Below are 57,671 nucleotides of genomic sequence, written 5' to 3' on the forward strand. Positions count from 1 at the left end.
GCAGATTTGAAGAGGGTTTATGCAGCCCCTACAGAAGAAGCTGCTCTGTCTGCGTTGGAAGACTTCGGAAATAAATGGGATGGTAAATATCCTAAAATTTCGAAGTCCTGGAATGACAACTGGATAACTCTGTCCACTTACTTTAAGTATCCGGAGCCGGTCCGTCGCCTGATCTACACAACCAATGCAATCGAAGGGTTCAATCGCCAGCTGAGAAAAGTCACCAAAAGCAAGACGATATTCCCCTCCGATGACAGCCTGCTAAAGATGCTGTATCTGGCCACAATGGACATCACCAAAAAGTGGACAGGCCACCGCCAGGACTGGGGAATTATTCATTCACAATTAGAGATATACTTTGAAGAACGCCTGTCTGGCTACTAATAAAACTGGTTTAAATGAGCCGGTCTTATTGACATGCAAAGAAACAGCGCTATAATACAAACAAGGACAGAACCTTGAAATAACCGTTCTGTCCTTGCATAACTATCAACATATTTTATATCAGTTTTTACAGTTTACACAAAACCTGAAACTCTCTCTGGGCTTTCGCTTTTTTATACACATCTGATTACCAAAGATAATTACCGAATTACTATGCACTTTCACTTTTTCATCCGCAGCAGGTAAATGTCATCCTCATTCGTCTAATCCTGCCATGATCTTTACCTGCGATAACGGCAGCTTCGTTTTATCTGCTACCTCTTTTACAGCCATTCCTGTCTTCAAAAATCTGCGAGCCACATATTCCATTGACTCTCCAACCTCAATAACATGCTTATCCGGGTCATAGATACGCAGTACTCTCTGCCCCCAGTCATGCTCCATACACTTATTCAGATATTCTATAACTATATTACTTTTCTCCAGCTTTTCCAGGAAACCATCCATATCATTCTCTTCAAAATAAAGCTCTGCATCATTTCCCCCTGCCTCTACATTTCTTTCAATGCATTTTTCCCACAGCTTCTTTTCCTGTAATACAAGTCCTTCCGTTAAAATAATATTTTCACCAAAGTCCCTGATTACCTCCAAGCCAAATAGATTCCTGTAAAAATACTTAGATTTTTCTATATCAGTAACGACAAATAGTATGTTCTTAAGCTTCATTGGATTCCTTTACTATAAATTTTTTTAAGTTAATCTCGATATAATGTAAAATTTTTCACTTACATTTGAGTTGTATTATTACATTTAATAAACCTATAGGCTTACAAATATAATTCCATTATATTACTTCAAATTACCATTTTCAATAAATTATCTATTTGTATAAATCATTTATTATCGATTTATAAAACACCTATCTTTAAAACATTTATCACGTTAACTAATAAATTGAAGAATCAGGGAAACCGTGTTAACCACGGCACCCGAAAAGTGCCGTCTGAAAGCGTTGCCTACACCTCATGCCAGCATTACTGTTATGGCCGATACTTTGCAAGGAGCAGGATATGCGGAAGCTGATCGTACCTTGCTAAAGCTAAAGGAGCTGACCGGGAAGGACTCTGCATAGCTTTCCTTTGAACCTGCAAAAGATATTTAACAAAAAGCCGGAGCATAGATAGTTTTTAACTACCATGTTCCAGCTTTTCATTCTCCGACCACTTTTTTCTTATATTCTGTTCCCCATTCTGTCATAGCATCTAAAACAGGCCTTAGACTATAACCGGTTTCCGTTAAAGTATATTCAACCTTTGGTGGAACTTCCGCATATACTTTACGAGTTAAAAGTCCACTTTCTTCCATTGAACGTAAATTTGCCGTCAATACCTTCTGCGATACGCTGCCAATAGATTTTTTCAACTCTCCAAAGCGTTTCACTCCGTCTAATAAGTCACGTATAATCAATACTTTCCAGCGGTCACTAATTAGCATTAAGGTTGTTTCCACCGGGCAGGCTGGCAATTCTTTTTCCATAGCGGCCCCTCCTTTATTCTATTAGTTACCAAAAGGTAACTACAGCACAATAATGTACCTACTTTACGTTTTCTCTTTACGGATATATTATAATGTTACGATCAAATAAAAACAAGATGCAAATTTAGAAATGGAGGTAATCACTATGAAAATCGCAGTGGTTTGTGCAAACGGAAAAGCAGGGAAACTTATTGTAAAAGAGGCAGCAGAAAGAGGGCTGGACGTTACGGCTATTGTCCGCGGAGAGAACCAGTCCGAAGCAAGGCAGGTTCTTCAAAAAGACCTTTTTGATCTGATTGCTTCTGATTTGGCGGATTTTGATGTTGTAATTGACGCTTTTGGTGCATGGGCACCTGAAGCACTTTCGCAGCACAGTACAACCTTAAAGCATTTGTGCGACATTTTAAGTGGTAAGGAAACACGTCTTTTGGTTGTCGGCGGCGCCGGTAGCCTGTATATCAATGCTGATCATACCTCACAGGTCATGGATGGCGCAGACTTCCCGGACATTTTCAAGCCCCTTGCTACTAATATGGGAAAAGCTCTGGAAGAACTCCGTACCAGAAATGACGTAAAGTGGACCTATATCAGTCCTGCCGGAGATTTTCAAGCTGACGGTGCAAGAACAGGAAAGTACATTTTAGGCGGTGAGGAATTGCTCTTAAATTCCAAAGGTGAAAGCGTGATCAGCTATGCCGATTATGCAATTGCAATGGTTGATGAAGCCATAAATGGCAATCACCTTCAGCAGAGAATCTCTGTTGTAGCCGAATAAAACAGACACAGCTTACTAGCCCTCTGCCAAATACCCGCAGAGGGCTTACTTGTGCAGGAACTATGAAAGCAAGCTTCTATCATTCCTCCAAAAAGCAATAGCAATATTGCTTATTGCTTACATTTCAGAAAATATATAGAATATACCTATAAGCAATTCAAAGGAGGTAATTATGACCCAACAAGAGCGATTAGCTTTCTTAATAAAACATCTTATTGCAGAGAATACGGAATATCCTCAATTAGAAATACCAGACTCCATACCCAGGCAAAAACAAATGCTACGTTCTCTGATGAATATCCGTCTGCCAAAACCAATTTCCAAAGAGTTTTTGAAAGTACAGGACGCTTATCTGAAAGAGGAGTTGAAAGACAAAGGTATTGTCCCTTTGTCAGAATTGACCGCAATCAGCAGCGGGCTATATTTATGGCAAGGCGACATTACTACTTTGCAGATAGACGCAATCGTAAATGCCGCCAACAGTGCTATGTTAGGGTGTTTTGTTCCCTGTCATGGCTGTATTGACAATGCAATCCATTCCGCAGCAGGAATACAGCTTCGTTCAGAGTGTTACGAGCTTATGGAGAAACAAGGGGAAGAAGAAAAAACAGGCACCGCTAAGATTACAAAGGCATATAATCTCCCTTGCCGTTATGTACTGCACACAGTCGGTCCGATTATACAGGAGGCTTTAAGAAAAGAAGAAGACTGCATTCAATTGGCCTCCTGCTACCGTTCCTGCTTAGAGCTTGCAGCGGCATATCATCTAAAAAGTATTGCTTTTTGCTGTATATCTACCGGAGAATTTCATTTTCCAAATGAAACAGCTGCAGAAATAGCCATCAATACAGTTGAAAAATACCGAAAAGAGAGCCAATCAAAAATGGAGGTGGTATTTAATGTTTTCAAAGATACCGACAGAGAAATCTACCAAAGACTTCTCAAAACAAATAGAACAGTTAGCAGCGTATATTTCGAAAATTGACACTGTTATTATCGGTGCCGGGGCAGGGATGTCTGCATCTGCCGGCTTTCTCTATTCCGGCAAAAGATTTGAGGAGCATTTTTCAGACTTTATTATGAAATACCATTTCCGGGATATGTATTCTGCCGGATTTTACCCCTATGAGACTCCTGAAGAATATTGGGCTTATTGGAGCCGTTATATTTACATCAACCGCTATGACCAACCAATCGGAAAATCCTATGCTGATTTGCTGGATATTGTAAAGGAAAAAGATTACTTTGTTTTAACAACAAATGTAGACCACTGTTTTCAAATTGCTGGTTTTAATAAGCAACGCCTATTCTATACGCAAGGAGATTATGGTTTGTGGCAATGCTCAAAACCCTGTCATAAAAAAACATACGATAATGAACAGATTGTCCGACGAATGGCAGCAGAACAAAAAAATATGCGTATTCCGTCAGAGCTTATACCACATTGTCCTGTTTGCGGTGCTCCAATGAGTATGAATTTAAGAGCCGATGAAACTTTTGTGGAAGATAGTGAGTGGAATAATGCCGCAAGCAGGTATCAAGACTTTTTATACAGAAATAAAGGCATGCCTGTACTTCTCCTTGAATTAGGGGTTGGTGCAAATACCCCCGGAATTATTAAATATCCTTTCTGGGAAATGACATATCAAAATAAAAATGCTATTTACTCCTGTATTAACATAACGGAAGCATTCGTACCCAGTGAAATACAAAAGAAGTCCATTTGTATAGAGGCAGATATAGGAAATGTCTTAGAGCAACTGCGAGGTGGTAATATGGGGAAATGAGAATATTATATTTTAAGGCAGTGGGGAACAGACAATTGAAAATATTATATCTACCCTAGCGAATGCGGGGTGGGGACGAAAGCCTGGCCTCGAAATATTCTATCTTTCCTAGCTGGCAACACCAAATCTGAAGCCATACCTCCTATTTTCTACCCTATTATCCTTACTGGAAAAGGAGATAAGAGCGCACCAACATCGGGTACTTTGAGGCAGAGCTGATGTTTACCTTACTCTTTCATTTATAGAAGTAAGTATATGCGATTGTAAAACAGTATCAAATAACACGAAAGAGCCCACAAATTCGCTGTTTCAAGCGTCTTTGCGGGTTCAAATTTTTTATTCAAAATACGAGCATACTGTACAAACTATTTGAAACTATTACTAAAAATTGAGCGAAAGAAAAAAATCATACAATGTTACGCAGCACATCCCCCTATCCGAAACGAAATCAGGGGATTTATACTTTTTCCACTCTGCCTATGATACAGGAATCTGCATCACATACATCAGGATAAATCAATAGAACAGTCTTACTTTTACCAACATCTCTAAAGTCATTAGTCTGTATTCTGAATAAAATTAGTATCTGTTAAATCATTTGAAGATTCTTCATTTTCTGCATTATTAATACTATTCACAAAATCTGTAGGTTTTGAAATCTCAATGCTCATTGCAGTATTCATGCCACCGACCTGTACAGTTATTAACAATACTCTTGAACCATCAGGCTTCACTATGATTTCAGATTCAGTTTTAGAATTGTCCGGTGCATATTCTTTAAAATTTTCTCTTGCATCTCCAATTTCTGCTTCTTCGTAATTTATAGATTTCTCGCTTAAATACGTTTTCCAAAACTCCTTATTTTCCCATTTAGAACTGTCTTTTTGGCTATCCCAATGCTGTCTAATGCTGTCATAATCCTCTTCATCAAATATTAAACGCCAGCCAACCACTCCATTGGCATTATAAAAGGTTAGCGAATTGGGCCCTAGCATCATAATTCCGTTTTCTGTACGTTTTGCAACCCCGGTGATTTCAAAAGCGGCATACATAATTGCTTCGTCTATAGAACTTGCTAGATTGGGATACTTCTCCATAAATTCATCTGCTAATGAAATCAGTTTCTCCCTCCCTGCATCATTAAGCAGTAAAAGTCCTCCCCGGCTTTCATACCCATTTGCTGTAATGTAATTTATTCCCGTCTTTCGATCCGTATGTACTTGAAACCCGCTTAGCTCTGTCTGCTTTAATGAATCCGTGTTTAATGCTTTCTTTAATGCTCCTTCTAATTCATCGCTCACTTGTACCAAGCAATAAAAGCCACCCCCCAAATCATTTATCAGCAATTTTGTCCCTGTGGCTGCATCTGTTTGAATAACCAAGTCATCTGCGGAGTGCATACCGACAGCAGTACCTGCTTTTTTATCACGTACTGTAATATAGCCCGTATTTTCATCCTGCGTAATCTTATAATTTTCTGTTTCTATGTCTTTAATTGACATATTTCTTCTATCATTATTATAATTTAAATACATTGGCTTTATTTTGGCTTTTTTGAATGTATCAGTGATACCACTATTTGATATGTCTGAGCTTAATCTCTTATTTAAGGCCTCTGCAAATACATTATTCGTTCCAGTCCTTTGATTCTTTTCAATGATATTATTATAATAATTTCTTGAATCTATTCTCACTTCCATAACCCCTTTCTGCAATCCTTCTGTCATTTGGGATTGCACCACTTTCCTAAAAGGTCCAAGTGGCAAACTTTCTTAATAGTGAATGTAATAGCTTGTTTTATTTTCACCTCCTTGCTCAAAAAATCTATTGGCTCTTTCATTTATAAAAATAGCGTTATAATTTCTATCATTCAATTTCAGAAATTATAACGCTATCCTTAGCTATATTTTTATTTTTTAAGTAAATCCGTTTACTCATGTGTTATGCCTTATAACTATAATTTTCGTCATATAAACTTGAAAAGTTTAGCCTTTCTGGATTATTTTAACTGTTTGTATTTTAAGGTCATTATTTCTTTGTTTGATTTCCCAGACTTATTCGTTGAACCCCTTTCATTTAAAATCACCTGTATGACAAATTTACAATTCCTGCTCTTCTCCTTTTCCCGCCTCGGTTGATTAAGACATCCAAATTCTTCTCTTTATCTTCCTGTTCATATTTTAAACTTTTCTTTAATACTTTTCGGCTTACGATGTATGGTGGTATAAATATCCTGAATTAGACACAATACCAAATTAGGAAATAGTTCCATCACAGGTACTTTGTGATATGCTCATAGAGAAATATTAGAGAGGAAAATAAATGCCAAAAACCTTACTAACGTTCAGATGTCATTGCTGAAAATCGGTAAGGTTTTACTATGTCTTATTGAAAACTCGCTCAGAAACTACACTCTAGCCAACGGAAATAATTCGTGTAGTTATTTAATATATGTTTTTTGCTAAATCTCGTTATATTTAAGATTTTTCCCCTTTACCTTTTCTACTGGATACTTTTTTGAATTTTTCTCTATCTTATCATCAATCGCTTTTGCCAAATCAATATGATTCATCTGAGCAAAACGTAAAATGAAAAATAATGTATCTGCGATTTCTTCTTCGACATGTTCACGTTTCTGATTATCCAAAAAAATCTGCATCATTTGCTCTTCAGACTTAAAGCGGAAAATATCCAATAACTCATTCGCTTCGGTAGAAATACCAATAGCCAAATCCTTAGGATTATGGAATTGGTCCCAGTCTCTTTCTTCACAAAAACACTGTACTCTATGCTTCAATTCATCAACTGTTCTCTTTTCGTCCATTTTAGCTATTCCTTTCTCTGTTGTGATGAGAACCATTATTAGCCACCTCAAGTAATGCATTTCTTAAGTCATCATCACATGCATAAATATATAATCCTTTGACTCCACGTGTCATAAGTACACGAACTTCATGTTGTATTAAAGTCTCTCCAAATTTTTTCTTTGTGCCATCGGATAATGTTCTGTTCCTTATGGCTTTATTGTTAAAGCTTTCTGATGGATCAAAAATAATTTTCCCATTGCTGTACTTTACAGATGGGCCTAAAATAACTCCTACATAATTTAAATCAAATCCTTGTATTGTAAATGTCGATCCAACTTCATTGATTGTATGCGGTTGTTCAGCCCATGAAAGAGATTTTATATTACGTTTCTGTTCCCGATTCAGTTCTTTTTCCAGCTCATAATTCCATGGTTTATGCCATTTCCCGATAAGAACTTCCCAATATTTCTTTAATCTATCTTTCGGCTCATTTTTCGTATTATACTCCCAATCATAAGTCGCCACCACTCTCGACAGTGCCGTCTTTTCATTATTCGCTTTGCTTTCTATCTCAAAATCTAAGTCTTCTGGATTTTCAAATACCTTAATCTCATATCCCTTATTATCATGTGGTATTTGATATAGTTTTTGGTTTTTTGTAAATTCATCTATCCAATCTATCGTTTCTTTATCAGCCGTCATTCTTAGCTGACTTTTTAACTCAATATAATTTTCTTCATTCTTGGCCCTTCTTCTGAATTTTTCCAGAATTTCTGCTTCCCAAAATTGCTCTGTCGTTAAAATCTGATTTTCATCAAACATTACTACTGTAACCTTGGCTCTATCAATAATATCCTGTAACTGATTATCTCCTTTGTATGACTGTTTTCCTTGGGTCCATAGTAAATGAGCTTCATCTATTAATGCTACATCTATAGGATTTTCAACATTATGTGTGTTAATAAAACGTGTCGGCTTGCATACAACTTCACCATATTTATCCGTTAATCCAAGCTTTTGCGCAATTTGCTCATATACCGTGATTTGTTCATCATGATTTACTATAAGGCAGCATCGGAGGGATGTATTTTCTTGTTCTTCTGCTTTTTCAAACAATTCATAAAAGGTGCTGCTATTTAATACAGTTTTACCTGTCCCAGCTTCACCCTCAATAAATATAAGCTGCTTTTCTGCTTTACCATTTAAAGACTCAAAAACCTTCTGAATAATTATCTCTTTTGCGCTTTTCTGATCAGGGGTTAATTTATGTAAGGGGGAGGCTTTAAATACAGCCGAATCTTTTATAGAACTCTCTGTCGGAAACAGTAACGGATCTCTTCTTCTAAGTTTTCTCCACACCTGCATGAAAATAGTATCCAGTTCATTTTCTGTATAATATTTATTTTGTGGATTACACTTTTGATTATGAATCTTTTTAACACGCTCTACGCTCATCATATACAACATCAATCGATTTTCAATATCAAGTGTAAGAGATTTATTAAAATGTTCATGTCCAATAATATATAAACTTGCATTGCTTTCTAATAAACAATTCTGCCAATTTTCTTTATTCTTTGCATCTGCATAATGTTGCTTTGACCTCTGAACAACATTATTTGATTCTCCTATATATACCTCATAGTCTTCCGAATTCTTCCAATTATGAATATATACAATAGGATAATTCAGAATAACATCCTGAACTTTTTTATTTTTTGTTGTCCTAATCCGAGTTTCAAATTGCTTTAATGATGCATCATTATCTTCAATTTTACAAATAATTGGTTCTAATTTCAAATTCTCCATTAGTTAATCACTCCATTTATCTTGGCCTTAGTGAAGTAACATACTTCCTCTTTTTAGTTATCGCTATATTCCCTTATTGAATATCCGCTCCTGATAGAATAATATCAATCATTATTTAAAAAACGTAACAGAAATCGTATCTGCTATAACTCTACTTTTTAATGTAGATATTCATTAATTGCAGATCACTAATCCATTATGTCAAAAAATGAATCCTCTAAAGCTCACTGGACTTCAATTAGAGATGTAAGTAGAAAAATTAAAATCAAAATAGAATCATGCCATAAAAATAACGCTACATACCTTGGTTTTACTAGGTTGTAGCGTTTTTTCATGTTACTCAAACTCTTTCCGGGCATTTTACCACAGCACGTCAAATGCTGATAAATGGCGGTTTCTGGTATATCTATTCCATGAAATGTTACGCTTTCTGCATTGTTTTTCGTTCTTTTAGTAGCAGAATAGTAGCAGACTTTAAACTCTTAAAGGTTGATATAATCTACTTTTTATTATTCACTAGGCAGTTGTTCCTAGTGGCTTACGAGTCACAGGAAGCATTGCTATTACAAAGAGAATTATCGCGACACGGTCGCGACTTTTTGAAAGGAGTTTGCTATGAGCAATCAACATAAAAATCCAACCATAAGTTTCCGAGTATCTGAATATGAACGTAAAGCTATTGAAGCACGCATTCTTGCCAGCGGTATGTTGAAGAAAGATTACTTTGTTCGTTCCTGTATTTATAATCGAATCTGTGTTGTTGGCAAGAAAGAAACTATATATCCCTTGGTTGAAGTCCTAAGAAAATTATATCTTCAACTTTATACCATGCATGCTGCTTTTACTAGCGATACTGCAACTACGTTTCCAACATCCGAGGAAATCTCGACACTTCAAACCGAATATGAGATTGCGCTAAAAGCTATTATTGATATGCTTGATGGTGCCAAGTATCTTTGGAAAGGAGAAAGTCATGAATGACTTTATCTTTCAATTTGCTATGTACAATCCAGTAACTGATACTGTGGAAGTTAATACCGGTACTGGTACTGCTCTCTTTATCCGTTGCAAAGATTTTAATTCCACTGTCATGTTTGATGATCCAAATGATGTTGTTTATTTGTATCATCTGGCTGAGGAACAGCCACTGACATATGCTAAATTTGCATTATCTGATGATGGATTGCAGGATTATGTGGATGCTATGAACTGGTTTAATTATTAATCGCATTTCAGTCTCACCAGTCTCATTTTTATTCTGAGACTGATGAGATTTTTTGCATTTCTTTCCTAAACCATATTGATCATGTGAATATACCTTTTTTTCAATTTTATAGCTTTTCCATTTAATCCATTAGTGATTACACTATGCTTTTGTTATTAAAATCAAAAATGATTTGTTGTTTTTCTTTATGTAGCTGTTCCATTTCTGCATATTCATTCTGCGACAATGTTATATAATGTACAGGAAGACCAAATTCATCATTTAGTGTCTTGGTTATTATACTCTTCAATTTTTTTAAAGCTACATAATTAGCTGTTTTGTATACTATTATCAAATCAATATCATTTGCTGATTTTTCAAATTGAAAAGATCCCATCAATATAACTGATGCCTTAACATTGTCTTCTAAAACCGAATCTGTCATTATCCTCTCTATCAATTGGCCTAGTATATGTACTTGGTCTTTCATAATTTAAAGCCCCAAAAAATTCCTCCATCTTGAATACTCCGACACGATTCCTTTTCCCCTGATTATATGCTTCAGGAGTAACTCCATTCCAATTTGAAATCGTAATCAAACAATCAATATCACCATAGTCCTCTAAAACATCATAGTAATCAGACAAACTCAATGCGTAGTAATTAGAAACAAAGACACGTATCATAGATAAATCCCTTCTATGAATTTCATAATAACTGGTACTTAATTTTTTTATATTTCTCACCTTATTATGATTCCGCATTGCTTTTTCAAAGAAATCAATACTTTCAGGTCTTGGAAATTTAGTATACGAATCATGCATCGTGTTCCTCCTCATTAATCATATTTTCAAACTCTACTGGAAATACCGGCACCGATTCACGCCCAATTTCTCCTCTTTGACACACTTCAAAAGCTTCGGCATGAACTTTATATTTTTTAAAAATTCTTATTTCCTCTATCGATAATACGGACATACTTTTTTCGAATTCTTGTATTATCTTTCTATTATTCGGTATTACACTATCTGTTTTTGCGTCATTCCATGTTTTTACCGTAGATGAAAGAGGATTATTTATTGCAATCAATGAATCGGGTCCATATTGATCCAATATTTGTTTGTTTTCTGCTAACAAAATCTGTGCAGACCTAAAAAGCTCGTGCTTATTCTTTCCTTGCTTAAATTGAACCAACTTCTGTATTGGCTTTCTTTTATCTTTCGCCACCTCTGAAAATAAATATATTTCATTATCCGATAATTTAGCCAACAATATATTCCATTGTTCCTCTTGGTTTGTCATTTCTATTATTTCTCTATTTCCAAGAGCTGATGGTTTAATATCATTAATATCAATTTCTTTCAAAGAATCAAATGTTATAAAAATATACTTCTTAGTCTTTTTTTCAATTTCATCCAAAATAATCCTATACTCTTTCCCTACTCCTCCTTCAAATGCATCTGCTCGCTGCTTATATTTTATAGAAAGTACAACAATTACTTTGTTTGAGTCCGCTATTAATTTAGACATCATTTCATTAAAATCAACTGCTGTCTCTTCTTGTTTAAACATCTGATCCATAATTGCATTATAGCCATATTCTTTTCTTAATAGGTCTACAAAACCCATTACTTGTTCATTGTATTCGATGCCATCTTGTGCATAGCTTACGGCTACCGCATCCATTAAATTCAACAGTTTTCCTCCTATTCTTTGACTATTCCAGCTACAAGTTGTTGCAAGTTAAATTTTGATAGTTTCAAAAGTATTTCGTCTATTTTTCGTTAAAATGTAGTTTTTATAAGACTGATACAATATTTATTGCAAGTTTATGCAAGTTAAACCCATTCCCTTTAAAGAATATCATTTCATATGCTTTCAATGCTTTGCAGAGATCTTCGCTCAAAACTTCGCTCATTTTTTTAATTCTTGTTTTTCATAAATAATGTTGTTTGTACTTCCAGATTGGATAAGTAACCCTACATCTACAAGTTCCTTAAGATATCTTCTAACTGTTGCCTCTGATTTATTAACCAGCTTTTTAGCTGTCTGTGGTGTAATCCCATCATTTTCATCTAAATACAAAATAATTTCTGATAATCTCTTTATTGCCTTTGTATCTAAAACTTCGCTCAAAACTCCAATCAAACTTCGCTCATCTTTTTGAGCGAAGTTTTCATTATTTGTAATTATATTTGATAAAAAATCTGGATGTATCGGAATCTCTACACGAGTTGCTCTTCTGTCTTCATCCGTTTCGAAAATTGCTCGTTGAGAACCATTTTCTTCTAATTTTTCCTGAATCGTTGGTACTCCTGTTGAACGACCTTCTGATAAATGTAATTCTTTTAGAAATTCGCCCAATCTTCGATTTCGATACATTCTGGTACGGAAGCGAGCTCCTCTTTTTATATCCTCCATAGAAACAGATCGATCAATACCTGGAAAACTAATTATATTTATACACTCCGGCTCAATTTCTATATGCACAGGTTCATATGACATATAATCTCTGTGATAAAATGTATTTACTACAGCTTCCTCAAGTGCTGCATACGGATAACTAAATCTGCGTACAGACTCCATCTGTCCAGGTAATTTTGTTACCTTATCCACTATTACCATATCCTGAAGCTTTTCCATCGTTCTCTTTATAATCGTAGGCACAGATCCCTTAATTGGTGGACTCTCAATAAAATTATCAGGATTTTTAATGCTGCCATCTGGAAATTTCACAATCTCTACTTGCATATATGGAAAAAACTTATCTGGATTCTCGCAAAACATCATGAGTGCTACATTCCTAATTCTGATTCGTTCTGATGGTCCATCAAGCAGCCCCATCTCTTCCAGAACTTCCTGTACTCCACTGGTTCGGATTTCTTTTGCAAGTTTGCTTCCAGTTGCCTTCAAATGTTCTTCTAATAAAATAAGTGATATATCGTCAAAGGTAGCATCTGGATTTGGCTGCATATCAAATGGAACCTTACTTGCCATTGAAATTAATTCTCTTTCCTGCTCAGGCGTAGCAACCATGGAACTCGTATTATATCGGATAAAATATTTTAATGTTTTTTCTGCCTTCGATGTTACATGTTCAGGTGCCTTATATGGTCGCTGCAATCCTGTAGGTACCCATAAGACCATGACATATTTTCCATCCACCTGATCAATTATAGTTTTCGGAAAATATGCTGGACTTAATTTTCGATTATAACCAAGCATCTCTTTTTGAATCAAATCTAAATCTTTTTCCATTAATCCTGAAACTGGTCTTTTCGCAACACCATTTTTTTCTTCTGCGCCAATAACAATATATCCTCCGCCCTGATTATCATAATCATTAGCAAATGCACATACACTCGTATAAATATCATCAGGATTCCAATTTCGCTTAAATTCAATACGATCGGACTCAACACGTCTTGCATTTAGCAAATCTTCTATACTAAATTCCAATTCCAAAATTTCACCTTCTTCCTACATTAAATAAATAATTATCAAAATCACTCTCAATAATTTCATTTAAGTTAGCTCTTTAAAACACATGCCATTACTTTACCTGAATCAACTTTCCCAATCGCTTAATTATCAAAAGAATATTAAGCAAAATAATTAAAAACAAATAATATGTTACAGTTGCAATAGTCATAGATACTATTGCACATAAAGATTTGATTGCAATCATTATCAGTCCCACTATCATTAAAAATATACAAAGACATATCGTAAAAATTATTGCATTATTCGTCTCTTCTAGTACCTTTTTTATTTTGCTTTTCTTTGTTTCTTCTAGATCTGAGTAATCTTTGCTAACTAGAATACTAAAAATTGCCCAAGAGCATCGAAACAAAAATACTTAAAATCACATTTATTCCTTCATAGAATAAGCGTCTGTCATATGTGATTTTACACTTTCTTGTTCCACCGCAAACATTTTCATTAACTTCTCATCATCGTCAAAATCTTTATAATTTTCAAAAAATCCTTTAAACATATCAATTACATTTGAATATGTAACATCTGTATTCGTATATGATTGATTCAAAAAATAAAGTTCATTTTCACCACGTGAGTATTTCTTTTTCAGGTAGACCTACATAACATTAATCCATAACTAATCACTTTTGTACCTCCTCAAAATACATTATCAAACCACCTTAATATTCTCCGCTATCCAATCCGCGTTATTCATACTTCATCAATACTTGATTAATAAAATCAACAATGTTTTACGATCTGATTTGAACTTCAATATTTTATATGACAGCTCCATATAGCAATACACATTGTTTATTTACCTCTATTTTTTTGTTGCCATAATTTTATTAAATCCTCCAATACGCCATTTTCTCACCGTATTATATGTTTTGTTCAATTTCTATCCATGATGAATATCTTTTTATAACATTATGTTTCTGCAACATATCTAATACTTGATTAATCCTTACTTCATCCAACTTACAGGCCCCTTCTTCCGAGAACTTGCATAAAGTATTTACTTCAGAGCAAATTTTATCATTTCTGTTTTTAATATAATCAATTAGCTCTACAATAGGAATTTCATTCTTATTGCCCTTTAATAATTTTAGGTATCCGTATATACACGCTTCCTCTGGTTCAATTTGGAATCCAAATTTACTAACATAATCTATAACATCCGATACTAATCCTAAGGGAGAAAATTTATTAATTAATAACACAATTAATTCAATTGCTTTTTTTCCCAAATTAATGCAATAATATTTTTTTTGAATAGGAACCATTAATCCTATGGTTCCCTCTGGGAAATGAGGAAACTCTGTTGATTCTTCTATACAGAATAACTTTTTATCAAATAATTCTTTGTTGTTTTCTAGAGTTTCCAACACTTTTTTTGCATTTTCGATTGAAAATCCATATCCCTGAATTTTTGCAATTGCGTCTTTTTCAGACAACCCTGATTTATATAAGTCATGTTCTTCTGCAACCATACTAACAGGTACTATATCCTTTGGATAATTCATCACCTTCGATTTTCCATTTTCATCATAAGTAAGATTAAATACCATATCTGACAGCCACTTTTTAAATGATGGATTGTCCTGAAACTGTTTAAAAAGTTCCATATTATCTGCCATAATTGAAAAAATCACTTGTTGTAAAGCTCTTTCACTCTCCATTCTGGCATTCTGTCTATCTGAATTCTTCATTGCATTCTGATATCTTTCATCCTTTGAAACCATATCAGGTATTTCAAGAATCTGGCGTCGAATATTATCCGCATCATTCCAATTAATGTTTCCAAACATATCATTAAAATCTGTCAGAATTAATGATAATAAATCAAGTTCTGGATTCACAATATGTCCTATTTTTCCCGATGGTACTGGCGGCACTTCTGAATCTTCATCTTCAAGTTTTATTGATATAGCCTCTCTAGCTTCAAGTCTATAACTATCAAGGTCAATTGTGTCTAATATTCCTTGTGATAAATCATCTTCTCTTGGTGATGGTAATTTAGGAATCAAAAGATTTAGAAAAATTGAAAGACGCTCCCAATCAGAGTTTCCATACGGTAATATCGCACCTAAAAAACCATACGTGCGAACAAAGGATTTTGCTGAACTCTTAAACTTGATTTGGTCTTCTGTATCAAGTTCTTTATATATAGCAGAAGATGCATCCAAAATTGGATCTAATTGATCACGCTCAGCCCCATTAAGATAAAGTTCAACTAAACGAGCTACATATTTATCAGAATATACCTGATATTCTTCCATAGTTGCTATAATATCATAGAGCTTATTAGGATCCGTTTCCCCTGATAGAATTGTAGTACGATAGTAATGTGAGAATGACTCTTCAATTACTGAAGCCTTATTTGCAAAATCCAATACAAAAGTATCATGTTTTTGCGGATGTGATCGATTCAAACGTGACAATGTTTGAACAGCTTTAATATCATAAAGCATTTTGTCAACATACATTGTATGTAACAATGGTTCATCAAACCCTGTTTGAAACATGTCTGCAACAAGCAAAATACGATACGGATCTTTTTTAAAGGCACTTGGGATTTTAGCATCTGGAAATCCATTCAGTGTCGCAGATGTTAAAGCAGGTTCCTGTCCTTGATACTTATGCTCACCGGAGAAAGCCACAATAACCTTAAATGGACTATTCCTATCTACGAGGCATTTATTTATTGCATAATAGTATTCAACACATCGTGGTATGCTAGCCGTAACAACCATCGCACGTGCCTTTCCTCCAATTTTACCCTTAGAGATAACTTGTTCATGAAAGTGTTCCACCATCATTTCTGCTTTTTGCAATATAGTATAACTATTGCTTTCTACAAATGAGCGCAGTTTCTTTTGTGCACGCTTTTTATCAAACATTGGATCATCATTAACTGTTTTCATCAATTTATAAAAGCTGTCAATTGGCGTATAGTATTTTAGCACATCAAGAATAAATCCCTCTTGGATAGCTTGTTTCATTGTATATACATGAAAGGGACAATGCTTTATTACACCACCATCCTCAAATGGTGTACCAAATGTTTCAAGTGTTTTATTTTTAGGTGTTGCGGTAAATGCAAAGTAGCTGGCATTATTTAGCAGCTTCCGTCCTTCCATCATTGCATTAATTTTATCTTCATTATCCATGTCTTCTTCAGAAGCTAAACCAGATAAAGCCAAATTCATCTGAGCGGAATTATGGCCATTCTGACCCGAGTGAGCCTCATCAATTATTACCGCAAAATTGTTTTCTTTATGTTCTGGACCCAATTCTGGCACTACATAAGGAAACTTTTCAATTGTAGTTACAATGATTCTTTTTCCAGCAGTAATTGCTTTTCTTAAATCTTCAGAATGTTCTGCCCATGCGACCGTATTTTGAACTTGCATAAACTGCTTGATTGTATCTCTTATCTGTTTATCTAATATTTTGCGATCAGTGACAACAAGTACCGAATCAATCAACGGGTGTCCATTTTTTTCCAAACCAATTAATTGATGTGCAAGCCATGCTATAGAATTTGACTTACCACTCCCTGCACTATGTTGAATCAAATATCTTTTTCCAATACCATTAGTATGTACATCAATTAATAGTTTTTCTACTACATCCAGCTGATGATAGCGTGGAAATACTTGCTTTATAGATTTCTTTTTTGTTTCAGGATCGACTTCTTCCACTACCTGTGCGTAGCTTTCAATAATCCTACTGAGCTTTATTTTTGTAAGAATATCCTTCCAGAGATAATCAGTCATAATACCATCCGGATTTGGTGGATTCCCGGTTCCAAAATTAAAGCCTTTATCAAATGGTAAAAACCAGCTAATCTTTCCGTCAAGTTTAGTACAAAACTTAATTCTGGCATCATCAACAGCAAAATGCACCATACAACGTTTAAATTGGAAAAGTAATTCTCTTGCATCTCGGTCTATTTTATATTGTTCTACAGCATCATCCACATTCTGCTTTGTAAGCTGATTCTTCAATTCAAATGTTATAACTGGTAGTCCATTAATAAATACACATAAATCCAGTGCAAGACGCGATGCATCTAATGAGTACATTAGTTGTCTTGTTACGCTGAAGATATTCTTTTCAAACATCTCTTTTGCCTTAGTATTGTTTTCAGACGGTGTAAGATAAAACATAATAAGGTCAGCAGGATATACTTTGATACCATTTCTTAAAACATCAATAATTCCACGCTTAGCCAGCTCTCCTTGAAGGCGATCAAGAAATTGTTTTTTCTTAATATCCGTCTTGAATACACCAAGCTTCTCCATCTCATCAGGCTGTGTTTCCTGTAAAAATCTTAATAAACGAGTTTCATCAATAGCATATTCTCTATTGTAATCTATATTTTCCCCTTGTTCAAAATCATTCTTCTCAACTAACCATTTTACAATTAATGATTCAAGACCATTTTCTCTAGTATTAGTTAATAGCATAGACTACACCTCCTCGATCTCCTCAATTTCTTCCTCTGCCTCTAAATCGACTTCGTCATCGGTAGAATCTACTTCAACATATTCACAATCCGGTATATCTATATTACTAACATCAATCTGCCCTGTGACAACATCTGAAATTATTCTATTCTTCATATCATGAAGTGCTTCAATTTGCTTACTATAATTATTTATCATTGCATCAGTTGCATCCACAATATTATCTATATAATCTGCAATTTCTTCTTGCTCCTGTATATCAGGAAATGCAATTAGTAAGTTTGCAACTTTGTCCCAGCTTCTAAAATCACTCGTATTTTGACGAACTCCATTAGATATTGCTTTAAACACCTTTGTATATGCCATCATTTTTAAATAGTAAACAACAAATCTCTTGCTCTGAGAGCAAGTACATACATGAACAACCGGTGTACACATTCCATCAAAATCAGAAATAGCAATAGCACCATGCCATGTATCCATTCCGTGAATCAATAAATCACCAATATTTACCCCTTGATAAATATCGTTTGAAGATGCTACTAGTCCAAGTTTTGAGTTTCCTCTTTTTTTTACTTCTCCACTATTTGAACAAATAAGCAATTCTGCATTCTCTGGCACTATTCTTTTTTCTTTCGTAAGTATATGCTGTAATTTTGTTTCTTTCCAAGAGACAGGCACCTTATCAAGCCAATACACTTCTGTTTTTCTCATCTCTGTTTTATGCAAACCATGCGTAACATAATAACTAATGCTCACCTCCTTATACTCCTTTAGAGCCTTAATTTCCCTATGTTTTGCAATTATTAACTTATTAATCAAGGACACCTGCCAGTTCAGATATTTTACTATTCTATCTTGTTCATCACGTGGTGGTACTGGAAGGTTAACGTTATTCAGATAATCCATCGATATTCTCATTCTAACTGTATTAAGCTTACCTGTGCTTGATTCATGCATTAGTATACCTTTACCAAGTCCCAGTAAACTTCTTTGAAAAGTCAATAATCTAAATATATAGTGGTAATACCAAATATTACATGACTCACTGTCTCTAGGATACAACGCATAATAAACTGGACTTATTGCTCCATCCCACTTCGACACACCTGCAGAACCTGCAACAACATTCATACAATTAACCAACAAATCATCTTTTCTAGCGATACTATATTTAGTCAAATCTTCTTTGGGTTTATTTCCACCAGCTCCTTCTTTTTGATTTAGGGGAATTACTCCCTGATTTGCTGTGAGTGATAATATAAAGTTTGTAACAATAGGATTGTTCTTCTCTTTTCGAATCTGCAAAATTCTTTTTAGTCGAATCATCTTCCAGTGAGATGGAATATTCTTTATCCATCTCTCATTGATATCCAAATAGTACTTATACTTATTATTCATTGCGTCCCCCAACAATATCTGACAAAATACCATCAGTTTCTTCTTCAATTGCATGTAATTCAGATATGATTTCTTCCATAGTGCGTAGCTTTATTGATTTATAGAAATACTTAGTAAAACTCATTTCATATCCTATTTGAATTTTTTTATCATCAACCCACGCAAATGGGGCATATGGGCGAACTTCATCGTCCATAAATCCTTCAATACCCCCAGCATAACTAAACGGTATTATTTCTGTATCTGATTTTTCTTTGTTTACAATCATCATTCCCTTTTTATCTTTTAAAGGTTCTCCATTCTCATTAAGTTGTGGTTGAAGAACCGTAACTTTCCAAAAACCAAACTCATCATTATTAAACACTTTACTAAATTCACTTTCTTCCATTGACATATATATGCGAATAATTTCTGCTTGCAAGTCTGGAGTTAGTTCACAATTCTTTTTACCCATGTTTTTCTTTAATTGAGATTTCATTGATGTAGCATCTATTAACTGTATTTTCCCTTTTCGTCTATCTTCTTTCTTATTTGTTAATATCCAAATGTAAGTCCCAAGACTTGTATTATAGAACATACTTTCTGGCAAAGCTATTACAGCTTCAACTAAGTCACTTTCAATTAAAAATCGTCTCGCATTACCCTCACCACTTCCAGCATCTCCACTAAATAATGAAGACGCATTATGCACTTCTACAATTCTACTTCCTAATGCTGTATCTTTTTTCATTTTTGCAACGTTATTAAGCAGAAATAACAACTGACCATCGCTTGTTTTAGGTAACATTGAAAACTGTGTACCATCTTGCAAAAATGTATTAAATCTACTATCAAGAATATCCTTTTTCCCACCCATTTTTTCCGCATCAGTCTTCCAACTCTTTCCATACGGTGGGTTCGAAAGCATAAAATCAAATTGTCTTGTAGCATTCCCATCGGCTGAAAGAGTCGAACCATAACTAATATGCTCAGCCTGTTCACCATCTCCTTTTAATAACATATCTGCTTTACAAATAGCAAATGTTTCTGGTTGAACTTCTTGACCAAATAAATGGATTGATACTTTTTTATTTGTATCTTCCGCTAGTTCCAACAATCTATCTTGCGCAACTGTAAGCATTCCTCCTGTTCCACAAGCCCCATCATAACATGAATATGTCGCATCTTTAATTTTGTCTCTAATTGGTTCAAAAGCCAAGTCTGCCATCAATTCAACAACATCACGTGGTGTCCAGTGTTCTCCTGCTTCTTCGTTATTATCTTCATTAAATTTGCGGATAAGTTCCTCAAATACAGTTCCCATTCCATGATTATCAAGAGCAGGTAATCGAATATCTTTTTTACTATCATCTTTATAAATGGTTTTGGGGCTCAAATTAATATCTGGAGAAATAAATTTTTCAATAACCGCTCCGAGAATATCTGCGTCAATCATTGTCTGTATCTGATTACGAAATTTAAACTTTTCTAAAATTTCCTGTACATTTGGTGAAAAACCATCTAAATATTCTTCAAAATCCGCTTTCAAAGTCTGTTTTTTTGCACGGCTTGTTAAATCCCTTAATAAGAAAGGGGATGAATTACAAAAAGCCTGTCCTGCAGTATTGCATAACGCAGGCCATTGATTTGATATTCCTGCTAAATCCATCTTATTCTTCATATTAAGAACTTCATCTTTTGTATCCTCCAACATAGTATCTAATCTACGAATTACTGTCATTGGGAGAATTACATCACGATATTTTCCTCTTACATATACATCACGTAAACAGTCATCTGCTATTCCCCATATAAAACTTACTATTGTATTGTGTGCTTGATTATCCATATTTTACCTAGCCTTTCATTCGTTATGATAGTAATATACTTCCACGTTAATTCAATCTTCATAATATTTTTTTATGTGTCCTTTTTTCAGGACTCAATCTTCACAATATCATCAAATCCACACTTCAATTCAATACATATCCTTGCAAGAACATCTAATGATACTTGTTGGTCGTTATTCATTTTTGTAAATGTACTGGGCGCAATCTTTGTATTTTTACGCAACTCAGTCTTTGATATTTCTCTGTCTATAAGCAATTTCCATAATGGTTTGTACGTTATTTTTATTTGCTTATCTGTCATATTTTCTTATCCTCCACTTGCGATAAACGACTTTTTAATATACAGTATCTATTATACTAAAGTGATTTCTTTTTTACAAACGTTATTTTTGAGTTCTCGAAATGTCAGTCAATTCTTTTTTCTATTAGAGCCCATGGTTTCAACATATCAAAACGTATTTTTTAATATTACAAGAATTCACTCTTGCACAGGTATTTAATACAATATTGCAATATGCCTTTATGATAAAAAAAAAGCTAGCCAACACAAACTTGTATCAGCCAGCCCTCTCTTATCTCCTCCAATCCTTTTTATCTTTTTTCTTATCCGTCATGCTTTCTTTATAGACCTTATCGAATTCATTATAGACCTCCATCAAATCCTTCTGTATTCCAAGCTTTTCAAGAACCCCACGATAAACCTTAACACCGACCTTATAATCCAGATCCTCCAGATGAAAGATCATTGCTCTTATATCCGCACTTGCTTGCTGGAACAATTCTGGTTTCATGCCCATTGCATCGCATAGATACATAGATTTCTCAACTTCTCTCTCAACCAATTTCTGTTCCTGCATTTTATCCCAGCATTCAGATATTGCAACAAATTCATCATATGCTTCACTAAATCCTATGTTGCTTCCAATCTCCGTTAAATAATCCATGAAATACTGAAATGCCTTATCGCCAGTAATTCTTTCAAATGGAAATCTTTCTGCTTTTTCTTGCAAAGACAATCTTTGATATTCAGCTAAAACCTTAGGAAGTTCCACACGTTCTAAGTCATTGCTCTGTTGCACACCCACTAGAATTTCATCAACATCAGAAGCTATCATCTCACCTTCAACCATATCTGATGATTCTATTACCAAATCAGTTGCTAGTTCAATTGGAGGTTCGGGAACTATTATCATTGGCTCATCTTCCATCACAAATTCAGTCATCGCTTCCACTTGCGGTACCACTATCAGTTTTGCTTCGTCTGATACAGCTACTTCATCCACCACCACAGCAACTTCCTTAAACGGATTTTCCGGAACTTCTACATCATAGATATCAGTAAGCTCTTCCATTTCATCAACTGGAAACATTCTATCCAATGCTTCTGCCGCACGTGATATTTCTTTCGAACAGCATCTTTCCGCAATCTTGATTTGCTCCTTAATTTTCCCCTTTCGTTCCTTCAATGCTTCTAACTTGCATCTATAAGCAGGCTCACTATCTCGAAATAATTGAAAATCTTCAGAATTTTTGCATTTTCGTTTTTCTATACCACGCTCAGAATACAACTGCTTTTGTTCTGTCTCTACATCCTGCAAATCGTTCCGAAGCTTATTTGACAAGTCTATTAAATCGGGTAAAGAATGCACATCATGATTTACAATCATAAGATACTCTTCTTGTAGCAAATGCATTTGCTTAATCGCTTCATAATAATGTGCCGACTTATAATGAAAACGCTTTTTCTCTATCAGACGCAAGCGATACAGTCTCGCATAATATTTCTTCTGAAATTTTGACAGCTTCGCCCGTTTCACATAAATCGGATTAAAGGTATACACTTTCGGTCTGGCATTACTACTATCTCCATAACGGATAAGAGCATTGATATTTTCTCTTGAAAAGTCTTCTGATATCGTATCAATTCGCTTAAATCGTTTCATTCCTGGAGCTTTCACTGCGATGTGCTTTCCTTCCTTCACTTCATACCCAAGCCTGGATAACAGGTAAATAAAATGACGTTCATCTTCTGCCAGTAATGCACAATAGCTCACATCATCTTTTATCAGTGTTGTATAGGAATTCTCCCTTTCCCATTCTGGTCTGGACATGTTTTTTGGATCTTTACTATATTCCGCAGGCATAATATCCAATCCGTATTCTTCACAAAGTCGATTGGTAATTGGTTGTATAATTGCTTTCCAATCTCCATTATGATATTGAAACTTGTAACCATTGACAATATTTACGCTGTTGAGCACAATATGTGCGTGTAGATGTTCTCTATCTGTATGAACCGCCACAACAGCCTCATATTCATTGTGTAGCAGCTCTTCAGCAAACCGCATTGCAATATCATACATCTGCTCTGGTGTTCCTTCCCCTGGTCTTAAAGAAATCACAAGGTGATATCCTTGTCTGCCTCCAGTCTTTTGAAACATCTTTTTTGTTGCTTTCATCATTTCATATGCCTTTTCGGGCAGGCAGTTAATACCGCCTACCAGATTAGCATCTCCAAGTTTTTCAGGCTTTAAGATATAATTAATAGCTTGTTTCAGATGAACATCAATCTGACGATTTTTGCTCGCCTTCATATGCATGACTTTGGTTATTGCCATTTGTTCAATACCTCCATCAACAGATTATAAATATCCTTCATATAATCTTTTATCTGCATAATTTTGTACTCACTCACCGTTTGACTAGCGTTTGCTACATGTGCGATTTGGTTCACATTATTTCCAACCTTTGAAATCTGATTCACCAGATCTCTCCTGTCCAGCATAAGTGTCGTGTCCACTTTACCACCATACAAAACTAATTCTCTGAGATATTCGCTGGGTGTCAGTCCATTCTCTTTGGCCGCTTGCATGATTCGTTCCCTTTCCGTATCCGATAATCGAACCGTAAAGTTTTTTCGTGGATCTATCATTTGTTTCTTTCTTCCGATAAGCATCTCCTCCTTCTTTTATCTGTCTTATGGAAATGTTCCAAAAGCCTATTTAAGCACCTTCTGAAACTGTTACGATTGCTTTTTGCCAGATTCGTAAAACGCAGGGCGTTTAACAAAGTCTGGTTAGGGGGATAGTATCCCCCTAAGACCCCTGATATATGGTAAGTACAGAATGTGATAAACCCATCTGTACTTATTACAAGTTGTATCACAGCCACTGGGTCTGTTATTACAAATTGAGATATGGATTTGCGGATGTAATACAGTTTGTATCACTGCTTTTCATCCACAAATCCAGATATTTATAACAATTCCAAGCAGCTACATCCATTAAAAACTATCCAAAAAACTGAGTGCTGAAGTGGGAAGTTCATTATCTACATCCACTTTTGGCAAAACTCCCATTTTCGGAACTTCTGCTTCTTCGGGAATTACTGCGCTTTTCTGCTCTGCTGATGTTACTACTGCCTGCGTTCCCACAGAAATCCCACCAGCCACCACTGCCTTAAGAACTTCGTTCACTGCTTTTGATACTGCAAGCTCTACTGCTTTTTCAAGCGATTCCATAATGACTTCCGATTCTCTTTGAACAATCACTTTGATTTCATACTGGACTGACTGAACAAAATCTCTCCGCAATAATTCCAACCGTTTTTTCTCATCATCAAAATTAAGTTCTTCTCTGGCATATTTAGCCAAAACCCATTTGATAAACTTGCTTCTATCTCCAAAGAGGCTTTTTCGCGGTTCTTCTTCCATGGATAGTAACAAACCCCAGACCAGAGAATCTTCATCATGATTAAGATTCAGGCGAAAAGGAACGGTTTGAGACATATCTTTATTACTCATGCAACCACCTGTACACTTTCTGTAATGCCAGATATTCATAACCAATAGCATTTGCCTTTACGTCTTCCTGATAGCAGATGTTTGCTCCTCTGATTCGTCCAAAGAGTTTCATAACAGTAGCCCCACCGCCAACATATACAATCGGTGTGAGTTCTGGATCGAACCCATTTTCTTTCAACTGAGCTTCTACATTTTCAGCAAAGATATAAAGTTGATCCTGCACAATTTCCGTAATTTCTTTCGGAAGATTGGATGTTCCAGTCATCATCACATCCTGAATATCACTTTCGTCTAGGTAACGGTTTTTCCTCCGAAATACTGCCTTATTGACATTTGCCATGCAATTGATTAATGCTTCTGGAATCGTGATACACTCTCGCTCCACTGGAACATAATTCTTGTTGTGTATTATATCAATGGTCTTGGAACCAATATCTACAATAAGCTGATTTGGTGCCAGCTTACCTAAAATATTTGCTACCGCAGCATAACACTGTGGATATAGTAGAACTTCTTCAATTTCTATGAAATAGGTTTTCCCTTCATATACAAAGGTTACAACTCCTCGTTTCAGATAATTGCTAAAGCTAACTTTCTCTTCTCCAAATCTGGTAAACGGAAGTCCTGCAGCAACTACTACCCTTACCTCATCTTCACCAGACAATCCATAATATTCGATTTCCTTAGCAATTGCTGCATATGTTAGTAGCAGATAATCTTCATCTTCTATTTTGGTGTCTTTCATCGGAAGTCTGCCTTCTCCAATTTTATAAAAAGTGTCTTTGCACTCCATTGTCTTTGCTTCCAATGTTGCTTCTGTGCCAATTTCTTCAACCCCATTGTCAAAAATAAAATGTGGTGTCTTGATTGTTGAAAATCCATGGTCAATGGCACATAATAAAATGTTTTGTTCTTTAAAATACATAAATCGTCCTCCTGCCGTTACGGCTTCATCATAATAAATGTTTCAAGTTGCAAATTGAGCCAAACATATTTTCTGATTGCAACAGCCAGAGCACTCAGCTATACTGTATTTGCGAGATACAAGTAGCAGGCTTTGGCTTGTTACAATCAAGTCCTTTCCTAATCGGTAAGGGCTTTTTCTTTTGTCTGGTAATTACTTTCTTCGTCTACCACCAGCTGTTTTTTTTCTAAATCCTCAGCTGGATTGTAGTAGTCTGCATATCCGTAAATCTTCTGTTCAAAGTACTTACGAGGGCATCTGCCACGAATGGTTAGAAATCCTTTGGCGGCAAGCTCTCTGTTATAAGATTTAATAATCGCATATGCCTTTGTTTTCCCAATGCTTAGTACTTCACGTACTTCTTCTACATCAATAAATGCTTCTTTACTACCTACCATAAAACTCCTCCTTCTTCTATAATAGAATTTAAAATACGTACTTTCATTTCAAAATCCAATTTAATACGCATTTATATTTCGTGTTATTATAATATTATCTTTTTCACGTACTGTCAATAGATATTTTCAAAAACATGTACTTGTAATTCGTGTTTTGTTATGTTATAGTTTACACATAGTACATATTTCATGTACTTTAAATACGGTTTTATGAAAGGTAAGGTGATAGAAATGTCTTCTGACGCTTACAAAATGCAACATTTTTCTGCCACAGATATAGGCAAATGCATACAAGCAGCACGTAAGGATAAAAAGGTCAGTCAAAAAGAACTCGCTGACAGATTAAATAAATCGGAACGAACGATTCAAAAATATGAGGCTGGCGAAATTGATTTTTCTGTTTCTACAATAAAAGAAATTGCTAATGAACTCGATATTCCCTGGCAAGAACTACTAGGTATTGAGACTCCTACTATTTCTCTTGTAGATAGAAATGATCCTGATCGTTACTATAAATTCGATACATTAGGTGATGTGATCAATGCACTATTTGAAATCACTAAAATCAAAGACTTATCCTTTGGTATTTCTAATACGAAACCACCAGAAGATCCAAATTGGACTTCTTCTCTGACTGTTGATGGCAAGGCAGATGCAAAATACAATACTGATTTATGTTTATTCATGGAAAATTGGATGAATAAATTGAAGCTTGTTCAATCTCAAAGGATGACAGAAGAAAATTTCTCCGATTGGAAAAAAGAAATGATCGCATATTATTCCGACAGTTATTTTTCAAATATGTCAGCTCAGATTATGAAAGAGAAACGAGAACGAGAAGGCAAAAAAGATATTTCTATGAAAAAAATTCACATAGTAAAAGTGGATAATGAGAATTAAGATTTCAACAAAAAAATAGCTCCAGTGCGCTAACACCAGAGCTGAAGTGATCTAACCTAAACGGCAATTATAATCACCCTAGACAAGTAGATTATATCATAGCCTTTAGATAAATGCATTGCAAAACTGATGTTCTATCAGTCTGCAAGCGATAACACAATTAGATAAAGGAGATGATTTTTATGCCAGCTTACAAAGATGACAAAACTGGTAAATGGTACACCAAATTCTATTACAAGGACTGGCAAGGCGTCAACAGACAAAAGTGGAAACGAGGCTTCGCCACAAAAAAGGAAGCACTTGCATTCGAACGAGACTTTCTGGAAAAGCAATCCACCAATCCTGATATGACCTTCCAAGCTCTATATGAGATTTATATAGAAGATATGTCAGGCAGGCTAAAAGAAAGCAGTATCCAGCACAAGAAGAATATTTACGAGACAAAGATTCTTCCCTACTTTGGCAAAATGCCAATCAATGAGATTAAAGCTACGGACATTCGAAGATGGCAGACGCAGATTATGCGAGACTCTCACGAGTACAAAGACACTTATCTTAAGTCTATCAATAATCAGCTTAGCTGCATTATGAATTATGCTAAACGCTTTTATGACCTTAACACTGATCCTTGTGGCAAAGCAGGAAGCATGGGAAAGAGCAATGCCGAAGAAATGGAATTCTGGACACTGGATGAATTTCTTGCTTTTCGAGACGCAATCAAAGACAAACCTGTATCCTATATGTGTTTTGAAATTCTCTACTGGACAGGTATTCGAGAAGGTGAACTATTAGCTCTTACTGCGGAAGATATTAACCTTACTGAAAAGAGCATTCGTATCAACAAGACCTACTCTCGTAGCAAAGGAAAAGATGTTATTACTACTCCAAAGACCAAGAAAAGCAAACGTACTGTTCCTATTCCAGACTTTCTATTTCAGGAAGTAAAGGATTATATGGATAGACAGTATATGCTTGATCCTAAGAGCAGATTATTTCCTTTTACTAAATCATTTCTTGCACATGAAATGAAACGTGGTTCCAATGCTTCTGGTGTAAAGAAAATACGAATTCATGACGTAAGGCACTCACACGCTTCCCTTCTTATAAATGAGGGCTACGATGCACTTGTGATTGCTAACAGACTTGGGCATGAGAAAGTATCCACAACGCTGAACACTTACTCGCACATGTTTCCACACAAACAGAAAGAATTGGTTGATAATCTTCAAAATCTAGGTGAAAAAGCAATTCCTACCCCGGCTTCACCAGATGATATCTTTTCATTAGATATTTTTGAAGATACCGTGGAAGAAACAGTTACAGCTAATTTTCCACCAACACCAGTTGGTCCTGTTCCAAAAGAAAAGGTACCTGGAAAGGTAATCCAAATGCCAATTCGAAACATTGTATAATATCAACTTTAATATCAGCCATACAATAAAAGCATGCGCTGTATTGTCACTAAATTCTACTATAAGCCACATGAGAACTAAGAAAAAGGATAGTTGCGGTTAGTAGCAAAGTAGTAGCAGAAACAAAAGAAAAGTCCGGGAACGCCCTATTTATAAGGCTTCCCAGACTCGTTGCTGCTATTCAAACTCTATCGTAGCCGGTGGCTTCCCCGTGCAGTCATAGAGTACTCTGTTTACATGTTTCACTTCATTTACAATCCTTGAAGACACTTTACCAAGTACTTCCCAAGGTAATTCGGCTGCTTCCGCAGTCATAAAATCCGTAGTAGTAACAGCTCTTAATGCTACTGCATAGTCATAGGTTCTCTCATCACCCATTACACCAACGGAGCGCATATTAGTTAGAGCTGCAAAGTACTGTCCTACGCTTCTGTCAAGGCCTGCATTGGCAATCTCCTCACGGTAGATGGCATCAGCTTCCTGTATTATCTTTACCTTTTCTTCGGTCACATCTCCGATAATACGGATGGCAAGACCAGGGCCGGGGAAAGGCTGTCTGAAGACAAGTTTTTCCGGAATTCCAAGTTCAAGACCGGCTTTTCGTACTTCGTCCTTGAATAAGTCTCTTAAGGGCTCGATGATTTCCTTAAAATCAACATAGTCAGGAAGTCCGCCTACATTGTGGTGGCTCTTGATTACGGCTGATTTTCCTAAGCCGCTTTCGATAACATCCGGGTAAATGGTTCCCTGTACCAGGTACTCTACGGTTCCGATTTTCTTGGCTTCCTCTTCAAATACACGGATGAATTCTTCCCCGATAATCTTTCTCTTTGCTTCCGGTTCGGATACACCGGCTAATTTATCATAGAATCTCTGCTGAACATTTACTCTTACGAAATTAACGTCAAATTGCTCGGTAAATATCTTCTCGACCTCGTCTCCTTCATTCTTACGAAGCAAACCATGGTCTACGAAGATACAGGTTAACTGCTTTCCAACGGCTTTGCTTATCATAACCGCAGCAACGGAGGAATCTACACCGCCGGATAAGGCACAGAGGACTTTCTTATCACCGATCTTCTCTTTTAATTTCTTAATGGACTGTTCGGTAAAGGAATCCATCTTCCAATCTCCAGAGCAGCCGCATACTTCGTATAGGAAGTTATGAAGCATCTTTGTGCCTTCCTGGGTATGAACTACCTCCGGATGGAACTGTACTCCATAAAGCTTTTTCGCAGGCATTTCCAGTCCTGCTGCCGGACAGGAGGCAGAGGTGGCTGTTATTTCAAAGCCTTCCGGAAGTTTTTCTACGTAATCGGTATGGCTCATCCAGCAGACGGAGGTTTCGGTAACACCTTTAAATAATAAGGACTTTCCATTGACTGTTACTTCTGTTTTTCCATATTCTCTAACTGTTGCGCTGGTTACCTTACCGCCTAACAGGTGAGTCATTAACTGGCAGCCATAACAGATACCAAGTACCGGTATTCCAAGCTCAAAGATTTCTTTCTCACAGTGAGGTGCATCCTCTGCATAAACACTGGCAGGACCTCCTGTAAAGATGATACCCTTGGGTGCTATTTCCTTAATTTTTTCTATACTTGTATTGTAGGGCAATACTTCACAGTAAACATTACATTCTCTGACTCTTCTTGCAATGAGCTGATTATACTGTCCGCCAAAATCAAGGACAATTACCATTTCCTTATCCACTGGTTTTTCCTCCTAATACGATTTCCATTTTTTCTTCTCAAAAGTTACCATTCATGTCCGGCTGTGTTTCTTACACATATGCCAGTCCAAAATATTTTACTATTATAACAGACTTTCTGAAAGCTGGCAATCCCATAATCACCTGTCAATCGTCACCAGCTCGCCGCAGACTCTCTTTTGTATCTCCTGTCACCTCACCACGGACTCTCTTCTGTATCTCCTGTCACCTCACCACAGACCCTCTTCTGTATCTCCTGTCAGCTCACCGCGGACCCTTTTCTGTATCTCCTGTCAGCTCACCGCGGACTCTCTTCGGTATCTCCTGTCAGCTCACCGCAGACCCTCTTTTGCATCTCCTGTCAGCTCACCGCGGACTCTCTTCGGTATCTCCTGTCAGCTCATCCAGATTCCTATAATAGGACGCCAGAAACTCTTCCATAAAAATATTAACTTCTTCAACACCCAACTCTTCTATAGCTTTGGAAATGCTCTCCTTTGCACTGGCAAATTCCGTGTTTCCGACCTTTTCCTCCTGAATGCATTTAATTAAGGCCGAAAGCTTATCCGCAGCTTTGACCAGCTTCCAAAGGTAAACTTCCTCTTCCTTCTGAAAGAACAGTGTTTCATACTCCTCTTTTAAATCCTTCGGAAGCATCTGAAGAAGTCTTTTAGCTGCCTCACCTTCAATTTCTTTAAAGGCAGTTTGCATGTTCCTATTATAATACTTAATAGGAGTCGGCATGTCACCAGTGATAATTTCCGTGGAATCATGAAAGAGAGCTATTAAAGCAGCTCTCTCCCCATTCAAGTTCTTTTTAAGTCTTTTATTTCCGATTACGGCCAGGGCATGGGCAAGAATACTTACCTCGAGGGTATGCTCTGAAACATTTTCAGGCCTGGAGTTACGCATCAGGGACCAGCGCTCGATATATTTCATTCTGGATATCATGGCATAGAAATTACTTTCCATTTATACCACCGCCTCTTTGTGCTCCTCAAGCATTTTCTTAATATAATAACCAGTATAGGAATTGGGCATTTCCGCTACATCTTCCGGAGTTCCCTTGGCAATAACAGTGCCGCCCTTGTCTCCTCCTTCCGGTCCCATATCAATAATATAATCCGCTGTCTTAATAACATCCAGATTGTGTTCAATTACTACGACGGAGTTTCCGCCTTCGGAAAGTCTCCTTAATATTTCAATAAGCTTGTGGACATCCGCAAAATGCAGTCCTGTGGTAGGTTCATCCAGGATATAGATTGTCCTTCCGGTACTGCGCTTGCTAAGCTCTGCAGCAAGCTTTATTCTTTGGGCCTCGCCGCCGGATAATGTTGTGGAGGGTTGTCCCAGGCGGATATAGGAAAGTCCTACGTCATAAAGGGTTTCTATCTTTCTTCTGATGGAAGGCATATTTTCAAAAAACTTCATAGCCTCCTCTACCGTCATATCAAGGACATCATAGATATTCTTTCCCTTATAACGGACTTCCAGGGTCTCACGGTTGTAGCGTTTGCCGCCGCAGACTTCACAGGGCACATATACATCCGGCAGGAAATTCATTTCAATTTTGATGATACCATCGCCTGAGCAGGCTTCACAGCGTCCGCCCTTTACATTGAAGCTGAATCTTCCTTTGGTATATCCCTTCATCTTTGCATCGGCAGTTGCTGCAAATAAGTCTCTTATCTGGTCAAATACTCCCGTATAAGTAGCGGGATTGGACCTTGGTGTCCTGCCAATGGGTGACTGGTCTATGTTAATTACCTTGTCTAATCTCTCTATTCCAAGCATTTCGGCATGTTTTCCAGGGATGCAGCGGGCCCTGTTTAAATCTCTGGCAAGGCGTTTTTGAAGAATCTCTGTTACCAGAGAACTCTTGCCGGAACCGGATACACCCGTTACACAGGTCATAATACCAAGTGGAATATCTACTGTAACATTCTTAAGATTATTCTCGCTGGCACCCTTGATAGTGAGATATCCCGTTGGCTTTCTTCTTTCCTCGGGTACCGGAATCTTGATTCTGCCGCTCAGATAGGCTCCTGTTATGGATTCCTCCACCTGCATAATCTCTTCAGCGGTTCCCTCTGCTATGACCTCACCGCCGTGCTCTCCTGCTCCCGGTCCGATATCTATAATATAATCAGCAGCAAACATGGTGTCCTCATCATGCTCTACTACAATCAGCGTATTGCCTAACTCCTTCAGATTTTTTAAGGTCTTTAACAGCTTATCATTGTCTCTTTGATGAAGGCCAATGCTGGGCTCATCCAAAATATAGGCAACTCCCACCAGACCGGAGCCAATCTGGGTGGCAAGACGTATTCTCTGTGCTTCTCCGCCCGAAAGGGTTCCCGTAGCTCTGGACAGGGACAGGTAATCCAAGCCCACGTCCATCAGGAAGCCAACTCTGGCTCTGATTTCTTTTAACACCAGTTCACCGATTTTAAGCTGAGTAGGTGTCAAATCCAGATTATTCATAAAGACGCTCAGATCCCTGATGGAATATCCGGTAACCTCTGCGATATTTTTATCTCCGACAGTAACCGCCAGTGCTCCCTTTTTCAGCCTCTTACCGCCGCACTCTTTACAGGGTGTGGTCTTCATAAAGGTCTCATATTCCTGCTTTGTACCTTCAGAACCGGTTTCCCGGTAGCGTCTTTCCACGTTTTTGATTAATCCTTCAAAGGCAACATCATAAATTCCCTCGCCTCTTTGCCCTCTGTATTTGACCTTTACTACCTTGCCGCCGGTTCCATGCATAATCATATGCCTGATATTATCCGGCAGGTCATTATAGGGAGTGTCCAGGCTGAACTTATATTCCTTTGCCAGGGCTTCCAGTGTACATCTTGTATAGCTGGACTTATCCGTTGCCGACTGCCAGCCAAGCACTGCAATGGCCCCTTCTGCAAGACTTAAGGAGCCGTCCGGGATAATCAGTTCCTCTGCAAATTCCATTTTAATTCCAAGTCCATGGCATTCCGGGCAGGCACCAAAGGGATTGTTAAAGGAAAAGCTTCTGGGCTCTATTTCTTCGATACTGATATTACAATCCGGACAGGAGAAATTCTGGCTGAAGCTTAAGGTCTCTTCCCCGCCCACATCTATTATCAGCAGACCTTCCGAAAGCTTAAGCACACTCTCAATGGAATCGGAAAGCCGCTTTTCAATTCCGGTCTTTACAATCAGACGGTCCACAATAATTTCAATCGTATGTTTTATGTTTTTATCCAGTTTGATTTCTTCTGTCAGCTCATAAAGATGTCCGTCAATCATAACACGGATATAACCGCTCTTCTTGGCCTGTTCCAGGAGCTTTACATGCTCTCCTTTTCTACCTCTTACTACGGGAGCCAAAAGCTGTATCCTGCTGCCTTCCTTTAAGCGCATGATTTCATCCACCATCTGGTCAACTGTCTGCTTCTTGATTTCCTTCCCGCATTTCGGGCAGTGGGGAATTCCTACTCTGGCATATAGCAAACGAAAATAATCATATATTTCCGTTACCGTTCCTACCGTAGAACGGGGATTCCGGTTGGTAGACTTCTGGTCAATGGAAATGGCCGGAGAAAGTCCTTCTATGCTTTCAACATTCGGCTTCTCCATCTGCCCCAGGAATTGTCTTGCATAGGAGGAAAGAGATTCCATGTACCTTCTCTGCCCTTCTGCATATATGGTATCAAAGGCCAGAGAGGATTTACCGGAGCCGCTGAGCCCCGTCAATACGACAAATTCATCTCTCGGAATGTTGACACTGATATTTTTTAAATTATGTTCTTTTGCTCCTCTGATTTTTATATAATGTTTCTTATCAGCCATTATTACCTCTCTTCCGGATATTGCATCTAATGTCCTTCTGTTTCTTATCTATACAGCCTGAAACCTGTAGCTTTTCTCTATATTTTATTTGCCCCGCAATTACATAGCTGTGCATTTAAATAAAAATTAAATTATATAACCTTTTTCAATTATCGCATTTACTACATTAAAGTATATTTACGGCATCAGACAGTATATTACGACGGCAGCACCTTTTATCTTAATCTTCGTCCATTGAATTCAGCTGCTTCTTCAATTCCAGCAAATGATCCCTTAACTGGGCTGCCAGCTCAAAATTAAGCTCAGCCGCAGCGGTCTGCATATTCTTTGTAATCTTCTTTATTACACCCTCCAGCTCTTTTCTTGTCATGGATTCCGGATCCTTATCCATCTTATAGAAGTCCTTATCCGCTTTCTTGGAGATTCGGATCAACTCTCTTACCTTCTTCTGGATGGTAGTCGGTGTAATTCCATGTTCCTCATTATATTTCTGCTGAATACCCCTTCTTCGGTTGGTCTCTGATATGGCCTTATGCATGGATTCCGTTATTTTATCCGCATACATGATTACCCTTCCTTCCGAATTACGGGCAGCACGTCCAATGGTCTGAATCAGAGAGGTCTCCGAGCGCAGGAAGCCTTCCTTGTCCGCATCCAGTATGGCAACCAGCGTAATCTCCGGAATGTCAAGTCCCTCTCGTAAAAGGTTGATTCCCACCAGAACATCAAAGACATCCATACGCATATCCCGGATAATCTCCGAACGCTCCAGTGTATCGATATCTGAATGAAGATATTTTACCCGGATGCCAACATCCCGCATATAGTCGGTCAGATCCTCCGCCATACGCTTCGTCAGCGTAGTCACCAGAATCTTATTCTTATTTGCGGTTTCTTTATTTACTTCTCCGATCAGGTCATCAATTTGTCCGTTAACCGGCCTTACAAAAACCTCCGGGTCCAAGAGACCGGTAGGCCTGATAATCTGCTCTGTGCGCATAAGCTCATGCTCCTGCTCATACACGGACGGGGTGGCAGAAACAAACATCATCTGATTGATTTTACTTTCAAATTCCCCAAAATTCAAGGGCCTGTTATCTTTGGCTGAGGGCAGACGGAAGCCAAAGTCCACCAGAGTGCTTTTTCTGGCCTGGTCCCCTGCATACATACCCCGTACCTGAGGAACGGTGATATGGGATTCATCTACAATAATCAGGAAGTCATCAGGAAAATAGTCTATGAGCGTATGGGGTGTACTGCCAGGTGCCTGCCCGGATAGATGTCTGGAATAATTCTCAATACCGGAGCAAAAACCCGTCTCTCTTAGCATCTCTATATCAAAATTGGTCCTTTCTGCAATTCTCTGTGCCTCTAAGAGCTTGTCCTCACTCTTAAAGTAACGCACCCTCTCTTCCATCTCTTCCTGTATGGTGTTAATGGCTCCCTCCAGCTTCTCCTGAGACACCACATAGTGGGAGGCGGGAAAGATTGCAATATGCTCCAGCGTACATTTAATTTCACCGGTAAGAACATCAATCTCTGTAATACGGTCTATTTCATCCCCGAAAAACTCCACCCGGATTGCCCGGTCATCGGAGGTTACGGGGAATATCTCTACTACATCTCCATTTACACGGAAGGTTCCGCGCTTAAAATCCATGTTGTTCCTGGTGTACTGCAAGTCCACCAGTTTTCTTAATATCTCATCCCGTTCCCTGACCATACCGGGACGCAGGGAAATAACCATCTCCTGATAATCAATGGGATCTCCCAAGCCGTAGATACAGGAAACGCTGGCTACAATAATAACATCTCTTCTCTCAGAAAGTGCCGCAGTGGCAGAGTGTCTCAGCTTATCAATCTCATCGTTGATTGCGGAATCCTTCTCTATATAAGTATCTGTGGAGGGAACATATGCTTCCGGCTGGTAATAATCGTAGTAGCTGACGAAATATTCAACGGAATTCTCAGGAAAGAATTCTTTAAATTCACCATAGAGCTGTGCCGCCAGAGTCTTATTATGGGCAATTATGAGAGTAGGGCGGTTCAAGGCCTGGATTACATTTGCCATAGTAAAGGTCTTACCGGACCCGGTGACACCAAGTAAGGTCTCAAATTGGTTTCCTTCTTTAAAACCCTTTACAAGCTGTTTTATCGCTTCGGGCTGGTCCCCTGTGGGCGCATACTCCGATACTAGCTTAAAATCACTCATGCTGCTATCCTTTCTTTTTGTCTTACTGTATCCTTCTATTCTTCTATCAGTATGGGCTTCCCAGGCATGCTTTAACATCCCTTTCCCATAATGACGCAGTTTTTCCAAATATCGAATAATTTCAAGTCATTATATCATATCTGAATTTTGAATGCAATAATTTTTCGAATGTCTGTTCTATATCCAGATATAGAAAAGCAGGCAGCCAATATCGGATTCCTTGTTACTTTTTACAGTAATCCCTTGATATCAGCTCCTGCTTTTTCCAGCTTTGTTATTATATTTTTATGAAGAGAAAATTTACCACATCTATTACTTTTCTTTAATCTGCTTATTCAGTATCTGTAAAGCTTTTTGAAGCTGATTGTCTTCACTCTTATCAATTACTACCTTCTGGCGAAGTGATTCTTTCAGCTCTACCGTTACATCCGGTGTAATACCAATCTTATGGATATTTCTTCCCTTTGGCGTATAATATTTGGAAACCGTTACCTTAATGGCTGTTCCGTCATTTAAAGGAAGGATGGATTGTACGATACCCTTTCCAAAGCTTGTGGTACCAACAAGAGTTCCCTTCTTATAATCCTGAATAGCTCCGGCAAAGATTTCTGAAGCACTGGCGCTGTTGCCGTTAATAAGGACAGCCAAAGGCTTATTAAATTCTTCCTTGCCATCGGATTTGTATTCATCACGGTTACCATATTTATCTTCGGTATAAACAATCATTCCTGAAGGAAGCATACGTTTTAACATATCCACTACGGTATCAAGAAGTCCGCCGGGATTATTTCTGATATCTATAACAAGCCCTTTTTCTCCCTGCTTTTCAAGGTCATCAACAGCAGCGCGGAACTGCTCGGCAGTTACTTCATCAAATTCGGAAACTGCAATATATCCGATTTTATTATCCAGCATTTGATATTCAATGGTAGGAACTTCAACCTTTTTTCTTACTATGGTATAATCAACGGGCTTCGATTTACCTTCTCTTATAATGGAAACAGTTACCTTCGAACCCTCTTCGCCTTTGATTTTACCGACTACCTCTGTAATATCCTTGCCCGTTACTTCTTCTCCGTTTACTTTATACAGCACATCTCCGGGCAAAATACCTGCCTTGTTAGCAGGACCGCCCACAAAGGGCTTCACAATGGAAAGAATTCCAGTCTTTGCATCTGCGGATACCGTTGCTCCAATGCCATAATAAATACCGCTGGAGGATTCCATTAAAGCCGCATATTCATCCTTGGTATAATATACGGAATAAGGGTCCTTCAGACTTGACAGCAGTCCTTTGTATATCCCCTCTGCCATGGTGTTCTTATCCACATCTTCCATATAATATTTATTTATCAGACCTTCCAGTCTATCAATCTTTTCCATGACATCCTGGTCTGTGACCTCGGTCTTTGCAGCACTGGTATTCTCTGTCTTTACATTTGTATTTTCCCTTGTGAGATTTTCATTTATCTTGTTTGCAAAGACTGTAACAACAATTGCCATGATAACAAATGTTGCGGCCAACCCGGATAAAAATCCGTTGAGAAATTTATTCTTCATCGCTTTTAACCTCTTTTCTGGGTCAGTCGGTCCTGGGCTGCCCCTAATCTATTGTCTTTTGCTTCTGTATTTCTGTCTGCTCTAATTGCTGACATAATTCAACGGATTCTTATAATCGTTGTTCACCGTAACAGCAAAATGCAGATGGGAGCCTGTCGATATACCCGTTGAGCCGACCAAAGCAATCTCCTGTCCCTGGCTCACTTCATCTCCCGCAGATACCAGAAGCTTGGAACAGTGCATATAGATAGTATAGGTACTGTTTCCATGATAAATCATAATATAATTACCGCCTGAAACACTATAAGCTGCCGTTACCACACTGCCTCCTGCCGCAGCTATGATTTTCGTTCCGGTAGGTGCTCCGATATCAATTCCCTTATGGTATGTACTCGCTCCTTCCGTAGGCTGGCTGCGGTACCCGAAACCGGAGGTAATTCTGCTGCTGGAAGGAACAGGCCAGATAAAGCCTTGAACTGAAGCCCCGGAAGAACCACCGTTATCAGAAGAGCTATTATCGGAAGAACCGCTATTATTGTCAGAAGAACTATTATCCGCTGAAGAATTATCTGTCCCTGAGTTCTGAGCTTCCTGCTGTTTTCTGTTTTCTTCTTCCTGCTTTCTTTTCTCTTCCTCTTCCTTTCTCCTGCGTTCTTCTTCCTCCTTCTTCCTTCGTTCCTCTTCTTCAATTCTCTTTCTTTGCGCCTCTAAAAGCTGTTCAATTACATTTTCCTGGTCATCAATCTTCTGGCTGTACTGAGCGGACAATGTCTGGCTCTTCTCAATATTGCCCTCGTATTTGGCGACCTCTGTCCCTTTATCCTTGACCAGCTTCTCTATTGTACCCTGTTCGAAGGTTTTCTCATCCTTTATATTTTTAAGTTCCTCTAACTGGGCCTTTTGCTCCTTTTCCTTCTTGGTTACCTCCTCTTTCAGGCGCTTATAGTTCTCTAAAAGCCCATTATCATACTCTGTGATTTTCTCCTTATATTCCATCTGGTTAAGCATATCGGAAAAGTTATCGGATTGTATGAGTATCTCTAAAATCCCTATATCTCCATTCTCATACATATACTTAATGCGGCTTTTCATAATGGAATACTGTTCTTTTTCTTTGTCCTTTGCTTTTGCTAATTCTGCCTTTGTTGCTTTTAAATTACTGTTTGCTGTTTTAATCTTTCCTTCAAGCTTATCGACTTCACCAGTCAGCTTGTTTAACTCCATATCCAGTTTTTCGATATAGTTAAGTATATCATTTTTTTCTTTTTCTAATTCCTTTATTTTAGATTCTGTTTCTTCCTTTTTTTGCTCCAGTGCTGTTTTATTATTTTTTGCCTTATCAATTTCTCCCGCATAGCCCAGAACACTTTGTCCGGCAAAAATAAAGACCAGAAAGAAAACCATAAAAAGCTTGCTTTTTCTGATTAGAAATTTTTTCTTATTGAAAGGATGGTTTTTAGCATCTGTATTTAATTCCTTTTTCATCCGCACCTCTTCCTTTTCTTTCGTCCAGCTCCTATTTCCCTTCCTTTAAATGAAGCTGCCTTCTTACTGTCAGAAAACTGCCAAAGAAACCGATTCCCACTCCCAAAATCAGGCACAGGGGTACCAGTGTCTTAAATATACCATTAACCTCAATAAAATGAAAGGTCTGGAAAATATTATTGTATTTTCCGGAAATATAGACGATCAGCTTGTTATACATTATGTACAAAAATCCAAGAGGAATGACCGAGCCTAAAATGCCGATGGTTACTCCTTCTACAATAAACGGTGCGCGGATAAAGGAATCCTTTGCTCCGATTAATTTCATAATTGCGATTTCTTCTTTCCTTACGGCAATTCCCATGGTAACCGTAGTATTTATCAAAAATATTGCCACGGCAAAGAGAATTATTATGATTGCTCCCGATACATACCCTACAAGGGCATTAAAGCTTTTAAAGGTATTGGCGACGGCATCGGAATAATTTACCTGCCTTACTCCGTCAAGTCCCTCTATGTAAGATACCAGCGTTTTTTGCATGGAAACATCGTTTAAGCGGACCGAATAAGAGGCTGAATCCTTTAAGGGGTTATCCTCTCCAAAGCTCTCGGCCAGCTCCTTGTTCACATATCTTTTCTTATAATTTTCCCAGGTTTTCTCTGCGGATAGAAATTCAACAGAAGCAACTTCCGCTCTGGTTTTGATTTCATCCCCAATTTTATCAATCTGCTCCTGGCTGATACCTTTATCAAAAAAAACCGTTACTCCCACTGAAGTTTCGGCTGTCTTAACCATATACTGAAAGTTCGCCACCACAAAATAAAAGATACCAAAGAGAAACAAACAAGCGGCAATGGTCCCAACGGAAGCCGCAGAAAACATGCGGTTCCTGCGGATATTCTTAAAGCCCTGCTTCATGCTGTAAGCTACTGTACTAATACGCATTGGAATATCCACCTCTTTGCTCATCATTGATTAACACACCTTTATTCATGGTAATCACCCTCTTTTGCATTTTGTCAACGATATCCTTGTTATGTGTTACCACAACGACAGTAGTTCCCCGCTTATTGATATCCTCCAGCAGCTTCATAATTTCCCAGGAATTCTTCGGGTCCAGATTACCGGTGGGCTCGTCGGCTAATAAAATCACCGGATTATTGACCAGTGCCCTTGCCAGCGCCACTCTCTGCTGTTCTCCGCCGGATAGCTGCGTGGGCAGTGAATTCTGTTTCTCCAGTAATCCCATCAGGGAAAGCATGAAAGGCACCTGCCTTCTGATAGTGCTTCCCGGTACTTCAACTACTCTCTGGGCAAATGCTACATTCTCATATACGTTACGGTCCTTTAACAGACGGAAATTCTGAAACACTACACCGATTCCCCTTCTGTATTTTGCCACCTGTCTGTGTTTCATTCGTGTCAAATCTTTAAAATTTACATAAATCTTCCCGTTTGTCGGTTCAATCTCCTTTAAGATAAGCCTGATCAATGTCGATTTTCCCGAACCGCTGCTGCCAACAATAAAAACAAATTCACCTTTTTTTATCTGAAAGCTGATATTATTTATGGCAGGGATTCCTTTCTGGTAAGCCTTTGATACCCGGTCAAAAACAATAACCGGTGCATCTGCATCGTCTATTTCTTTGTTCCTGCTGTAATTCATTCTGCTTTATACCTTTCTAAACCCTGCTCTTTATCCGAAAAAAACAAAGAGGGAGAGCCAAAAGAGAAAGCCCTAACCCTCTTATCCCAACAATATGATATCTTAAGCTTCTCTCTAGTATTCCAGTGTTTCCATATACTTCATATATTTCACAACCATCAGGGCAATCTTGAAGGTAATGGCATCTTCGAAAACCCTTAAGTCCAGGTTGGTGCTCTTTTGAAGTTTATCCAGACGGTAGACCAGAGTATTTCTGTGAATATATAACTGTCTGGAGGTCTCTGATACGTTAAGATTGTTTTCAAAGAACTTATTGATGGTGGTCAATGTCTCTTCATCAAATTCGTCGGGAGACTTTCCGTCAAAGATTTCCTTGATAAACATCTTGCATAAAGGCATGGGAAGCTGGTAAATCAGACGTCCGATACCAAGATTGCTGTAAGCCATCACGTTTCTGTCGCTATAGAATATCTTTCCGACATCCAGAGCCATTTTGGCTTCCTTATAGGATCTTGAAACATCCTTAATCTCATTGACAATGGTACCGAATGCCACATGAACCTTGGTCATAGCCTCCGTATTGAGCATGTCCAATATGATTTTTGCTGTCTTATTCATATCGTCATAGTTCTCATTGGGCTTAAGCTCTTTTACAAGAATAATATTCTTCTCATCCACGGCAGTGATAAAATCCTTTGTCTTGCCGGAGAAAAGTCCTCTTACTGTTTCAAGGGCATTGATATCCTTTTCGTTCTTTGTCTCGATAATAAAAACGACTCTTCTTACATCTGTCTCAATGTGCAGCTTCTTTGCCCTGTTATAGATATCCACCAGCAACAGGTTATCAAGCAGAAGGTTTTTAATAAAGTTATCCTTATCATATCTTTCTTTATAAGCCACTAACAGGTTCTGTATCTGAAAGGACGCAATCTTTCCTACCATATATACGTCATCGCTGTCACCTTTTGCTAAGATTACATACTCTAACTGATGCTCATCAAACACCTTAAAAAACTGGTAACCCTGAAGTACCTGACTGTCTGCAGGGGAATCTACAAAGTTAAGAACCGCATTTTCATAATCGTCGGCATTATTAATAGTGGTTGCTAATGTCTTTCCTTCCGTATCCATCACACAAAGGTCAATCCTGGTAATGCCTTTCAGACCTTCTATGGTACTTTGCAGGATTTGATTTGATATCATATTGTCACTCCTTTTTCTTAACGTTCTCATTTTATATTTTTTTATAACCACTATTTTAGCATCGATTTCGTAAAAAGTAAATAAAATTTATATAAATTTAATATTATTTTTCGTACAATAATATTAAATCAGCCTGTTTTCCATATAGTTTATTCATTAAATTAATGTCAACTCGGGTACCATAAGTTAATCCGAGCTTCCATCCATATATATTTGTGGTGTAAAAATGCATTAAAGCGAAAAGAAGGGCAGCATTTTCGTCAACAAAGTAACGCTAAACGCTGCCCTTTAAATTTTATCTAATATAACCCGCTCATTCCACCAAGGGAAGATGTTATATCCTTTGGAAGATATAGCTTATAGCCTAATTTAAATGCAATGAGATTTACAACTACAATAAGAATCAGGGATAAGAATACAATATAGATAAGCTTATCTGCATTTGAAACAACCGGTTTTGCAGATGCATACAAATATAAGCAGCTTAAGATGGCTCCCGCGGAGTAGCATACCAAGCCATACATCGGGTTAAGAAAGCCTATTATAACAGCAATCGCGGTTATCAGTATCATAGCAATACTTTTTCCGGAAACTACACATAGCATACTCTTATAGTCAGCTTGTCCATTGGAAATTAACTTATTTAATATCAGTACGATTCCTGCCAGTATACCATTAAGCGCAATGCTCCATATTACTGATACGATAAAAATCCGCACAAGGGGGAAACTATAATTCAAAGATACGCCGCTGCCTCCAAACAGGCCTCCGAAGGAACCCATCATCTGTCCCATCAAAGAGCTGATGGCCGCATTCATCTTCTGAAAAAACAGCGTAAGGTATAATCCATACAGCAGACTTTCAAGGACAATGATCCCAACCGCTATATTTACTTCCGGCTTTTCTATATAGCTTCTTAATCCGGTATCAGGTTTCTTTATTACTTTTATAATAATGTCAAAAAGCTTCTTCAGATAGACATTGGAAGTTGCCGCCATAGCCTTTACTTCCTGTATCCCGATACCAGTTGTCTCATAATTTGCCTCTTTTGCCGCTGCAAGGGGCAGGGGTAATTCCTCCTGCACTATTATGTCCGATATCTCTTCCTTGCAGGGCGTATCTGTTTTCTGGCTGTTAAGGCAGCCGCATACTTCACCATCCTCTAATTTTCTGCCGCAATGTATACAAAATTTTCCCATAAGAATTGTCCTCCTCTTAGTAATAGTATATTGAATTAAGGTAAATGGATGCGATTACCCATTTATCCCCCTCCAGCTGATAGGTAACTTCATAGCTGTCTTCATTGGAATCACTTTGATCCTCCAGCTCTCCTGTCCACCAGTTCTTGGAGGTATAATCATAATCACAGGTTACCTTCATACTGAATGTCTGAAGGAAAATACTTGAATACAGGACATATTCCTGCTCTCCGCTAAAATCATGCAGTGTAAGCTTCGTTATACTTGTTCCGTCTTCATGCTCCATATCCCCCAGCAAGCTTTCATAATTCTGCCGGATACGGCTTTGTACTTCTTTATCCGATGAGAACAGTGCCTTTATGCTGTCAAAATCCTTTTTCTCAAAGGCAGCCTTATAAATAGCAGTGTAATCTTCTTCCGCCTGTTTGATCAGGCCCTTTACGATATCAGGCTTTATGGTGATTTCGTTAACCAGGGAATCTTCGTATCCTCCGTCTTCAGGATATACTTCTTCTTCCGCATCCTCTATATAGGGAGAAGTTATCTTAACCTTATGCTTTCCCTTTAACATGCTTTTTATTGTATAATAATCAATTCCATCTTCTGTGGATTCAATATTTTTAGCAGATATTTTCTGTCCATCCACCAATAGCTCCGTTCCGCTCGGAGCAGCAATTGAATAATCCGAAACCTGTAATGTTTCCGGAGATACTTTCCATTTATTAAAAACAAGGAATTCCTTTTTCTTAAGCTTTACGAGCTTTACCGTTATATCCTGCTGCTCTGAGGAATTGTCCGATATGTAATAAACCTTCATATTTCTTGTAAGGCCAATACTGTCCTTATCGGTGCGTCCAGCCTTTTCTATGCCTTGCAGCACCTTAAAATTTTTTACTTTTTCATATCCCAGCTCACTGCTTAGAGCTTCTTTAAAGCTGTTTACATTAATAAATTTTGATTTTTTAATATCAAGATAGGAAAAGGCTTCTTTCCAATCTTCCTTCTGAACGCTGCTCATATAGCGTTTCGTTACTTTTTCAGGGCTGTAATATGACTGCCCCATCTTAAAAGCTGCAAAAATAAGAATAATTATTCCAATTGCACATACAATTGCTGCTTTCTGCCATGTTTTCATAGGAGGTTTTGCCGGGACCTGTTTCGTATTTGCCACTGCATTTACTGGCTCCGTTCTTACTGGTTCTGCTTTTGTTGGCTCTGTTTTTGGCAGCTCTGATTTCTCTGGTTCCGTGGTTTTTTGCTCTGCTCTTTTTTGCTCCGTTACTGTTATTTTTGGTGCCGGTATTGCCATTTTTGCACCACAGGCTTCGCAAAATTTCGCTCCTTCCACATTTTTGGTTCCGCACTCTTCACAATACATTCAAGTACTCCTTTTACCCATATTATATTTGTATAAAAACAGTCAGTTATTCTTTAAAATTGCTTTTATACACTAGTCTATAATACCTAATTTCTCCTGGTTTTTCAATCTATGATGTAAATTTTTATCATATTTGTTAATATTATGTATTATTTGCAAAGATTCTGTCTTTTACGCAAAAAAACAGAGAGTTCAATACAATTGACTCTCTGTTTCTTTTATGTGAATTTTACTTTATTCCGTTATTTGATTAAAAAATGCGTTGCATTTTTAATCTTTCTATTTTAGCAGTATCACAAGCAGGCTTGTGATATGCACAGGTATTAGTGTGTAATAACCTGCTCTGTTTCCTTATCAAATACATGAAGTTTTGTTAAATCAAATGCTACTTTAATTGTATCGCCAGGTCTTGCAGTTGTACGAGGATTTACTCTTGCCGTTACATCGAACTCGTCTACTGAGAAATACAGGTAAACTTCAGCACCTAATAATTCGTATACTCTTACAGTTGCGCTAACAACGCTGTCAGGTGAGCTGCTGATGAACATTTCTTCATCTTTCACATCTTCAGGACGAATACCTAACATAACTGTCTTGTTCTCATATCCGCCTTCAAGTACTTTCTTACCTTTTGCTTCCGGCAATTTGATGGAATGTGAGCCAAACTGTAAAGCAACTGTATTTCCGCTCTTTACAACGGTAGACTCAATAATATTCATCTGAGGAGAACCGATAAATGTTGCAACAAATAAATTGTTAGGCGTATTATACAGATTCTGAGGTGAATCTACCTGCTGAATAATGCCATCTTTCATAACAACGATTCTTGTTCCAAGTGTCATAGCTTCTGTCTGATCATGTGTTACATAGATAAAAGTGGTCTGTAATCTCTGGTGCAATTTAGAAATTACAATACGCATCTGTACTCTTAATTTAGCATCAAGGTTTGATAAAGGCTCATCCATAAGGAATACTTTAGGATTACGAACAATTGCACGTCCCATAGCAACACGCTGTCTTTGACCACCGGAAAGAGCCTTCGGCTTACGGTCTAATAAATTCTCAATCTCAAGAATTCTTGCAGATTCACGAACTAATTGATCAATCTGATCCTTCGGAGTCTTTCTTAACTTAAGACCAAATGCCATATTATCATAAACTGACATATGAGGATACAAAGCGTAGTTCTGGAAAACCATCGCGATATCCCTGTCCTTGGGTTCTACATCATTTACTAATTTATCACCAATCCATAATTCACCGCCAGTGATTTCCTCAAGACCTGCTATCATACGTAATGTTGTGGATTTTCCACAGCCTGAAGGTCCAACGAAGATGATGAATTCCTGATCAGCAATTTCAAGATTAAAATCTTTAACAGCTACAAAACCATTAGGATATGTTTTATTGATGTTCTTTAAAGATAGACTTGCCATTTTTATAATTTCCTCCCTAAATTTTTATGCCATCATGTGCTCTGTCTTGTACTATTACTATATGTTTTACTATACACTATTAGCACCCCCAGCGCCATATCTCAATTCAACAAATTAATTTTTGCCGTTTTGTGTACTTTGTATATTCATCTCGAAAATAAGTACTTTTACCGGATTTTCGCTGATTGTCTGCCAAAATTACTGTCTATATTCTCTAAAACCTTCCCCCATGACCTCCCTTGCATCACTCACAATGATGAAAGCCTTGGGATCAACTTCCGCTACTAATTCTTTCAATTCAACGATTTCTTTTTTGGAAACCACGCAAAAAAGCATTTTTTTGTCCCGGTTGGAATACATGCCCGTTGCCGATATGCCTGTTACCCCTCTGTCCAGCTCCGCCATAATCTTGTCCGCTATCCGCTCATATTCATCGGATATAATATAGGCCATTTTAGCAAATTTAAGTCCTTCCAGGATGCTGTCGGATATTTTTGCGGTAATATATACCGCAATAATGGCATAAAGGGCTTTAACGATGCCAAAGCTCATAATACCGATTATTACTACAACACCGTCTACCACTGTCAGGATTCTCGGCACTGTGTAATAGGGCTTGAATTTGTGGATAATCATGGCCAGCAGGTCAGTGCCTCCGGTGGATGCATTGGCCGCAAACACAAGGCCGATTCCAGCCCCTCCGATAACGCCTCCGAAAACTGCTGCCAGGAGGTAATCCTGTCCTACAAAATTAAACTCCGTCGGTACCAGAGCAAGGGCTATGGTAAAGCTTACCTCTGCAAACAGGGCATGCTTTACAAAGGTCTTTCCCCGGACAATGACCGCGGTAATAAACAAGGGTATATTTAATACCAGGTTGGTAATCCATAATGGTATTCCGCCTTCGATAAATACACCTGTCAGCTTCTTTATTACAATGGCAAGTCCCGACAGGCCCCCTGTTACCATTTGCAAAGGCTCATATACCAGGTTAACGGATACTGCCATAAGAATGGTTCCTACTATAATAAGGATATAGTGGGTAAATTTATTTTTATAAAGATGTGCTTCCATGTTACATCCGCCTTTTCTGCCTGTATTCTTTTACCGTATTATTTTTCTGTATTATTTTTTCCAGTTTCTTTTATTTTGGCTTTTTGCTTCTTCTTTATACTATACTTTTCCAAAAGATTCGAAAGGGCATTAATGGAGAAATCATCCATAAAGTCCAAGAAATAGTATAACAGAATCTTTCTGCAAAGACAAGGCGGTTGTATGGTTGCATAATGACTGACTTACAGGATTTTATAAAGGATACCTTGCAGAATTTCATAAAGATTAATCTGGAGGATATACAAATAGAAGCCAGGCCATCCGCTGAGCAGGAAGCCTGACTTCTATAATCAATCATTTTTTATGGGAATAACCATATTCCATGTATGGGTAAATTGATAAGGGGCATCACCATTCCCGGTAGCCAGGAACAAATGGGTGGGCCGTCCATCCTCAAACTCAAATGTGGCAAAATCATATTTAATCAGTTCATAGCCCCAGCCTGCTGCCCTCCTGCCGGCAGAAATACTTTCCCGTTTCTGTGACCAGCCGCACACAATCCGGCAATCTGTTTATATGGATACTCATGCTTACTCCTTTCCGCTGACCTTCCGGTAGTTTACCCTATCATTTATATGAACGCAGCCAATAATGGCATCTTTACTTTCCTTCTCTTAGAAAAATTCTTTTTCCATCAAATCATCCAGCAATTCCCCCAACAGGGAATTTGCCCATGCAAACCAGGGCCTGGTATACACCTCCGGCCTGTTCGGATCAAAAGATTCATGCATAAAATTAGTGCCTGCATGAGTTGCGGTTAACATTTCAAGACAATTCATTATTTCCTCTCTGCTTAAAGAGGTCAGAGCCTGCATAATAATGCCGATGCACCATACATAACCATCGGGAGTATGGGGGCTTCCCACGCCCTTTGCTATTGTTCCTTCAAAATAATAAGGATTTTCTTTTGAAAGGACAAACGACCTTGTACGCCTGTACATCTCATCCTCCGCATCCGCATAGCCCAGATACGGTATTGCCAGAAGACTGGGGGAATTGGCGTCGTCCATTAACACATAATTTCCCCTGCCGTCTGTTTCATAGGCATAAATCTCTCCAATTTCAGGATAATTAACTATTGCATTATTTTCAATCCCTTTTTTGATTTCTTCCGCCAGTTTACTGCACTCAGTTCCAATATTCTCAGCACTGTAAAAAGTATTCATTATATCTGCTGCATAGCTTAATGCCTTTACCGCCATCATATTGGCGGGCACCAGATATCCGTAAATGCAGCGGTCATCAGAAGGACGGAAGCCGGACCATGTCATGCCGCAGGGAGCTACCGGATTTCCTTTTCCCTCCATGGGCAGGGTATCTGTTTCAACACATTCAAATCTCTGGAAGCTGTAGGGCGATTTTGCCCCATGATCCTGCTCGGTACGGAATACCTCCAGAATCTTTTTCACCATATTCAAAAAATTCTTATCAAAAATATCCGTTCTTCCTGTTTCCTTCCAATAGCTGTGAGCCAGGTAAAGCGGTGAGCATAGAGAATCCACTTCATACTTTCTTTCCCATACTCCGTCATTGCATTCTGTTTCATCCTTGTGGCCCAAACCGTTAAGAGCTTCATTAAAGGCATTTGCATAAGGATCCAGCAGCACCATTTCCATTTGCTTTTCAAGTACCCCTCTTATAATTTCGTCAAGCTCCTTATCTTCTTTGGCGAACTTCACATAATGCCTTACCTGTGCGCCGGAATCCCTCAGCCACATGGCCGGTATGTCACCCGTAATCACAAAATAACTGCCGTCCTCCAATTGCTTTACCGTAGTTTCTATGGTGCTTAAAAAGCACTGTTTGACCATAGGTGCCAGTTTCGGATAAGCAAGCTTATAATATTCTTCAAGTTTTTCTGCTCTGTTGATTAGTGTCTTTGGAATTGATTTCAGCATATTTTCTACTCCTCGCATCATTTATTTCAGTTCCTGTTGTGATATCGCTTTAATCTCTGATTGCTTCGTCCCTGTTTTCCGCCTGATACTCCTCAATCAGTCCGGTCTCTGTAAGCCTGCCCTCTGCCAGGTCAATTTTATAGCTCTTCACTTCAAAGCCTCCCAGGGATACTTCCTGGTTAATTCTTCCGTCCAGCATCCTGATATTGGCCTTTGCACTTTTCCCTGTACTTTCATAAACACGGAGAATATATCCGTCAAAATTTTCAGCTCTTTTTACAGCTGATATTATTACCTGAGGGTTGTCAATGGTTATAAACTGACCGGCTGCTTCCCCTTCCTCCGGCGGGCAAAAGGAAAAGCCGTAAGGTTCTTCATTGAATACCAGTGCTTCCCTGTCTATCATCCTTTCAACTTCCGCCGCAGCACCACCCTGTATACGGAAATGGTAAAAGCGTTCTCCCTGTTCCATTCTCGGTGCCCATTGCTCTTCCTGCAGGGCCTTTCCCATTATAAAATCAGACGATGTATACCCTGCGCTGCGAAGCAGTGTGATACCGAACTCCCGGCCGGTATAGCTGGCTCCGTGGGTGCCGTTATTGATAATTGCCAGGGCTTTGTCCATGGTCCCATCCACTGCCATGGTCCATTTCTGGGATACTGTTTCCTTATCCTTATTCAGTTCTTCCCGCCCAAACATAATTTGGCCATGAAGAGCTTCATACTCCTCCGGTGTTTTGAGAATAGCCTTCAGATACTTTTCCTTCTCCTGAAAATGAACGCCGATTTCAACATCAAAGCAGCTGCCCTTTTTCGGAATATGATACCGGATATAAGCCTTGCTGTCATGCAAGCCAAAAACAGCTTCCACAGTGGTGCGTACTTCACCGTCCTCAATAATTCTTACAGCAGGAATTACCTTCTCACTTAACCCGCAGTATTCAGCTGCTTCGTGAGGTGTCAGAAGCTGAAAAGCCCTTCTGCTGCGGGATTCCCATTTCCCGAATCCCCAAGGATTATGGGTATCCTCAAAGCATACCAGCTGTAAGCTTTCTTCCTCCAGATAGCGCACACCCTTTACGGAATATTCCTTTAATAATCCTGTAGCGGTATCAATTACGACTTTCATACTGCCATTGTCTAAAATATACTTGGGCCGGGATACGATTTCAGCAAATACGGGACGCTTTGGTATCGGCTCAAAATAAACATCCATGCGGTTTATGGAGCTTGCTTTCAGAGTAGCCTGCACCACTATTTTCTTTCTCCAGTCCAAATTGAAATTACTGGATTCTTTCTCTGCCTGCGCCGGTATCTGCTTTCCTTCAAACATTACCTTCGGATACATAAAGTCGGTAGACCAGTTCTGTACCGGCAGCCCCGTTTCACAGGAAAATACTCCTGTTATATCAAAGGGGTGGGGATTATAGAACAGGATTACAGAGGTACCTTCCTTCACCCGTTTCTCCCCTTGGGCCAGTGCAAGTGCTGCCGAGTGCTTCACACGGCTCATCAGTTCCAGCCCATAGTCCAGCAGGCGCAAGGTATCCGTTTCTACCAGCGGGCTGCCGGAGCCTGGCAGTGCATCATGAAATTCACTGAAAATCAATGCCCCTGCGGCATCTTTTATCTCTTTTTCCGGATAGCTTCTGCCGCATTGAAGCCAGGCTGCTGCCGCCATCTTTTCTGCGGAATACAGCTCATTTTCCAGTTCACGGTGCTTTTGCTTTATGCGGATCTGGGATGTATAGCACCCTTCTGCTACCGGATTCAGTCCTTTTGATACCCTTGGGAATTCTTTCACCTTTGTAATTCGTTCCTTAAAATAGGCTTCCGGAGTCGAATGTATCAGGTTGTAATCCTTATTATTTTCTGCAAGCTCTTTCAAATCCTGCAAATCTTTTCTGGAGGGGCCTCCACCGTGATCTCCAACTCCCCACAGAAAAAGTGTTACCTCCTCCTCTACTTTGAGTGGCAGAAATTCCATCAGTTCTTTTGCCGCCTGCCCCCAAACGCTATTGTAATTTTCATCTGACCGGTGAACCAGAATAGTCGAGCCATCCAGACCCTCCCATTCAAAATCCTGTTCTTCAAAGGAAAAGCCGTTCTTGGCCGGCCGGCATATGATATAAGAATCATAGCCCGCTTTTTTTAATATCTGCACAAGCCCCCGGGAATGCCCGAAGGAATCGAAATTAATTGCCGTAGTTGGCAGGGAATTAAAATATTCCCGAAAAAATCTCCTGCCTCGTTCTATGTTCCGTACGATGGACTCACCGGAGGGCATATTGCAGTCAGGCTGCAGATACCAGCCGCCCATTATGTTCCATCTGCCTTCCTCTACTGCTTTTTGCAGTTTTTGAAACAAGCCCGGGCTGTTATCCTTCACCCATTCATATAAAATAGCCTCGTTGTGGTTAAAAACAAATTCCTCAAATTCTTCGGTCATCTCTTCTACCGTTTTAAAAGTAGAAAGCGCTTCCGAGCAGCCCTCCTGCCACCTCCACAACCATACAGGGTCAAGATGGGCATTTGCGATTAAATGTATATTTTTCATAAATTCTCTCACCCCTTTTTATATTAAAAAGAGCACCCGGCAGCGGGTTTATCTTGCTGCCGGGTGTTTCTTAATGTTCTTAAGAAACATCTTAAGTTTACTTATTACCCGGTTATTTTTAATTGCCTGCAATAATTGCATTAATCTGGTTAGCAACATCTTGAAGTTTTGTTACCGGTTCTTTGCTTACACCATCCAGTATATCATTGTATGTAGGGTCCCAAACCTTTCCGGCATCGGAAGACCAGTCAGCTGCATAACGTACCCCATTTTTTGTCTTTGTTTCCATCATAGTCTGGACCGCCTCCGCTACTTCCGGATGTCCTTTTTCCTTCATTACATCATAGAAAACAGATGCAGATGCAGAATGTGCGCAAGGTGCAACAGGTGTAGCCTTTAATACTGTCTGATATAAATCGCTGGACATGAACTTAATCAGCTCCCAGGTCTCTTCCGGATGGGCCAGATTCTTAGGGGACATCCAGCCTACCGTATCGTAGGTTGTAGTTCTTCCATCAGGACCCTGGGGAGTAGGAGCATAACCCCAGTTCAAGTCAGGGCAGTTCTTGAGCAGGGAATCAACTTCCCACTGTCCGTAATATAATAATGCCATTTCACCAGCTTCAAACATGGAATTCTGGTTCGTCACCTCATAGGTTCTCTTGGGTAAGGTACCGTCTGCTATCATTCCCTGAATCTTCGTAGCCTGCTCCATGAATTTATCATCCACTGTCACCTTGGTCGTTCCCATTAACTTATCCATTAAAGGAGCACCGCCATAAGAGGTACTGATATTGGCAATTCCAAAGCCGGAAGTATCCAGGCCATAAAGACCGAACTTCTCTTCTGACGGTTTTTTCAGCTTTTCAGCCATTGTCCACAGATCATCCCATGTCCAATCTGCCGTAGGTTCCTTGATTCCTGCTGCTGCCAGTAAATCCTTGTTATAAAAAACGCCGTATACATTTACAAGGCTCGGAAAACCGTAAGTCTTTCCGTCAAGCTGCCATCCGCTCATAGTACCTTCGTAAAGGGATTTTGTGAAGTCCGGCTCCGCTGCCACTTTGTCAGTCCAGTCTGTCAACAGGTTTTTCTGGTAAAAAGAAGCTGCCATATCATATCCGCCCTGGAATACATCCGGAGCTTCGCCGGCTGTAATCATTCCCGCCAGCTGCTGTCCGTAATCCGAATAGGAACCCTTTACGATTTCAACCTTAATATTAGGATGTTCCTTGGTAAATACATTATCGAATGCATCCTGTATGGCAGCATTCATTTCATCACTTTCCCAGTCCACCACCTTCAAAGTGACTGATTTTGCCTCGGATGTACCGCCCTTGTCAGATGAATTGCCATTACCTGTTGCTGCCGTATTACCATTTCCTTTACAGCCCGTCAGCATGGCAGCAGTCATAACCGTGCACAATCCAAGAGCAATTGCTTTTTTCATTTTTCCTTTTTTCATAATGAAACCTCCAATATACTTTTATTTTTAACTAGCATAAATGCTATTACGTCCCTATAAGCTCCGGCTTACTTTACTCCGGAATTATTCATGGAACCAAGCCCCTCCATAAAGTAGTTCTGACAGAAGAAGAAAATAATGAGTATCGGCAGCATATACATAATATCCGCAGCCATAAATAAATTCCATTGTGTTCCGTATGTACTGCTGGTCATACGTCCTACTCCCAAGGCCAGAGTCCATTTCTCCGGCTTGCTGATTACATACAGAAGGGGAGTGAGATAATCATTCCATGCTCCCTGGAACGCCTGGATGGCAATTACCGTAATCAGCGGCTTTGACATGGGCGCTATGATGTGAACCAGAATCTGCAGCCTGTTCGCTCCGTCAATTCTTGCCGCATCGTCATAGGATTTCGGTATGGTAGTCATAAACTGCCTTGCCAGGAAGGTTTGAAACGGTGCACCCAAAAAGCCCGGAATAATCATGGGCCACCAGGTTCCATAAGCCCCCAGGGCTGCCCAAAGACGGAATACCGGGATAACTGTTACCATTCCCGGAATCATCATGGAACCAACGATCAGGTAGAACCATAACTTCTTCCCCTTAAATTTCAATCTGGCAAGAGCATATCCCACGCTCATACAGCTGCATATCTGGCCGATGCTGACAATGACGGATATAAACAGGGAATTCAAAAACTTTCTTCCGAATTTCACCTTTGCCAGGCCTGCCGTAAAGTTTTCCCAATGGAACTCAGATGGTATCAGCTGAGGCGGTACTTTAAACACAGCGGCATTGTCCTTCAAGGCGGTTGTAAGCATCCACAGCAGCGGAAACAGCATAGGTATGCAGAATACCAGTATCAATACATATCGAGCAGTTAGATTTATCTTCTGCTTACGTTTCTTTCCCATTCCAGTTACCTCCGCTAATCATTTTCGTAATAAACAAAAGACTCAGACTTTTTAAAGATTAAAGCTGTAAATACCAGAATAATCAAAAAGAGTATCCATGATTCCGCACAGGCACGTCCATATTTCTGATTGCTGAATGCATTTACATAAATATCATAATTAATAAAATTCGACGAATAATTAGGTCCTCCTCCCGTCATGATCTGCGCCTCTGCAAAAGATTGCATGCAGCCGATTAAGCCTGTAATCAATTGCAGGAAAATAACCGGTGTGATCATAGGAAGGGTAACATATTTAAATTGTGCCCACCCTGTTGCCCCATCCAGGGATGCAGCTTCAAATATATCCGCAGGCACAGACTGGAGACCGCTTAAGAATATAATCATCATACCGCCTACTCCCCACCACTTTATAATACTTAGGGAAAACAGCACTACTTTTTCACTGGTAAGCCAGCCCACCGGTCCAATTCCAAGTTGTCCCAGTAATCCATTCAATAATCCCACATCGGACTTAAAAATAAACTGCCACAAAATAATGGCTGCCACTCCGGGAACAATGGTAGGCAAATAATAAATTACGCGGAACAGCTTGATTCCAGGTATTTTTTTATTTAACAGCACTGCCAGGGCAAGTCCCAGAACCAATGTAACAGGTACATTGATCAATGCAAACAGGAAGGTCACCTTAATGGATTTCCAAAACACCGGATCAATCGTTAACAAATACTTGAAATTTTTCAACCCCCGCCAGACAGGTGAATTGATACCATCCCAGTCACAAAAGGCACTGTACAGGGAATAAAGCATCGGATATGCACACAGTACAGGAAACCCTATCAAAGTCGGTATCATAAACATATACGCCTGAAAGCCCTCTTTTCTCCAAAAAGGTTTCCCTTTTCTTTTCATACTCTTTTTCTCCTCCAATCTTAACCGGCTCCTTTCATAAATGATATTATGTCATTTCTTTAATTAGTATAAACATATTATATATACTATTTAATATTATGTCAATACATACTGCACAAATTATGCTCTAATTTTTTTGCTATTTTGAAATTTATTATTGATTATATGTTGTTTAAGCTTATCTTCAAGTATTATTATCTATATTTTTTTCACTTTTCGCCTCCTCATAGTATCACTTTTCAATATATTATATCATTCAATCATGTTGTATATATCATTCGCTCATATTGTATATATCATCTAAATTTAAATTTATGTTACATTAAATTGCAGAACTGTACCCGGCTGCAGGCAGCGCCTATTATAATTCCAACTTTTTGCGTTACATTTATCTATACCCCCGATGCCATATTTATTAATATCGCTTTTTTCTTTTCTGCAGCTGAAGGTACCGGGTAGCTCAAGGCATTGTTATAAATGTAATCGAGCAAAAAGAGGATGTCCGTGCATTCATGCCATGTTAGTTGCCTATGCATTCATACCGAATAAAGAAAAATAATAAAATATGCGATATTATGGTAATAATTTTTTACAAAAGCTTTTCAATATAAGAATTCAACCACTGCTGCACAACAAATTTTTATCGGGAAATCAATATTGAAATCAAGAGAATTCAAGAGATCAGAAAAAGCAAGAGTGCCGAGGGTATCGAACAACTATTAGAAGAGAAAGAGCAAAAAATACCGGAAGAAACAGCATATAAAAGCCTTCAATTGATGTAAATCCAATTAATGAAAGAGGGTTACCTGGGGACCAAGGGTGGTTTAGGCAAATATTCCCCCCCAAGAGATGGAATCCTTGGAGGGAAGAAATAACACGCAAAACAGGCACCTCAATATCAGTGCCTGCCTTGCGTGTTATCCGGCTCTCTTTTATCCCGGAGGAGAGGCCTCCTGTAACGCTGCTGCATCATTCACAGACAGTTGTCATCCTTTGATACAGCTTCCTGTTCCACTATCTGGTAAGGTACCATAATAGTCTTGGAGCTTCCACTGCCATTCATTACTTCAATTAAGGTATCTACTGCAAGCTGCCCGATTTCGGCTTCCCCCTGTTTTACATGGGTAAAGGAGTATTGGCCGACTATATTATCATTACAGTCAAAGCATACGATTGGATACTTCTTATCCAGACCCTTATCAAAAAGACATTTATGCAAAATCTGCGCTATTCCGTATTCTGCTGCCAGAAATGCTTCAACATTCGGATGGTTTTCCAAATGGCGGAATATCTTTTCCATGTCTTCCTCCATCAGCTCTTCAAAATGCTTGCTGGGCAAGGTAGCTCTTAAATCCGTAATCCAGTTACTATCATCCGTAATAATGCCGCATTCGTTCATGGCCGAAACAAAACCTTTCTGCCGCTCCTGCAGAGTAGAAGTCTCATCCGCATCGGGCTTCACAAAACAAATACCACGGTATCCCGTGTCTAAAAGGTGCTTCGTCAATTCCTTTGCTGCCGCTATATTGTCAGTGCCAACATGAGGGACAGGAATTCCTTTCATCTGCCGGTCCACCGTTACCACCGGAAAATGTTCTACTACCATTTGCAGGATTTTCGGATTATAATTCTCATCCTGGGAGCACATTATAATCATTCCTTCCACTCCCAGCTTCAAAAAATCATCAATCGCCCGAGATTCATTTTCAATGGAGCCATCACTGCAGCGCAAGACCATTGTAAGCTCCTTCCTCCGGCATTCACGCTCAATACTGTTTAGCAGCAGAGTACCAAAACCATTTCCAAAGCCCTCTAAAATAACCCCAATCAAGCGTATCTTACCAGGATTTCCATAGATGATATCCGATTTTTCTTTTACCGTTTCTGCTTCATCCTGTCCGGTCACAAAGGAACCCTTTCCGGCCATCCGCACAATTTTCCCTTCTTCTGCCAGCATTTCCAGGGCCTTTTTACTCGTTATCCTGCTGACATTATACTGCTCGGTCAGCTCCTTTTCAGAAGGGATTCTTTCTCCCGGCTTATACTTTCCTCCAGCAATTGCACCGGCTATGTCAATATAAATCTGTTCATAAAGTGGCGACTGTTTCATTTCTTATTTCGAAATCCTTTCTTAAACCCTTTTCACATCACACACTTTGAGGAATGTGATA

Annotated in this window: 47 protein-coding genes; 9 read left to right on the top strand and 38 right to left on the bottom strand. The window is 38.6% G+C overall.

Annotated elements, in window-relative coordinates; all coding sequences use genetic code 11:
* The coding region (locus tag BUB77_RS21215) for a transposase (protein WP_139241273.1) at nucleotides 1-384 on the top strand (384 nt) is incomplete at its 5' end.
* A 255-nt stretch (nucleotides 385-639) separates the two neighbouring features.
* Here BUB77_RS21215 and BUB77_RS21220 read toward each other — a convergent pair.
* Nucleotides 640-1,110, bottom strand: coding sequence for a VOC family protein (locus BUB77_RS21220; RefSeq protein WP_073278959.1), 471 nt, complete (start codon nucleotides 1,108-1,110; stop codon nucleotides 640-642).
* 247 nt (nucleotides 1,111-1,357) lie between these two features.
* Here BUB77_RS21220 and BUB77_RS30055 point away from each other — a divergent pair, with 247 nt between their 5' ends.
* Complete coding sequence (locus BUB77_RS30055; protein ID WP_170866710.1) at nucleotides 1,358-1,516, top strand: hypothetical protein; 159 nt, start codon at nucleotides 1,358-1,360, stop codon at nucleotides 1,514-1,516.
* A 77-nt stretch (nucleotides 1,517-1,593) separates the two neighbouring features.
* Here the strand turns inward: BUB77_RS30055 and BUB77_RS21225 are convergent, their stop codons facing one another.
* Nucleotides 1,594-1,920, bottom strand: coding sequence for a winged helix-turn-helix transcriptional regulator (locus BUB77_RS21225; protein ID WP_073278961.1), 327 nt, complete (start codon nucleotides 1,918-1,920; stop codon nucleotides 1,594-1,596).
* A gap of 145 nt (nucleotides 1,921-2,065) precedes the next feature.
* Between BUB77_RS21225 and BUB77_RS21230 the strand changes: the two genes are divergently transcribed.
* From BUB77_RS21230 to BUB77_RS21240, 3 genes are all read left to right on the top strand, one after another.
* On the top strand, nucleotides 2,066-2,695 hold the full coding sequence (locus tag BUB77_RS21230; protein ID WP_073278962.1) for an NAD(P)-dependent oxidoreductase: 630 nt from the start codon (nucleotides 2,066-2,068) through the stop codon (nucleotides 2,693-2,695).
* 172 nt (nucleotides 2,696-2,867) lie between these two features.
* Nucleotides 2,868-3,680: a protein-ADP-ribose hydrolase gene (locus BUB77_RS21235; protein ID WP_073278963.1), complete on the top strand. Its 813-nt coding sequence runs from the start codon at nucleotides 2,868-2,870 to the stop codon at nucleotides 3,678-3,680.
* Nucleotides 3,595-4,482 (top strand): SIR2 family NAD-dependent protein deacylase, encoded by an 888-nt coding sequence (locus BUB77_RS21240; protein WP_073278965.1) that lies wholly within the window; start codon nucleotides 3,595-3,597, stop codon nucleotides 4,480-4,482. The genes BUB77_RS21235 and BUB77_RS21240 overlap by 86 nt, the downstream gene beginning before the upstream one ends.
* Before the next feature lie 557 nt (nucleotides 4,483-5,039).
* Here the strand turns inward: BUB77_RS21240 and BUB77_RS21245 are convergent.
* The 3 genes from BUB77_RS21245 to BUB77_RS21255 form a co-directional block, all read right to left on the bottom strand.
* A complete protein-coding gene (locus tag BUB77_RS21245; RefSeq protein WP_073278966.1) occupies nucleotides 5,040-6,209 on the bottom strand; it encodes a hypothetical protein in 1,170 nt (389 codons plus the stop codon).
* Between the two features lie 734 nt (nucleotides 6,210-6,943).
* A complete protein-coding gene (locus tag BUB77_RS21250; RefSeq protein ID WP_242962561.1) occupies nucleotides 6,944-7,342 on the bottom strand; it encodes a nucleotide pyrophosphohydrolase in 399 nt (132 codons plus the stop codon).
* The gene (locus BUB77_RS21255) at nucleotides 7,308-9,098 is read right to left on the bottom strand and encodes a DUF2075 domain-containing protein (RefSeq protein WP_073278967.1); all 1,791 of its coding nucleotides are present in this window, start codon (nucleotides 9,096-9,098) and stop codon (nucleotides 7,308-7,310) included. Before BUB77_RS21255 ends, BUB77_RS21250 begins: the two co-directional genes overlap by 35 nt.
* Before the next feature lie 615 nt (nucleotides 9,099-9,713).
* Between BUB77_RS21255 and BUB77_RS21260 the strand changes: the two genes are divergently transcribed.
* Together BUB77_RS21260 and BUB77_RS21265 are read left to right on the top strand one after the other, a co-directional pair.
* Nucleotides 9,714-10,079 carry a plasmid mobilization protein gene (locus BUB77_RS21260; RefSeq protein WP_073278969.1) on the top strand — a complete coding sequence of 122 codons (366 nt, stop codon included), beginning with the start codon at nucleotides 9,714-9,716 and terminating at the stop codon, nucleotides 10,077-10,079.
* The gene (locus BUB77_RS21265) at nucleotides 10,072-10,323 is read left to right on the top strand and encodes a hypothetical protein (protein ID WP_242962562.1); all 252 of its coding nucleotides are present in this window, start codon (nucleotides 10,072-10,074) and stop codon (nucleotides 10,321-10,323) included. Before BUB77_RS21260 ends, BUB77_RS21265 begins: the two co-directional genes overlap by 8 nt.
* Nucleotides 10,324-10,459: 136 nt before the next feature.
* Here the strand turns inward: BUB77_RS21265 and BUB77_RS21270 are convergent, their stop codons facing one another.
* The 13 genes from BUB77_RS21270 to BUB77_RS21335 form a co-directional block, all read right to left on the bottom strand.
* Nucleotides 10,460-10,747: a nucleotidyltransferase domain-containing protein gene (locus BUB77_RS21270; protein WP_073278970.1), complete on the bottom strand. Its 288-nt coding sequence runs from the start codon at nucleotides 10,745-10,747 to the stop codon at nucleotides 10,460-10,462.
* Nucleotides 10,716-11,126 (bottom strand): hypothetical protein, encoded by a 411-nt coding sequence (locus tag BUB77_RS21275; protein ID WP_073278972.1) that lies wholly within the window; start codon nucleotides 11,124-11,126, stop codon nucleotides 10,716-10,718. The genes BUB77_RS21270 and BUB77_RS21275 overlap by 32 nt, the downstream gene beginning before the upstream one ends.
* The gene (locus BUB77_RS21280; protein ID WP_242962563.1) at nucleotides 11,119-11,988 is read right to left on the bottom strand and encodes an SEFIR domain-containing protein; all 870 of its coding nucleotides are present in this window, start codon (nucleotides 11,986-11,988) and stop codon (nucleotides 11,119-11,121) included. The genes BUB77_RS21275 and BUB77_RS21280 overlap by 8 nt, the downstream gene beginning before the upstream one ends.
* Before the next feature lie 228 nt (nucleotides 11,989-12,216).
* Complete coding sequence (locus BUB77_RS21285; RefSeq protein ID WP_073278975.1) at nucleotides 12,217-13,767, bottom strand: RNA-binding domain-containing protein; 1,551 nt, start codon at nucleotides 13,765-13,767, stop codon at nucleotides 12,217-12,219.
* A gap of 896 nt (nucleotides 13,768-14,663) precedes the next feature.
* Complete coding sequence (locus BUB77_RS21295; protein WP_330392658.1) at nucleotides 14,664-18,257, bottom strand: type I restriction endonuclease subunit R; 3,594 nt, start codon at nucleotides 18,255-18,257, stop codon at nucleotides 14,664-14,666.
* 3 nt (nucleotides 18,258-18,260) lie between these two features.
* Entirely contained in the window at nucleotides 18,261-19,658 is a 1,398-nt protein-coding gene (locus BUB77_RS29560; protein ID WP_073278978.1) for a restriction endonuclease subunit S, read from the bottom strand.
* The gene (locus BUB77_RS21305) at nucleotides 19,651-21,486 is read right to left on the bottom strand and encodes a type I restriction-modification system subunit M (RefSeq protein WP_073278979.1); all 1,836 of its coding nucleotides are present in this window, start codon (nucleotides 21,484-21,486) and stop codon (nucleotides 19,651-19,653) included. Before BUB77_RS21305 ends, BUB77_RS29560 begins: the two co-directional genes overlap by 8 nt.
* 86 nt (nucleotides 21,487-21,572) lie before the next feature.
* Nucleotides 21,573-21,788, bottom strand: a complete 216-nt coding sequence (locus BUB77_RS21310) for a helix-turn-helix domain-containing protein (protein WP_084124557.1) — start codon at nucleotides 21,786-21,788, stop codon at nucleotides 21,573-21,575.
* Nucleotides 21,789-22,059: 271 nt separating this feature from the next.
* Nucleotides 22,060-24,105 carry a relaxase/mobilization nuclease domain-containing protein gene (locus BUB77_RS21315; protein WP_073278980.1) on the bottom strand — a complete coding sequence of 682 codons (2,046 nt, stop codon included), beginning with the start codon at nucleotides 24,103-24,105 and terminating at the stop codon, nucleotides 22,060-22,062.
* The gene (locus tag BUB77_RS21320; protein ID WP_073278982.1) at nucleotides 24,096-24,443 is read right to left on the bottom strand and encodes a plasmid mobilization protein; all 348 of its coding nucleotides are present in this window, start codon (nucleotides 24,441-24,443) and stop codon (nucleotides 24,096-24,098) included. Before BUB77_RS21320 ends, BUB77_RS21315 begins: the two co-directional genes overlap by 10 nt.
* 327 nt (nucleotides 24,444-24,770) lie before the next feature.
* The gene (locus BUB77_RS21325; protein ID WP_073278984.1) at nucleotides 24,771-25,289 is read right to left on the bottom strand and encodes a hypothetical protein; all 519 of its coding nucleotides are present in this window, start codon (nucleotides 25,287-25,289) and stop codon (nucleotides 24,771-24,773) included.
* Complete coding sequence (locus BUB77_RS21330) at nucleotides 25,282-26,214, bottom strand: ParM/StbA family protein (protein WP_073278985.1); 933 nt, start codon at nucleotides 26,212-26,214, stop codon at nucleotides 25,282-25,284. The genes BUB77_RS21325 and BUB77_RS21330 overlap by 8 nt, the downstream gene beginning before the upstream one ends.
* A 158-nt stretch (nucleotides 26,215-26,372) precedes the next feature.
* Nucleotides 26,373-26,651, bottom strand: coding sequence for a hypothetical protein (locus tag BUB77_RS21335; RefSeq protein WP_073278986.1), 279 nt, complete (start codon nucleotides 26,649-26,651; stop codon nucleotides 26,373-26,375).
* A gap of 231 nt (nucleotides 26,652-26,882) precedes the next feature.
* Between BUB77_RS21335 and BUB77_RS21340 the strand changes: the two genes are divergently transcribed.
* Together BUB77_RS21340 and BUB77_RS21345 are read left to right on the top strand one after the other, a co-directional pair.
* Complete coding sequence (locus BUB77_RS21340) at nucleotides 26,883-27,551, top strand: helix-turn-helix domain-containing protein (RefSeq protein WP_073278988.1); 669 nt, start codon at nucleotides 26,883-26,885, stop codon at nucleotides 27,549-27,551.
* A gap of 182 nt (nucleotides 27,552-27,733) precedes the next feature.
* The gene (locus BUB77_RS21345) at nucleotides 27,734-28,963 is read left to right on the top strand and encodes a site-specific integrase (protein WP_073278989.1); all 1,230 of its coding nucleotides are present in this window, start codon (nucleotides 27,734-27,736) and stop codon (nucleotides 28,961-28,963) included.
* 177 nt (nucleotides 28,964-29,140) lie between these two features.
* On the opposite strand, the gene guaA is transcribed toward BUB77_RS21345, so the two are convergent.
* The 20 genes from guaA to BUB77_RS21445 all read right to left on the bottom strand — a co-directional run bounded on the left by guaA (nucleotide 29,141) and on the right by BUB77_RS21445 (nucleotide 57,610).
* Nucleotides 29,141-30,676, bottom strand: coding sequence for a glutamine-hydrolyzing GMP synthase (guaA, locus tag BUB77_RS21350; protein ID WP_073278991.1), 1,536 nt, complete (start codon nucleotides 30,674-30,676; stop codon nucleotides 29,141-29,143).
* A 364-nt stretch (nucleotides 30,677-31,040) separates the two neighbouring features.
* The gene (gene yfbR, locus BUB77_RS21355) at nucleotides 31,041-31,646 is read right to left on the bottom strand and encodes a 5'-deoxynucleotidase (RefSeq protein ID WP_073278992.1); all 606 of its coding nucleotides are present in this window, start codon (nucleotides 31,644-31,646) and stop codon (nucleotides 31,041-31,043) included.
* On the bottom strand, nucleotides 31,647-34,499 hold the full coding sequence (gene uvrA / locus BUB77_RS21360; RefSeq protein WP_073278994.1) for an excinuclease ABC subunit UvrA: 2,853 nt from the start codon (nucleotides 34,497-34,499) through the stop codon (nucleotides 31,647-31,649).
* Between the two features lie 220 nt (nucleotides 34,500-34,719).
* Nucleotides 34,720-36,711 carry an excinuclease ABC subunit UvrB gene (uvrB, locus tag BUB77_RS21365; RefSeq protein WP_073279080.1) on the bottom strand — a complete coding sequence of 664 codons (1,992 nt, stop codon included), beginning with the start codon at nucleotides 36,709-36,711 and terminating at the stop codon, nucleotides 34,720-34,722.
* A 312-nt stretch (nucleotides 36,712-37,023) separates the two neighbouring features.
* Entirely contained in the window at nucleotides 37,024-38,271 is a 1,248-nt protein-coding gene (locus BUB77_RS21370) for a S41 family peptidase (protein ID WP_073278995.1), read from the bottom strand.
* An 81-nt stretch (nucleotides 38,272-38,352) separates the two neighbouring features.
* Nucleotides 38,353-39,756: a murein hydrolase activator EnvC family protein gene (locus tag BUB77_RS21375; protein WP_084124559.1), complete on the bottom strand. Its 1,404-nt coding sequence runs from the start codon at nucleotides 39,754-39,756 to the stop codon at nucleotides 38,353-38,355.
* A 31-nt stretch (nucleotides 39,757-39,787) separates the two neighbouring features.
* Complete coding sequence (ftsX, locus tag BUB77_RS21380) at nucleotides 39,788-40,702, bottom strand: permease-like cell division protein FtsX (protein ID WP_073278997.1); 915 nt, start codon at nucleotides 40,700-40,702, stop codon at nucleotides 39,788-39,790.
* Nucleotides 40,692-41,423, bottom strand: coding sequence for a cell division ATP-binding protein FtsE (gene ftsE / locus BUB77_RS21385; RefSeq protein ID WP_084124561.1), 732 nt, complete (start codon nucleotides 41,421-41,423; stop codon nucleotides 40,692-40,694). The genes ftsX and ftsE overlap by 11 nt, the downstream gene beginning before the upstream one ends.
* Before the next feature lie 114 nt (nucleotides 41,424-41,537).
* Nucleotides 41,538-42,626 (bottom strand): PucR family transcriptional regulator, encoded by a 1,089-nt coding sequence (locus BUB77_RS21390; RefSeq protein WP_073278999.1) that lies wholly within the window; start codon nucleotides 42,624-42,626, stop codon nucleotides 41,538-41,540.
* A gap of 299 nt (nucleotides 42,627-42,925) precedes the next feature.
* Nucleotides 42,926-43,825 carry a hypothetical protein gene (locus tag BUB77_RS21395; RefSeq protein ID WP_073279000.1) on the bottom strand — a complete coding sequence of 300 codons (900 nt, stop codon included), beginning with the start codon at nucleotides 43,823-43,825 and terminating at the stop codon, nucleotides 42,926-42,928.
* Nucleotides 43,826-43,841: 16 nt separating this feature from the next.
* A complete protein-coding gene (locus tag BUB77_RS21400) occupies nucleotides 43,842-45,203 on the bottom strand; it encodes a zinc-ribbon domain-containing protein (RefSeq protein ID WP_073279002.1) in 1,362 nt (453 codons plus the stop codon).
* A gap of 323 nt (nucleotides 45,204-45,526) precedes the next feature.
* Nucleotides 45,527-46,639 (bottom strand): ABC transporter ATP-binding protein, encoded by a 1,113-nt coding sequence (locus BUB77_RS21405; protein ID WP_073279004.1) that lies wholly within the window; start codon nucleotides 46,637-46,639, stop codon nucleotides 45,527-45,529.
* Nucleotides 46,640-46,837: 198 nt separating this feature from the next.
* A complete protein-coding gene (locus tag BUB77_RS21410) occupies nucleotides 46,838-47,713 on the bottom strand; it encodes a YitT family protein (RefSeq protein WP_073279005.1) in 876 nt (291 codons plus the stop codon).
* 329 nt (nucleotides 47,714-48,042) lie between these two features.
* A complete protein-coding gene (locus BUB77_RS21415; RefSeq protein ID WP_073279007.1) occupies nucleotides 48,043-48,249 on the bottom strand; it encodes a hypothetical protein in 207 nt (68 codons plus the stop codon).
* A 117-nt stretch (nucleotides 48,250-48,366) separates the two neighbouring features.
* Entirely contained in the window at nucleotides 48,367-49,650 is a 1,284-nt protein-coding gene (locus BUB77_RS21420; protein WP_073279008.1) for a glycoside hydrolase family 125 protein, read from the bottom strand.
* Between the two features lie 49 nt (nucleotides 49,651-49,699).
* Nucleotides 49,700-52,207, bottom strand: coding sequence for a glycoside hydrolase family 38 N-terminal domain-containing protein (locus BUB77_RS21425; RefSeq protein WP_073279010.1), 2,508 nt, complete (start codon nucleotides 52,205-52,207; stop codon nucleotides 49,700-49,702).
* A gap of 118 nt (nucleotides 52,208-52,325) precedes the next feature.
* On the bottom strand, nucleotides 52,326-53,672 hold the full coding sequence (locus tag BUB77_RS21430; RefSeq protein ID WP_073279012.1) for an ABC transporter substrate-binding protein: 1,347 nt from the start codon (nucleotides 53,670-53,672) through the stop codon (nucleotides 52,326-52,328).
* 68 nt (nucleotides 53,673-53,740) lie between these two features.
* On the bottom strand, nucleotides 53,741-54,589 hold the full coding sequence (locus BUB77_RS21435; RefSeq protein WP_073279014.1) for a carbohydrate ABC transporter permease: 849 nt from the start codon (nucleotides 54,587-54,589) through the stop codon (nucleotides 53,741-53,743).
* A gap of 14 nt (nucleotides 54,590-54,603) precedes the next feature.
* The gene (locus BUB77_RS21440; protein WP_073279015.1) at nucleotides 54,604-55,500 is read right to left on the bottom strand and encodes a carbohydrate ABC transporter permease; all 897 of its coding nucleotides are present in this window, start codon (nucleotides 55,498-55,500) and stop codon (nucleotides 54,604-54,606) included.
* A 973-nt stretch (nucleotides 55,501-56,473) separates the two neighbouring features.
* Nucleotides 56,474-57,610 (bottom strand): GntR family transcriptional regulator, encoded by a 1,137-nt coding sequence (locus BUB77_RS21445; protein WP_073279016.1) that lies wholly within the window; start codon nucleotides 57,608-57,610, stop codon nucleotides 56,474-56,476.
* Nucleotides 57,611-57,671: the final 61 nt, after the last annotated feature.

The organism is Anaerocolumna jejuensis DSM 15929 (genome assembly GCF_900142215.1).
Classification (GTDB): domain Bacteria; phylum Bacillota; class Clostridia; order Lachnospirales; family Lachnospiraceae; genus Anaerocolumna; species Anaerocolumna jejuensis.

What these genes read in the sequence shown, in the direction of transcription:
- BUB77_RS21230 (WP_073278962.1), top strand. Translation starts at nt 2,066, where the DNA reads ATGAAAATCGCAGTGGTTTGTGCAAACGGAAAAGCAGGGAAACTTATT.
- BUB77_RS21405 (WP_073279004.1), bottom strand. Translation starts at nt 46,639, where the DNA reads ATGGCAAGTCTATCTTTAAAGAACATCAATAAAACATATCCTAATGGT.
- BUB77_RS21435 (WP_073279014.1), bottom strand. Translation starts at nt 54,589, where the DNA reads ATGGGAAAGAAACGTAAGCAGAAGATAAATCTAACTGCTCGATATGTA.
- uvrA (WP_073278994.1), bottom strand. Translation starts at nt 34,499, where the DNA reads ATGGCTGATAAGAAACATTATATAAAAATCAGAGGAGCAAAAGAACAT.
- BUB77_RS21425 (WP_073279010.1), bottom strand. Translation starts at nt 52,207, where the DNA reads ATGAAAAATATACATTTAATCGCAAATGCCCATCTTGACCCTGTATGG.
- BUB77_RS21335 (WP_073278986.1), bottom strand. Translation starts at nt 26,651, where the DNA reads ATGGTAGGTAGTAAAGAAGCATTTATTGATGTAGAAGAAGTACGTGAA.
- BUB77_RS21330 (WP_073278985.1), bottom strand. Translation starts at nt 26,214, where the DNA reads ATGTATTTTAAAGAACAAAACATTTTATTATGTGCCATTGACCATGGA.
- BUB77_RS21390 (WP_073278999.1), bottom strand. Translation starts at nt 42,626, where the DNA reads ATGATATCAAATCAAATCCTGCAAAGTACCATAGAAGGTCTGAAAGGC.
- BUB77_RS21305 (WP_073278979.1), bottom strand. Translation starts at nt 21,486, where the DNA reads ATGGATAATCAAGCACACAATACAATAGTAAGTTTTATATGGGGAATA.
- BUB77_RS21430 (WP_073279012.1), bottom strand. Translation starts at nt 53,672, where the DNA reads ATGAAAAAAGGAAAAATGAAAAAAGCAATTGCTCTTGGATTGTGCACG.
- BUB77_RS21320 (WP_073278982.1), bottom strand. Translation starts at nt 24,443, where the DNA reads ATGCTTATCGGAAGAAAGAAACAAATGATAGATCCACGAAAAAACTTT.
- BUB77_RS21295 (WP_330392658.1), bottom strand. Translation starts at nt 18,257, where the DNA reads ATGCTATTAACTAATACTAGAGAAAATGGTCTTGAATCATTAATTGTA.
- BUB77_RS21375 (WP_084124559.1), bottom strand. Translation starts at nt 39,756, where the DNA reads ATGAAAAAGGAATTAAATACAGATGCTAAAAACCATCCTTTCAATAAG.
- BUB77_RS21370 (WP_073278995.1), bottom strand. Translation starts at nt 38,271, where the DNA reads ATGAAGAATAAATTTCTCAACGGATTTTTATCCGGGTTGGCCGCAACA.
- BUB77_RS29560 (WP_073278978.1), bottom strand. Translation starts at nt 19,658, where the DNA reads ATGAATAATAAGTATAAGTACTATTTGGATATCAATGAGAGATGGATA.
- BUB77_RS21260 (WP_073278969.1), top strand. Translation starts at nt 9,714, where the DNA reads ATGAGCAATCAACATAAAAATCCAACCATAAGTTTCCGAGTATCTGAA.
- BUB77_RS21245 (WP_073278966.1), bottom strand. Translation starts at nt 6,209, where the DNA reads ATGACAGAAGGATTGCAGAAAGGGGTTATGGAAGTGAGAATAGATTCA.
- ftsE (WP_084124561.1), bottom strand. Translation starts at nt 41,423, where the DNA reads ATGAATTACAGCAGGAACAAAGAAATAGACGATGCAGATGCACCGGTT.
- BUB77_RS21255 (WP_073278967.1), bottom strand. Translation starts at nt 9,098, where the DNA reads ATGGAGAATTTGAAATTAGAACCAATTATTTGTAAAATTGAAGATAAT.
- BUB77_RS21225 (WP_073278961.1), bottom strand. Translation starts at nt 1,920, where the DNA reads ATGGAAAAAGAATTGCCAGCCTGCCCGGTGGAAACAACCTTAATGCTA.
- yfbR (WP_073278992.1), bottom strand. Translation starts at nt 31,646, where the DNA reads ATGGAAAGTAATTTCTATGCCATGATATCCAGAATGAAATATATCGAG.
- BUB77_RS21250 (WP_242962561.1), bottom strand. Translation starts at nt 7,342, where the DNA reads ATGGTTCTCATCACAACAGAGAAAGGAATAGCTAAAATGGACGAAAAG.
- BUB77_RS21440 (WP_073279015.1), bottom strand. Translation starts at nt 55,500, where the DNA reads ATGAAAAGAAAAGGGAAACCTTTTTGGAGAAAAGAGGGCTTTCAGGCG.
- BUB77_RS21240 (WP_073278965.1), top strand. Translation starts at nt 3,595, where the DNA reads ATGTTTTCAAAGATACCGACAGAGAAATCTACCAAAGACTTCTCAAAA.
- BUB77_RS21420 (WP_073279008.1), bottom strand. Translation starts at nt 49,650, where the DNA reads ATGCTGAAATCAATTCCAAAGACACTAATCAACAGAGCAGAAAAACTT.
- BUB77_RS21395 (WP_073279000.1), bottom strand. Translation starts at nt 43,825, where the DNA reads ATGGGAAAATTTTGTATACATTGCGGCAGAAAATTAGAGGATGGTGAA.
- BUB77_RS21345 (WP_073278989.1), top strand. Translation starts at nt 27,734, where the DNA reads ATGCCAGCTTACAAAGATGACAAAACTGGTAAATGGTACACCAAATTC.
- BUB77_RS21340 (WP_073278988.1), top strand. Translation starts at nt 26,883, where the DNA reads ATGTCTTCTGACGCTTACAAAATGCAACATTTTTCTGCCACAGATATA.
- BUB77_RS21445 (WP_073279016.1), bottom strand. Translation starts at nt 57,610, where the DNA reads ATGAAACAGTCGCCACTTTATGAACAGATTTATATTGACATAGCCGGT.
- ftsX (WP_073278997.1), bottom strand. Translation starts at nt 40,702, where the DNA reads ATGCGTATTAGTACAGTAGCTTACAGCATGAAGCAGGGCTTTAAGAAT.
- BUB77_RS21410 (WP_073279005.1), bottom strand. Translation starts at nt 47,713, where the DNA reads ATGGAAGCACATCTTTATAAAAATAAATTTACCCACTATATCCTTATT.
- BUB77_RS21270 (WP_073278970.1), bottom strand. Translation starts at nt 10,747, where the DNA reads ATGACAGATTCGGTTTTAGAAGACAATGTTAAGGCATCAGTTATATTG.
- BUB77_RS21235 (WP_073278963.1), top strand. Translation starts at nt 2,868, where the DNA reads ATGACCCAACAAGAGCGATTAGCTTTCTTAATAAAACATCTTATTGCA.
- BUB77_RS21275 (WP_073278972.1), bottom strand. Translation starts at nt 11,126, where the DNA reads ATGCATGATTCGTATACTAAATTTCCAAGACCTGAAAGTATTGATTTC.
- BUB77_RS21265 (WP_242962562.1), top strand. Translation starts at nt 10,072, where the DNA reads ATGAATGACTTTATCTTTCAATTTGCTATGTACAATCCAGTAACTGAT.
- BUB77_RS21310 (WP_084124557.1), bottom strand. Translation starts at nt 21,788, where the DNA reads ATGACAGATAAGCAAATAAAAATAACGTACAAACCATTATGGAAATTG.
- BUB77_RS21220 (WP_073278959.1), bottom strand. Translation starts at nt 1,110, where the DNA reads ATGAAGCTTAAGAACATACTATTTGTCGTTACTGATATAGAAAAATCT.
- BUB77_RS21315 (WP_073278980.1), bottom strand. Translation starts at nt 24,105, where the DNA reads ATGGCAATAACCAAAGTCATGCATATGAAGGCGAGCAAAAATCGTCAG.
- BUB77_RS21280 (WP_242962563.1), bottom strand. Translation starts at nt 11,988, where the DNA reads ATGGATGCGGTAGCCGTAAGCTATGCACAAGATGGCATCGAATACAAT.
- uvrB (WP_073279080.1), bottom strand. Translation starts at nt 36,711, where the DNA reads ATGAGTGATTTTAAGCTAGTATCGGAGTATGCGCCCACAGGGGACCAG.
- BUB77_RS21325 (WP_073278984.1), bottom strand. Translation starts at nt 25,289, where the DNA reads ATGAGTAATAAAGATATGTCTCAAACCGTTCCTTTTCGCCTGAATCTT.
- BUB77_RS21400 (WP_073279002.1), bottom strand. Translation starts at nt 45,203, where the DNA reads ATGTATTGTGAAGAGTGCGGAACCAAAAATGTGGAAGGAGCGAAATTT.